Here is a 57,058-nt window from a genome sequence, read left to right as displayed (position 1 = left end):
TAGCGCAGTTCCTTCAGGCGCGCCGCCATCCTCACCTCGCCGGCATCGTCGACATCGACGTAGCGCACCGTATGCAGGAACTCCGTACCGAGCGGGAAAAGCCCGGCGGCGAGCGGCGCCTTGCCCTCCTCCTGCAAGGTCCTGGCGCGACCGACATAGGACATGTCGTGCCCCTTCAACGGCGCCCAGTCGAAGACGACCTTCTCGGCTGTGCCGAGGCTGCCGTTGCGGTCGAGATCGACGCCGAGGCCCTTCTCGTCTGCGGGAGCGATGGAAACGTCGCGGCGGGCGATCAGGGCTTCCACGATGGCCAAATTGATCTCGTAGATCGCCTGATCCGGCTCACCGCTTGCGTTCTGGCGATAGGCCTCCGGCAGCCGGATCAGCACGTCGTCAGTGGAGCCGGAAGCGGGCGAGAAGCTGCCGGGCAGAGGCGTATAGGCGAAGGCCCGCCAGCCGGTCGGCGTGCCGTCCGGAGCAATGTCGAAGCCCGCGTCGTCGAAGCGGAAATGGCAGTCCGGCGTGTAGCCGCCCCATATGCCGTCGCCGTCGACATCCCATCCCGGCGGCACGTCGGCGAGCCGGCCGGCGAGGATCAGCGAACCGTCGGGCGCCTGGTAGTTGCTGGTGCGGATATAGGAGAGGATCTCCTCGTCGCCGATGGCGGCGACACGCCCGCGCCGGTCCTCAAAGAGGTTCGACCACGGGTTTGAAAGCGCCGGACCGGGAAAGGCGTAGGAGAGCTGCAGGTCCGGATCGTTGATGAAATTCGGCCGGCGAGCCCGCAGATGGCAGGTGAAGCACGGATTGTGCGCCCGCCCGACGTCGTCGAGCGTCTTGGTGTAGCATTGCGGGGGGATATAGGCGGTCCGGTTGTGGAGGAAGCCGCCGAGGCTGCTGTCGCCAAAGGCCGGGCCGGCCAGGCCGGCGGCGGTCAACGCGAAGACAAGCGAGCTGACGAAGCGAGGGGACATCATCGATTCCTTGAGAGAGACACCGGCACGGACGGCGCAGCCGCGGTAAAATCGGCCCGGCAGGAACGCCTGCCGGGCCTTGCTGCGGAGAGGCGGCCGCCCGGTCCTGCCCGGCGACAGCGCACCAGGGTCAGTTCGTCAGCGCCGGAAACGGGCCGATATAGCCGACATAGGCGCGGGCATCGGCGGGATCGGCGAGCTTGTCCTCGTCGGATTCCCCATAAGGATGCTGCACCACCGCCATGATGTAACCGTGGCCGCCGACATTCGGATAGAAGTACGGCGAGGTCGTCTCAGAGCCGTAGGGCGTGGAGAAGATCCGCGTCAGCGAACCGTCGGAGAGCTTGTAGGCCCAGATGACATCGTTCTGGTGGCCCGAGCCCGAATCCTCGCCGATGATGAGCGTGCCGAAGCCGTCCATGAAGGTGAGGTTGTCCGGATTGGCAAGGCCGTCCATATCGCAGGTATTGCCGGCGAATTCCTCGCCCTCGGCATATTCGTGCGGCGTGCCGGCGACGAGGCCGCTCATCTCGCTCGCCACCCAGTCGGAGCCAATCTCGCCGTCGGAGCCGAGCGGCAGCGAATAGACGGCGCCGCAATCGTTCGCCGTCAGCTTGATGTGGTTGCCGCTGCCCTTCTCGTATTTGTCGGTCGGCTTGCCGCCCTTTGAGGCATCCTCCATGCCGCTGTTGACTTCCGACATCGCGACGTAGAGCGTCTTCGTCGCCGGATCGAGGGCGATGCCCTCCTCCTTGCGGAACTCGGTCGTCGCGCCCTTCATGGAGGCATAGCGCCGGGTCTCCAGGCGGGAGGCGAGCGCCTCCATGCCGTCCTTCACCTTCAGGCATTCGGAGCGGCCCTCGGCGTTGGAGGGGGAGAAGCCCTCAGGGCAGGTGCCGTCGTCAGCCATGTCGGTCGTCTCGAAGAGATCGGAGAAGGTGACACCTTCGGCCAGCGCCTTTTCCACGCTGGCGGTGTCAGAATGGCCGAGGTCGATCCAGGAAAGCTCGGCCTTGCCGGCGCCCTCGTCCGAGGTCTGGTTCCACTTGGCGGCATAGAGCGTGCCGGCGTCGAGCTTGCCGGCCTCGTCGGCGACGAACATGAAGAAGCCGACATTGGTGCCGTCGTCGGAGATGTAGACGGTCTTGTCATCCGGCATCACCTTGGCGAGTTCGACCGCGACGCGACCCATGGCGTAATGCTTGCCGACCGTGTAGCTGCCATCCTCTTTGACCGTGATCTCGGTCGGATAACCGTACTTGTAGGGGTCGAAGCCGCGCTTGAACTCCTCAATGGAGGCGCTTGCCGGGTCGAGACCGACGTAGCGGATCATCGGCTTGTAGTAGTCGTCGATGTCGTCCATTGAGGTCGCTTCCTCGACGGCGCGGGCGTCCGGCGGATATTCCTCCGAACCGAGATGCGTCTCCCAGGGCGTGATGGAACCGGCGCACGGGACCCACAGGCCCCCGAAGCTTGAGAAATCGATCGGCTCGGTGGAGACCGGCGTCAGGTTGCCGGCATCATCCTGCTTCAGTTCCGACAGGTACATGGCACCCGGGCGGGATTCGAAGTGGCTGATGCTGAACAGCTTGCCGCCAACCGTCAGGAGCGAGGAGAAGTCGGCGTCGACGGAGATGTGGGTCGAGCCGTCCTCATTCTTCACCGGCTCGCCGTTCTCGTCGACAAGCAGGCCGAAAGTGTTGTTGCCGATCTCGTCGCCGCTGCGGGCGAGCACATGGTAGGCGATCTCATGGGTGCTGCGGTCGATTGTCACGGAAGGGGAGGCGACAGCTTCGCGCTTTTCCGCATCGGTCTTGGCGGCCGCGATACCCTTGAATGTCAGTTCTCCCGCCATTGCGCTCGTCGCGACGAGTGCGACGGCCGTGCCGGCGAGAAGTGATAAAGGCAGTTTCGTCTTCATGAGAGTCCTCCGAAACTTCACTTTTTCGCAGTGAAGCCATGGCGATTGCTAACGCTGCACGGACCCAACCGGCGAAGGCATCATCGTCTGGCAGCACGAACCTTTTTTGACAGCGTCGGAGTTGTTCTGCCTATGTCCGACCGTCAGATACCGGTGGCCGGCGGCGCCGTGTGAAGCGTAGCGACGTCGGCCCACCATGGTGCCACGCCGCGCAGACCGCTTTCGCCTGAATGGGTCGCCTTCGCCCGCCTGAAAGCACGGCGGATATCGGTCACGGCTTTGCGCGCAGCCGAAGGACCGTTCGCCGCGCGGATCTCGTCGCGCAGCGCCTCCAGATGACTTTCCTGCATTTCGGAGACGGGCTTTTCTGACCGATTGGAAAATGCCTCGCGGCGTACCGGTTTTCTCTCTCAAGACATCGATCTTGAGATGCATCTGGCGCGAGCTGGAAGGGCGCGGGGCGCACAGCCGCGGCGGATTCTAGCGTCTGGCGAAGACGGGCCTTAAGCTTCGCCGGCCGCGCGGGGAGAGAATGGCGCCTGTGGCGATCCCGAAAAGCAACGCCCAGAGCGGCGCGCCGATGCCGAGGAAGGTGATGCCCGAGACGGTGGTCATGAAGGTCACCAGGGCGGCTTCCCGTCGTTCCGGCTGCGCCAGCGCGGCACTCAGGCTCGCACCGATCGTGTTCAAAAGCGCAAGACCCGCGACCGTCACCACCAAAGCCTTGGGGGCGATCAGAAACAGGCTGATGACAGCAGCGCCCAGAAGCCCCACCACGCAATAGATGACACCCGTCACGACGACCGCTTTGTAGCGGGTCTGCGGGTTGTCGTCGGCCTCCGGCCCGGCGCAGATCGCGGCGGTGATGGCGGCGAGATTGAAGGCGTAGCCTCCGAAGGGTGCCAGGAGGAGCGTCGTCAGACCGGTGACGGTGAGACAGGCGGACACCGGCGGCTCATATCCGGAGGCTTTCAGCGTGACGATGCCGGGCGTATTCTGCGAGGCCATGGTGACGATGAAAAGCGGCAGCCCGACACCGAGCAACACCGGCAGCGAGAAGGCCGGCATGGTGAAGACCGGCTGAGCGAGAGAAAAATCGATCCCCTCCCCGGCCTGGAACGCCCCTGTCGCGGCGCAGAAGGCGCAACCCGCGAAGAGGACGGCCGGAATGGCAAAACGCGGAAACCAGCGCCGGCCGGCGAGATAGGTCGCGCACATGACCGCCACGAGGGGCAGATTTTCCTCCATGGAGGAAAAGATCCCGAGGCCGAACTGGAACAAGATGCCGGCAAGCAGGGCGTTGCCGATGGTGTCGGGAATGAGGTGGGACAATCTTTCAAACCAGCCGGTGATGCCGGTCAGGGTCAACAAGAGGCCGCAGAAGAGAAAGGCGCCGATCGCCTCGCTCATCGCCACGCCATTGAGGCTGATGACGAGAAGGGCCGCGCCGGGCGTGGACCAGGCCGTCAGGATCGGCATCCGGTAGCGCAAGGAGAGGATCAGACCGCTGACCCCCATGCCGACGCCCAGCGCCAGCATCCAGCTGTTGGCCTCCGCCTGCGAGGCGCCCAGGACGTCGATCGCCTGGAAGATGATTGCAACGCTGCTCGTATAGCCGAGAAGGACGGCAATGCAGCCCGCAACGATGTGCGATAGTTTCAGTCCTGCCAGCATTGCAACCGTGCCTTTCCAGTTCGTGCGCGCTAGGAGTGTGCCCAACGAGTGCCGGACGTTATAACGTCCGTGCGTTATAGCGCACAACAGGCGATGTGAATGACCGAAGAAAAAATCCGGATCAATCTGAAGGCAGTGCGTGCCCGCGCGGGCCTAAGTCTGGCGCAGGCGGCCGAGCTCACCGGCGTCAGCAAGGCCATGCTCGGCCAGATCGAGCGCGGGGAATCGAGCCCCACGATCGCGACGCTCTGGAAACTCGCCAAAGGCTTCCAGCTGCCGCTGACCGCCTTCATCGAGGACCTCATTGAAACCACGGGCACCTTCGCGCCCGCGCAGACGCGCAGCGTCCGGTTTCAGGGAAGCATCGGCTTTCACACCGTCTTCCCGTTCGACCCCGTCTTCGGCTCCGAGACGTTTTTGATGACACTTCAACCGGGCCAGGTTCACCAGTCGAACCCGCATGATACGGGCGTCGTCGAAGATGTCTTCGTCACGCGCGGCGCGATGGAGGTCTTGATCGCCGGAGAATGGAAGAGCTGCCGCTATGGGGACGCTTTCCGCTTCCCCGCCGACCAGCCGCACGGCTATCGCAACTTGAGCGCCGAAATCGCGCACTTCCACAACACGATTCACTATCCGAAGACGGCTCTGTTCGAGACGACAGACCAGAACGACGGGTCCGACGAGGAGGCGTGACGGTTCCGGCCGGTGCCGGCTGCGTCGCGTCAGATCGCTTCCAGAAATCCGAGGACGCCGGCTCCGACGATGCCGGCATCAGCGGGATGCGGGATCGGCCGGATGGCGAGATGGCGCGTCGAAAGCGCCAGCGAGCGCTGATAGACGCTTTGGCGGATCGAGGCGAGAAAGGCCGGGCCGATGGTGGCGACGCCTCCGCAGATGAAGACATGGCTCGGATTGAAGAAATTGACGAGCGTGGCGAGCATCCGCCCGACATCGGCGCCGGCGCCCCGGATGATGGCATTGGCCGCCGGATCGCCTTCCCGGCTCGCAAGACCGACATCCTCCGGGCTCAAGGCGCCATGCGCCTGCAACAGCTCCAGGAGACGCGGACTTTCGCCTGAACGGGCGGCCGCCGCGCCGGCGCGAGCGATCGCCGGGGCCGCTGCCATCGCCTCCACACAGCCGACATTGCCGCAATGGCAGACGGGACCGTTCGGATCGATGCAGATATGGCCGACGTCGCCCGCCGCCCCGTCGACGCCGCGATAGACCTGGCCGCGGCAGATGATGCCACAGCCGATGCCGGTCGCAACCTTGACCACGAGGAAATCGTCGGCGCTGCGCGACAGATGCCACAGCGTGCCGAGGGCGAGGATGTTGACGTCGTTGTCGACGAAGATCGGCACGTCGAAATCGGCCGCGAGCGCCTGTCGTGGCGAAAAGCCCTCCCAGAGCGGCATCAGGGGCGGCGTGGCGAGACAGGCGCTTTCGAAATCGACCGGCCCCGGCACGCCGATGCCGATCATGCGGATGCGCTCTCGCTCCTGGCCCAACTGCCGCAAAAGCAGATCGAGCACATCGCGCAGGCGGGCAAACAATGGCTCCGGCTCGCCGCGCACGGAGATCGGCTCGCAATGGCGGGCCATGACGCTCATGTCCGGCGAAAGAAGGGCGATATCCATATGGGTGGCGCGGATATCGACGCCGGCGATCAGGCCGTCGCGAAGCGTGACACGCAGGCCTTCGGCGCGGCGCCCGCCGGAGGAGGGCCGCGGCCCGATTTCGGTGATCAGCCCGGCACCGATCAGATCGGTGATCGCCGCATTGATCTTGCTCTTGGAGAAATCGAGCCGGCCGGCCAGATCGCTGCGGGCGCTGGTGCGCGCCCAAAAAACCTCGAGCAAGAGCCGGCGCTCGGTCGGCGACAATTGCGAAAAGCCGCGCATGTTTGACCTCATTGAACGCGCTTTGACCGTAAATAGACCGAACTTGACCATTGCTCAATCAAATTGCTGAGCGTAATTTTCGCTGCAATGAGGAAGGCCCCTGGATGTCGACGGCATCCGGAAGCGAGTTTTCCCGAAAATAAAAAAGGGCGTCGAGACAGGGCTCGGCGAGACGATCCGGCCCGCTCCTGCCCCTCAGGCGAAGGGAGGAAGGCCGTTATGGGCCTCGCCGTCGAGTTTCACGGGATCGCCAAGGATTTCGGCTCCGTGCGCGTGCTCCACGACGTCAGCTTCCGGCTGGAGGCGGGGCGCGTCTACGGTCTCATCGGCGAAAACGGCGCCGGCAAATCCACCTTGATGAAGATCCTCGCCGGCTACCACGAGCCAAGCGCAGGCGCGGTCGTGATCGACGGCGAACCGGTCTCGTTTGCAAGTTCCCGCGAGGCGGAAGAGCGGGGCATCGTCATGGTGCACCAGGAGCTCAACCTCGCCGATGCGCTCACCGTGGTGCAGAACATGTTTCTCGGCCACGAGATCCGCAAAGGCTTCCTCCTCGACGAGAAGACGATGGCGCGCCAGGCCGAGGCGGCGCTCGAAAGCGTCGGGGCGCACAGCCATCCCGACGACCGCGTCGGCGATCTCATCGTGGCGGAAAAGCAGCTCGTAGAGATCGCCAAGGCGCAGGTCCGTCACACCCGGGTTCTCATCCTCGACGAGCCTACGGCGAGCCTGACCCCCAACGAATGCGAGCATCTCTTCAGCCTCATCGCGCAGCTGCGAGAAGAGGGCATCATCGTCCTCTACATCTCCCACAAGCTCGACGAGGTGGAGCGCGTCACCGACGAGGTGATCGTCATGCGCGACGGGCATTTCATCTCCCAGGCAAAGACCTCGGAGACCTCACGCTCACGCATGGCGGCGCTGATGGTGGGGCGGGAGCTTTCCGACATGTATCCGCCCAAGCGCCCGGTCTCGGACGCAGGCGAGCCGCTTTTGCGCGTTGAGGACGTTTCCGTTGCAGGCTGGGCGCAGAGCGTCTCCTTCTCTCTTATGCCGGGCGAGATCCTGGGATTTGCGGGGCTCGTCGGGGCCGGCCGCACCGAGCTTTTCGAAGGCATTCTCGGTCTGCGTCCCCGCTCCTCGGGGCGCATCCTCATGGGCGGCAAGGATGTGCGCATGGGCGATCCGCGCGCCGCCGCCCGGCTCGGGCTCACCTATCTCTCCGAGGATCGCAAGGGGAAGGGATTGCATGTCGGACGCGTCCTTTCCGACAATCTCACCCTTCTCGATCTCAAGACCTACACCCATCCCTTCCTCTCTCCCCGGGAGGAACGGGCAGCCCTCGACCGCGCCGTCGACGAATTCGGCATCCGCGTCGGCGACCGTGACGGTCTCGCCTCGTCTTTATCGGGTGGCAACCAGCAGAAACTCGCAATCGCCAAATATCTCGCGCCGGAGCCGCACATCTTCGTGCTCGACGAGCCGACGCGCGGCGTCGATGTGGGCGCCAAGCGCGACATCTATTTTCTCATCGACCGCCTCGCCGCCGAAGGGCGGGGTATCATCGTCATCTCATCGGAATTGGTGGAGCTGATCGGTCTTTGTCACCGCGTCATCGTCATGCGCGACGGGCGCGTGACGGCCGAAGTGCCCGCAGACCGCCTCAGCGAGGAGGAGCTACTCAGCCATGCCATCGGCACAAGAACCGCAGCCGAATGAGGCTGAGGGCCAAAGCGCCCGCGCCTCGGCGCGCCGCCGGCTCGGAAAATTCGATCTAAGCAGCCAGGGTCCGATCCTCGGCCTCATCCTGCTTGCCATCGTCGGCACTGCGCTCAATTCCGATTTCGCCAGTCTCGCCAACTGGATGAACGTGCTGACGCGGACCTCCTTCATCGGCATCATCGCCGTCGGCATGACATTCGTCATCATCTCCGGCGGCATCGACCTCTCGGTCGGCTCCATGGTGGCGCTGATCGCCGGCAGCATCATTCTGGTGATAAACAGCCTCGCCACGCATATCGATGCGCCGGTCTTGGTGGTGATCGTCGGGATGATGGTTTCGCTCATGATGGGGGCGGCCTTCGGCACCATGCACGGCCTCCTCATCACCAAGGGGCGGATCGAACCCTTCATCGTCACGCTCGGCACGCTCGGCACGTTTCGTGCCGTCCTCACCTGGCTTGCCGATGGCGGCGCCATCACCCTCGATTTCGGTCTCTCGCAGACCTACGGGCCGGTCTATTACGGCACGCTTTTGGGCATTCCGATCCCGGTCTGGGTGTTCCTCGGCGTGGCAATCATCGGCACCGTGCTTTTGCGGCGCACCGCCTTCGGCCGCTATGTGCAGGCGATCGGCTCCAACGAGCAGGTGGCGCGCTATGCGGCGGTCGACGTCGATCGCGTCAAGATCCTCACCTACGCCTTTCTCGGCCTCTGCGTCGGCATCGCCACCCTCCTCTACGTGCCGCGTCTCGGCTCCGCATCCCCCACCACCGGGCTTCTGTGGGAGCTTGAAGCGATCGCCGCGGTGATCGTCGGCGGCACCTCCTTCAAGGGCGGGTCCGGCCGCGTCACCGGCACCGTGATCGGCGCCATCCTTCTTTCCGTCATCGGCAATATCCTCAACCTGACGAGCATTATCAGCGTGCATCTCAACGCGGCCGTGCAGGGCATCGTGATCATTTCCGTGGCGTTTTTGCAAAGGCGGCGGCCCTGACGACATGGGCCGCACCCCAAGGACAAGACCGCCCGCAAGCGGCACTGACACAGAAGCAACGAATGTTATCGATGGGAGAACTATAGAATGTCCGTCCTTGCGTCTCTAACGCGCCGCTCGGCTCTCGCCCTGGCGCTCGGCACCTCGGCGCTGATCGCCCTGCCCGGCATCTCGGCAGCCCAGGAAAAGGTCAATCTCGGCGTCTCCATTCCCGCCGCGACCCACAGCTTCACCGCCGGCATCGTGTGGTGGGCGAACGAGGCCAAGAAAGACCTCGAAGCCGCCCATCCCGACGACCTCAAGATCACCGTCAAGACATCGAGCGGGGCGCCGGAGCAGGCGAACCAGCTTCAGGATCTCGTCACCGTCACCGGCATCAACACGCTCGTTATCTTCCCGTTTGAATCCGCCGCCCTCACCCAGCCCGTCGCCCAGGCCAAGAACAAGGGCGTCTACGTCACCGTGGTCGACCGAGGCCTGACGGATCCGAGCGCCCAGGACGCCTATATGGCCGGCGACAACACGGCCTTCGGCAAGATCCCGGCGGAATATTTTGCCAAGAAGTATGACGGCAAGGCCAATATCGTGGCGCTGCGCGGCATTCCGACCACGCTCGACAACGAGCGCTGGGAAGCCTTCACCAGCGTCATCGACAAATATCCCGACATGAAGATCCTCGACGCCCAGTACGGCAACTGGAACCGCGACGACGCCTTCAAGGTCATGCAGGACTTCCTGACCCGCTTCAAAGACATCGACCTCGTCTGGGCGGCCGACGACGACATGGCGATCGGCGTTCTCCAGGCGATCCGTCAGGCGGGCCGTGAAGGCGACATCAAGGAAGTGTTCGGCGGTGCCGGCGCCAAGGGCATGGTCAAGACGATCATGGATGACGACAACCCGCTCATCAAAGCCGACGTCTCCTATTCGCCGAAGTTCATCTACGAGGCGATCAAGCGGACGGCCGAGGCGCGCCTGAAGGGTGAGGAGCTGCCGGAGACGACGATCCTTCCCTCCGAGCTGATCGACAAGTCGAATGCGAAAGACTTCTACTTCCCGGATTCGCCGTTCTGATCGTTTGAACGACATATCGGGGCGGCCTTGCAACGTGGCCGCCCCGCCCTGCCCTCGCCTCCGCCGTCACGGCGGCGGACGGCAACCGACACCAAGACTGGGAGCCCGCGATGAAGACCCTGCGAGGACCGGCGATCTTTCTCGCCCAATTCGTCGGCGACAAGCCGCCTTTCGACGACCTTTTCTCCATGGCGCGATGGGCTGCGGATCTCGGCTATATCGGCCTGCAACTGCCGACGACGGCGGGCCTCTTCGACCTTGAGAAGGCGGCGAGCTCGAAGACCTATGCCGACGAGCTGAAGGGGCGCCTCGCCGAGGAGGGCGTGGAGATCACGGAACTCTCCACGCATATCCAGGGCCAGCTCATCGCCGTCCATCCGGCCTATGACGAACTCTTCGACGGCTTCGCGCCGGAAGAAGTGCGCGGCAACCCGCAAGCACGCAGGGAATGGGCGGACGAGCAATTGCGCCTTGCCGCAAAAGCCTCCGTCAATCTCGGCCTGACCGCCCACGCCACCTTCTCCGGCGCGCTCGCCTGGCCCTTCCTCTATCCCTGGCCGCAGCGCCCGGCGGGTCTCATCGACGAGGCCTTCGCCGAACTCGGCCGGCGCTGGAAACCGATCCTCGACGCCTATGACGAGGCCGGTGTCGATCTCTGCTACGAGCTGCATCCGGGCGAAGATCTCCATGACGGCGCGACCTTCGAGCGCTTCCTCGCCGAGGTCGGCGATCATCCGCGCGCCTCGATCCTCTACGACCCGTCGCATTTCGTGCTGCAGGCACTCGATTATCTCGATTTCCTCGACATCTATCACGAGCGCGTGCGCGCCTTTCACGTCAAGGATGCCGAGCTTCGCCCCAACGGGCGTTCCGGCGTCTATGGCGGCTATCAGGGCTGGATCGACCGGCCCGGACGCTTCCGCTCGCTCGGCGACGGCATGGTCGATTTCAAGGCGATCTTCTCCAAGCTCGCCCAGTACGATTTCGACGGCTGGGCGGTTCTGGAATGGGAATGCGTCCTGAAACACCCTGAGGACGGCGCCCGCGAAGGTGCCCCCTTCATCCGCGACCACATCATCCGCGTCACCGAGCACGCCTTCGACGACTTTGCCCAAAGCGGCGCCGACGCGGCCACCAACCGCCGCCTGCTCGGCCTCACATAAGGACGATATTATGAGCCAACCCCGCATCCGTCTCGGCATGGTCGGCGGCGGCACCACCGCCCTCATCGGGCCTGTCCACCGCATCGCCGCGCGCATGGACGATCGGTTCGAGCTCGTGGCCGGTGCCTTCGACAGCGATCCGGCGCGCGGCCGCGAATTCGCCGCCACGCTGAGGGTGGCATCCGAGCGCGCCTACGGCACCTACGAGGAGATGCTCGCAGCCGAAGCCAAACGCGACGACAAGATCGACGCCGTCGTCATCGTGACGCCGAACTTCCTGCATTTCCCGGTCGCCAAGGCGGCACTGGAGGCCGGGTTCCATGTCATCTGCGAGAAGCCGATGACGACCACGCTGGACGAGGCGAGAGCGCTCGCAGAACTCGCGAAGCGGACCGGCAAGAGCTTCGTCCTCACCCACACCTATACCGGTTATCCGATGGTGCGGCAGGCGCGCGAGATGGTGGCGGCGGGCGAAATCGGGACGCTCCGCCGCGTGGAGGTCGAATATCTCCAGGACTGGCTCGCCACGGCGGTCGAAAACACCGGATCGGAAGGGGCCGTCTGGCGCACCGATCCCGCCAAGGCCGGCCAGGGCGGCGCCATCGGCGATGTCGGCACCCATGCCTACAACCTCGCCGCCTTCGTCGCCGGCGAAGAGCCGACGCATCTTCTGGCGGAGCTTGCCTCTCTCGTTTCCGGCCGCTCCGTCGACGACGATGCGATGATCTTGATGCGCTATGCTTCCGGCGCCAAGGGCGCGATCCTGGCGAGCCAGGTGCTGCCCGGCAACGGCAACAACCTTTCGATCCGCATCTATGGCGACAAGGGTGGGCTCGAATGGTGGCAGGAACGGCCGGAGGAATTGTGGTTCACGCGCCTCGGCGAGCCGCGGCAGCTCCTGCGCCGCAACGGGGCGGGCGCAACGGCGGCCGCGATCGCCGGCAGCCGCGTGCCGGCCGCCCATCCCGAAGGCTATCTGGAGGCTTTCGCCAACATCTACCGCGACGCCGCCGACGCGTTGCGGTCGCCGCCGGGCTCTGAGTTCATCCCCAACGCCGAAGACGGCGTGCGCGGCCTCGCCTTCGTCGCGGCCTGCCTCGCCTCCGACCGCGACGGCAACGTCTGGACGAAAATCGAAGATTAAGTGCTGCCGCCGGCCCGTCCGATCGGGCCGGCCGTCATTGCGCGGCGGCGCGCATTTCCGGCAAAGGCGGCAGCACCGCGTCCTTCAAAAGCAGCGACGCCGGATGCTTGAACGCCGCGAGCGAGCCGGTGGGCACTTCTTCGACGACCCTTCCCGCATCCATGACGACGACGCGCTCGGCAAATCTCTCCGTGAGCCGCAGATCGTGGGTGACGAAGAGATAGGCGATCCCCTCGCTTTTCTGGAGCTTTGCGAGCAGGGCGATCGCCGACGCCTGAAGATGAACGTCGAGATCGGAGACGGCCTCGTCGAGGATGATCAGCTTCGGCCGCGGCGCGAGCGCGCGCGCGATGCAGACGCGCTGCAACTGCCCGCCACTCACTTGTGACGGCAGCATGCCCGCGATGGCGGCTGGTAGTTCCACCATCTCCAGCAATTCGCGAATGCGTGCCTCGCGGGCCCGCGCGTCGAGATCCGTCAGGTGGCGAAGCGGCTCGGCAATGATCGCACGCATGTCGAAGCGCGGATCGACGGCACTGACGGAATCCTGAAAGACCATCTGAACGTCGCGGCGAAAGGCGCGCCTTTGTGCCCGCGTGAGATGCCGCAGATCATCGCCGCGGTAGAAGACCTGCCCTTGGCCTGGCTGCTCCAGCCCGCACAGAAGTCGTGCGAGCGTGCTCTTGCCGCAACCGCTGCGCCCGAGTAGGCCGACGGTCTCGCCTTCCTCGATCGACAGCGAGACCCCGTCGAGGGCCATACGCGAGGCGCTCGCCCCGACGAGCGAGTAGGTCTGGTAGTGTTTTGCGACATTCTCTGCGCGCAGAAGGCTCATTCGGCCAGCTCCATTCCGTAGCGCGCGAGATGCGCCCCGACGAGCATGCGCGTTACGTGATGCTTCGGCCGGTGAAAGATCTCATCGACGGACGCGGTCTCCACCAGGCGGCCATGGTCGAGAACGGCGACATCGTCGGCGAGCCGGGCGACGACGCCCATATCGTGGGTGACGAGGAGAACGCCGAGATCATGCTCGCGCACGAGCCCTTCCAGCAAAGCGAGGATGCGCATCTGCACAACCACGTCGAGATCGGTCGTCGGCTCGTCGGCGACGAGAAATGGCGCCTCGCTCAAAAGCGCGATGGCGATCATCATCCGCTGCAGCATGCCGCCGCTCATCTCGAACGGGTAGAGGCCGAGAACGGCCTCCGGCTCGTCGAGCCCCACCTCGCGCAAGGCGGCTTCGATCTTTCCCTCCGCATCGCGGCGCGATCGGCCGATCGCCGTCAGCGTCTCCATGACATGCTCGCGCATGGTCTTGACCGGATTGAAGGCGCTGCGCGGGTTCTGCATGATCGTGGCGACCGTTCGCCCCCGCAGCATTTCGGCCGGGCGAACCTCGCCATCGACCAAGATGCGCCCGCCGATCCGTGCAACGCCCGGTGGCAAAACCCCGAGTGCCGCCGAGCAGCTCAGCGATTTTCCGGAACCGCTCGCGCCGACGAGCGCAAGCACGCGGCCCCGCGTCAGCTGCAAGGACAGATCCTCGACGAGCAGGCGGTCGTTGTCGACCCCGGTCGCGATCGTCAGATTCTCGAGCGTGAAATGCTTCGGCGTCAGTGACAATGCTCGGCCCTCAAATGCGGATCGAGACGGTCCCGCAAGACATCGCCCAGAATGTTGAAAGCCATGACGCTGATGAAGAGCGCAAATCCCGGCCAGAAGATCAGCATCGGCGCGGTCCACACGAACTGGCGGGCATCGCTGATCATCACGCCCCATTCAGCAGTAGGCGCCGTCACGCCGAGGCCCAGAAACGACAGGCCCGCGACGTGCAGCATCATGTGGCCGATGTCCAATGTCGCGAGCACGAGGAGCTGCGACAGCGTCGCCGGCAACAGATGCTCGACAAAACTGCGCGTGCGGCTCGCCCCGGCAAGGCGCGCGGCCATGAGAAACTCGCGGTGGCGCAGCGACAGCACGATGCCGCGAACGATGCGCGCATACCAGGCCCAATGCGAGAGCGCGATGGCGATGACCACGTTGACGAGACCGGTGCCCAGCATGCCGATCATGAACAGCGCCAGGACGAGCGTCGGGAACGTCAGAAAAACGTCGGTGATGCGCATGATCACCTGATCGATGCGGCCGCCGATGAAGCCGGAGGCCCCGCCGATCGTGATGCCGAGGGCGAGGATGATGGCAAGCGCGACGGCGACCGATCCGAGCGAGACGCGTGTGCCCGCGATCAGCCGGGAAAGAATATCCCGGCCGAGATGGTCGGTTCCGAGCCAATGGGCCATGTCCGGCGACATCAGCCGGTCGCTCAGTTCCACCTGGTTGGGATCGTAAGGCGAGATCCACGGGCCGAAGACGGCCGCAAAGACCAGCACCAGCACGATGGCGAAGGCGAGGCGCACCGTCGTCCGGCCGCCCCAGGCGCGCCAGCGGGCAGCCTTCATGGGAAGTGCCATGTCGCTCATTTCACGCCCTCGGAAGAAAGCCGGATGCGTGGATCGGCGACGGCATAGACGATGTCGACGATCAGGTTACAGACGACGAAGATGACCACCATCATCAGCGTGAAGCACTGGATGACCGGGTAATCCCGGTTGAGGACGGCGGAGACGGCATAGCGTCCGACGCCCGGCCAGCCGAAAATGCTCTCGATGATCAAGGTGCCGCCGAGCATCTCGCCGATATGCATGCCGATCGCCGTGATGATCGGCAGCCAGGCGTTGCGGAGGATGTGGGAGCGCTCGACCTTTCGTTCCGAAAGCCCGCGCAGCCGCGCGTAGCGTACGTGCCTCTGGCCCGCGACCTCCAGCATGCTTGCCCGCAGCAATCGCGCATTGATCACCAGCGACATGAAGGAAATGGCGACCGCCGGCATCACAATGTGCGAGATGCCGCCGCGACCCATCGACGGCAGCCAGCCGAGTTCGACCGAAAACAAGAGGACGAGCAGGAAGCCAAGCCAGAAATTCGGCATCGAGACGCCGACGAAGGCGAGAAGCCTCACGGCCTGGTCGGGCCAGCGCTCGCGGTAGCGCGCCGCCCAGACGCCGAGGGGGATCGAGATGACGAGGGTCAGGGCGAGTGCCACGCCGGCAAGCTGCAGCGTCGCCGGCAGATAGTGCAGAAGGTCCGGCAGGACCGGGCGCTGCGTAGCGAAGGAGACCCCGAAATCGAGGTGCAGGGCGTTGTTTAGCCAATCGAAATACTGAACGAAGATCGGCTGATCGAGACCGAGCATCTGGCGCGCGTCTTCGAGCGCCTGCGGCGTCGGCGGCACTTTCGAAAGCCGCAGATAATCCATCGCCGGATCGCTCGGCCCGAGCCTCAACAACAGGAAGATGACGAGCGAGGCGCCGAACAGCATCGGGACGAGCAGCAGAACCCGCTTCAGAATGAAGCCTGCCATGGAGATCAGTTTCCCTGCGGCTTAAGACGGTCGAAGGGGATCTCGCTCGACATCGCCCCGAAAGGAATTTCGCCGATCTCCGGCTTCGCCACCGCAATCGCCGTGACGTAGGTCAAGGGCAGATAGACGGCCTCTTCATGCAGACGCGTGAAGATGTCCCGATAAAGCTCCTGGCGGGCCTTCACGTCCGTCGAGACGAGCACTTCGCTGATTTCGGCGTCGATCTTGGGCTTATCGGCGAGGCCGAGCTGCGCCTGGTAATCGGCATGCGAGGGGATGCGCATGGAGCTCACGAAGGCATGCGGATCGTAGGGCGCACCCCAGGTCATATTGAAGATCATCCCGAAGCGGCCGTCGCGCTGGCGCGCAAAGATGCTGCTTTCTTCCTCGCCCGTCAGCTTGACGTCGATGCCGACCTTGCGAAGGTCGCCCTGGATGATCTCGGCCATGGATTTCGCCACGGCATCCGTTCCCGGAAAGCAGAGCTCGATCGCCAAGGGCTCGCCATCCTTCTCCCGGATCGCCCTGTCGCTTTCTGCGTGCCAGCCATCCTCTTCGAGCAGCCTTTTCGCCTCTTCCGGATCGAAGAGGTACGGCTTCAGGCCGATATCGGCATAGGGAACGTTGGGAGCGAAGAGCGTGTCGGCGCGGAGCTGCGTATCGTACAGCACCGTGGAGATCATCTTGTCCTTGTCGACGGCATGATTGATGGCCTTGCGCACGGCGAGGTCGCGCGTCGCGCCGCGATTGGTGTTGATCGCCAGCATCTTGGTTTCGAACGGCGCGGAGAGCTCCGTCGTGTAGCTACCCATCTGCCGAAAACGCTCGAACGTATCCGGCGTGATCGGTCCATCGACGCCGTAGATCAGATCGATCTCGCCGGTCTCGAAGGCGATCGCCCGCGTGTTCGGATCGGAGATCACCTTCACGACGATCTTCTCGTAAGCCGGTTTTTCACCCCAATAGCTGTCGTTTCGCACGAACACGTCCCGCTCGCCGAGACGGGTTTCCTGCAGCTTCCAGGGGCCGGTTCCGACAGGGGCGACAATGCCGTCCTTCGTGCCGCCGTCCTTGAACATGGAGGGCGCCATGAAACGGAACGGACGCGGCAGCGCGAGCTCCTGGAGCAGCGGATAATAGCTGTCCTTCAAGGTCAGCTTCAGCGTGTCGCTGTCGACGGCTTCGACGGAAACGATCTGGTTGGCGAGTTCGAGCCAGGCGTGGCGCGATCGATTGGCAAGGATCGCGTCGAAATTGGCCTTGGCTGCCGCCGCATCGAACACCTCTCCGTTGGAAAAGGTCACGCCCTTGCGCAGCTTGAAGATATAGGTCTTGCCGTCTTCCGAAGCTTCCCAGGATTGCGCCAGCCACGGCTCCAGCGTGCCGTCGGCGCGGTAGCGCACCAGCGGCTCGTAGACCATGTTCTGCGCGAACATCTGGTTCGGGGAATAAAGATGCGGGTTGAGCCACCCGACATTCACGGGCCATGAAAAGTTGAGCGTCGCACCGGCTGAAGCCGAGGTATTCGGCATGGCGGCCATGGCTGCGCCCACCAGGAACGCGATCACGCGGAGAGTTTTAAACATCGGCCTTGAGGGGAGAAAAACGGAGTATGAGCTATTCAAATACCCTCATACTTCCCCTGCGTGTCAACCCCGCCGACAGGGAACCTCCCCTGCGGATTCCTGAAAAATGCTTGGCGTTGCGTAGTTTAAAACGCGCGCCCCTGCCCCGTTCCCGGCTCTCGGCTTTTTCGAAGCACCGCCTTCACGCGGCCGGAATGTCTTTATGGCTGAAGCTGCGGCTCAGTGATCGTGGTCATCGTGAGACCCGCCGGAATGCGGGGAAGCGTCCCCTCCAGCCGCCAAGGCGCCCGTCAGGGGGCCGCTCAGCCGGCCGATCAGCGGGATGATGTGGAGTTTGCCGTAGCGCACGCCCCGCTGGCTGCTGACACTGTCGGCAAATTTGCGCAAATCCCCCGCTGTGCCGGCAAGCAGCGACACCTCCAGGCAGTTCTGTGCATTGATGTGCACATGCGTCGTGGCGATCGACAGCGCATGATGCGCGTGATGATTGTCCGTGAGCCGGTTCGGCAGGTCACGGATCGCGTGGTCGTACACATAGGTGAGAGAGCCGTAGCAGAGCTGGTCGTTGCCCAGCGGCTCTCCCGATTCGGTCGCCTCGCGCGCCAGAACCTCGCGGGCCATGTCGCGCAACGCCTCTGAGCGGCTCTGGTAGCCGCGCTCTTCGCTCAAAGCATCGATCTCCTTGAGGAGGTCTTCTTCGAGAGTGATGGTGATCCGTTCCATACCGCCTGCCATTGGCGCCTTTTGTCCGGCACTATGCCCCAGGAATAGACGCCACCGCATCTGAAAACGAGCCCGCAACGGTTTGCCGTCAACCGATCGGCTTCAGGGGCAGCTGAAAGCTCTGTTCCAGGGATGCAGCCGGCCGCACTCAAAAAGCTCCCGGACTGCCGGGCCAAATAATATGATTCAAAAAAGCATATTTTATTTGCTTGCGTGGCCTTCGGTGATATGGGGAGCCAATCGCGATCCCGCGCGCATCGCCAGCGACCGTTCCGACGGATGCGGGGGCGCGAACCATGCGCCGGCCGTCTTTCCGACACGCAAACTGGGACGGCCGGCGCACTCCCTCCGACGTCGCCGGTTTCCCCGCCGGCTGCGCCTTTGCCGCAAGAGGAAAGGTCCGCATGAGCAATCTGCACGCGAGAGCCGTCGTTTCAGTCGCCGATCCCGAGCCGATCATTGCAGCCGTCTGTGCCCACCTTTGCGAATACGACACCGACATTCGCTATGACGGGGGCGCCCACCGGATCCGCTACGACTTCGGAAGCGGCTCCCTGCGCGCCCTACCTGAGGCCATCGAGCTCGAAGCCGAGGCGTCCGATATTTCGGGCCTCTATCACATGCGCATGGCGCTCGCCGCACACGTCAAGGAATGCGCCGGCGCACCGTCTCCGGAGATCGTCTGGGTGGGCGATGGCGACGACATCGAGACGCCGCCGAATTTCCGCCCGGTCAGCGTCCGCAAGGTGCGCGACATCACTCCGCACATGCGCCGGATCACCTTTGCGGGCGAGGATCTCGAACGCTTCGCCGATGAGGAAAACCTCCATGTCGGCCTGATCATTCCGCCAGAGGGCGGCGAACTGGTCTGGCCGAAAGTCGGACGAGACGGCCTCCTGAAATGGGACCCGGACAAGCCGGCCCCCGCGCTGCGGCGCTATACGGTGCGAAGCTACGACCGCGCCGCCGAAACGCTCGATATCGACTTCGTTCTCCATGAGGACGCCGGCCCCGGCGCGGCGTTCGCCCGGCGCGCACAGCCAGGCCTGGCGGCGGGCCTTGCCGGCCCCTTCGGAGGCAGCATCGTGCGCGGTCGCGACTGGTATCTCCTCGCTGGCGACGAAACGGCGCTTCCCGCCATCAGCCGCTTTCTGGAGATCCTTCCCGCCGGCACGCCAGGCCGTGCGCTGATCGAAATCGCCGGACCTCAGGACGAGCAACCAATCGGCGGCGGCGCAATCAAGGTCGAATGGATCTATCGCGGCGAGGACAGGCCGGGCCTTCGCTTGAGCGAGGCCGTGCGGGCGACCGAATTGCCGTTCGATGCCGCCCGGCCCCATTCCAACTCGCCCCATTCCAACTCGCCCTATGTCTGGGCGGCTTGCGAGTTCAACGCCTTCAAGGCGATCCGAAACCATCTGCGCACCGAGCGCGGAGTGAAGAAACAGGATCACCTCGTGGTCGCCTATTGGCGGCAGGGTGAGCTCGTGGATCGGGCCCCGGGGAATGATTGACCGAGCCAGGCCCGTCTCCAAGCCCGCGCTCTCACAGCCTCATCCAAAGCACGGCATCGCCCGAAACCCGAAAAACGCTCAGGCGATCGGCACAGGGCGATGGTTCTCGTCGACGGCGACCATCACGAACGTCCCCTTGCCACACAGCCTGCGGTTTTCCGACAGGAGCGCCTCGGCAACCATCGTCACCTCGACGGTCATCGAGGTGCGCCCGGTCGCTACGATCGAGGGCTGGAGCTCGATCATCTCGCCGGCCAGGACCTGATCCATGAAATCGACGCGTTGCGAGGCCGCCATGACGACGATTTTTCGGCAATGGCGGGTCGCTGCGACGAACGCGGATTTGCCCATCGCGGCGAGCACGTGTCCGCCATAAAGACTGCCGTAATGGCTCGTCTGATCGGGAAAGACGATCTCGCACGAGGCGCTTTCTGACACGGGCGTCTCTGGCTCGTCCAAGAGCGGCGGCAGCGCACCGCCATAGCGCTCCAGCGGATCGGCGGCCACCATGTTGAAGACGCCGCGCGTCGACAGGCGCCGTTCGCCGGAAAGCGGCGCTTCTGCGACGAGATCGACTTCGACGCTGAGCGAACGGCGGCCGACGCGAACCACCTTGCCCGTCAGCTCGACGATTTCCCCCACATGCGCCGGGACGTGAAAATCGATGCGTTCGCAGGAAGCGGTGACGAAGTCGACATGCGCGTAACGCGAGGCGACGAGGAAGGCGACCTTGTCCATATGCGCAAGGCCGATGCCGCCGAAGAGCGTGCCGTGGTGATTGGCGTCGCCGGGAAAGACGATGTCGATCAGCCGGGTGAAGCCGTTGGCGGGACGCTCCAAAGCGTTCACCAAGCCATTTTCTGGCGCGTTCATCGCGCGCTCCCCGCGGGTTCAGAACGCAAATGCTCTGCTGCCACGACCATGGTGAGACCTCCCAATCCCAAGCGCTTAAGCTGCCCTATATCGTCGGCGCCGCAGGAGGCGCGCAAAACTTCGCCCAAAGCGCGCAGACCCTGGACGCCTTCCCGCCTCAAGCGCACCGCGGCACAAACCGTCAAGGCGGACTTTCTGCCGATCGCCAGGTCTGGTCCCCCGCTCCGACCCCGCAGGCCCGTTCTCCCAGGCCCGATCTCCCCGCAAAGCCCGGCCACACCGAAAGCCCGCGAAGGGCGTCGTGCCCGGCCCTCCTCTGCGGCCTTTCGCCCCCTCTCCCATCGGCGTCCATCCGCGCGGGAGAACGGGCCGCCGCATACGATCGGCAAGCTTCATCGGTCGCCGACGAGAACGAAAGCGACTTAAAATCAACTCCATGCGCCAGCGATTCATCTTGACGCGACGGCGGAGATCGTGGTCCCGTCCTTTCGACGGTGCCTCCTTGGAGGCTGAAAAGGGAACGCGGTGCGGGCGATGCTCAAATCCGCGACTGTCCCCGCAACTGTGAGCGGCGAATCGCTCGTCACAATGCCACTGGCCCCGAGGGTACCGGGAAGGCGGCGACGCGATCATGACCCGCAAGTCAGGAGACCTGCCGTCAACCGTGGTCACGCGCGGTCACGTCGGTCGGGGGTGTGCCGATGGGATAGACTTCATGAGCATCTGCGCATGAAGCGTCCTCGATCGCGGTGATGTGCCAACCGGCCGTGCGCCGCCCTTGAGGTCGTCCCGTGTTTTTCTCCCGCCCCTCGCGTGAAGGCGTCCCGCCGCAACGCTTCGTTGCCGTTTGCGCCGGCCTTCTTGTCACCGCCGGCCTATCACCGGCTGCCGCGCAGGACGATGATGTCATCGAACTTCCCGAGCTCTCCGTCACCGCGAACCTGACGGCAACGCCCCTCACGGAGGTCGGCAGTGCTGTCACGATCATCACCGGCGAAGAGCTGAGACAGCAGAACATCCACGACGCGACGGAAGCGCTGCGCCAGGTGCCGGGCGTCATCGTCAATGCGGCCGGCCCGCGCGGTCAGTTCACGCAGCTTCGCATCCGCGGCTCGGAAGGCAACCAGACCAAGATCTTCGTCGACGGCATCCCCGTCAACGATCCGGCACGCGGCTCGGAATTCGATTTCGCGCATCTTCTCGCCGACAACATCGAACGCATCGAGGTGCTGCGCGGGCCGCAGAGCGCGCTCTACGGCTCCGACGCGATCGGCGGCGTCGTCAACATCATCACCCGCAGAGCCGAACCCGGCACGCATCTGACCGGCCGCCTCGAAGCCGGCTCGCACAAGACGCTGAGCGGCAATGCCACCATTGGCACGGCGGGTACCAATTACGATTTTCTCGCCGGCGCCTCCGGCGTGCGCACCGATGGCGTTTCCGTCGCCGACAAACGCCTCGGCAATCCGGAAGACGACGGCTACGAGAACGGTACCTTCTTCGCCAAGGGCGGCGTCGACGTCACCGACTGGCTGAACCTGTCGGGCGTCGCACGCTATACGCGCCTGCGCACCGATCTCGATTCGGAAGGGTTTCTGCCCTCCGTCGGCCATACCGGCCCGCTCGATTCCAACCAGGACATGAAGGGCGATCAGCTTTTCACCCGCGCCCAGGCGAAGGTGACGCTCCTCGACGGGCATTGGGAGCAGCTCGCCGGCATCTCCTACACCGATCAGACCCGCGATTATCGCGATCTCGACCCGACCATTGTGACCAGCAGCTACGAAGGCGAGCGGCTGCAGTTCGATTACCGCTCGACCTTCATGTTCGATACGCCCGCCATCGCGGATGCCGGGCATACGCTCACCTTTGGGGTCGAGCGGGGCGAAGACAGCGCCGTCTCCGACAGCGCCTGGTCGTCCTTCGATCGCTCGATCACCTCGACGGGCTTCATCGGCCAGTATCAGCTCAGCCTGTTTGAAGACCTGTCGCTCACCGCCGGCCTCCGCCACGACCAGAACGACCTCTTCGACGACGCCACCACCTACCGGCTGACCGGCGCCTACAATCTCCGCCGGACCGGCACCAAGCTGCATGCCTCCTACGGCACCGGGGTGAAGAACCCGACGCTCTTCGAACTCTACGGCTACACCAACACCTATCGCGGCAATCCGGATCTCGAGCCGGAGGAAGCGAAGGGCTTCGACGTCGGCGTCACGCAGGCATTCTGGGCGAACCGCGCCTCGCTCGACGTCACCTATTTCAATCAGGAGATCTCCGACCTCATCACCGGCTCGGGCCAGAGCTCGATCAACCAGCCCGGGGAATCCAAGATCGACGGCGTGGAAGTCGCCCTCACGGTGGAGCCGCTCGACAATCTGACGGTGACCGGCTCCTACACCTATACGGACGGCGAGGATGCGACCGGTGAGAAATTGATCCGCCGGCCGCAGAACGTCGCCAGCCTCGTCGTCAATTACGCCTTCCTTCAGGGCCGCGCCAACGTCAACGTCTCCGTCGACTACAGCGGCGAGCAGACGGATTGGGTGTGGACCGACGCCTTCTACATGAACCGCGAGACGATCACCCTCGACCCCTACACGCTCGTCGATGTCGCCGCCTCCTACGACATCACCGACAACACACAGATTTATGGGCGCGTCGAGAACCTCCTCGACGAGAAGGCCTACGATCAGTGGGGCTATGACCGGGAAGGCGTCAGCGCCTATGCCGGAGTTCGGCTGACATTCTGATGCCTGGGCGTTGGCTCACGTATTGTCTGGCAGCCCTTGCGGTCCTCGCCGTCGCCGACGCTCCTCCGGCGGCGGCGAGGCCGCAGCACATCGTCTCGATCAATCTGTGTGCCGACCAGCTTTTGATGCGGCTTGCCGATCCCGATCAGATCGCCTCGCTCAGCTATTTCTCACGCGATGCCTCCATGTCGAACCTCGCCGAGGAGGCCAGCGCCTTTCCGCGCAATCGCGGTCTCGCCGAAGAGGTGATGCGCTACAAACCCGACATGGTCTTTGCCGGACGCTACACCAAGCGCATGACCGTCGATCTGTTGAAGCGGATCGGTGTGGATGTGGTTGAACTCGACGTGCCGCGCTCGATCCCCGACGTCGAAGCCCAGATCCGCCGCGTCGGCGAAGCCCTCGGCCAGGAGGCGCGGGCGGAGGCGATGGTGCGGGAGATGGAGGCGCGGCTTGCGACCGAAGACGTGTCGGCCTCCAAGCGCCCGTCGGCGATCGTCTACGAGCCGAACGGCTATACGGTCGGCGCCGGCTCGATCATCAACGTTCTCATCTCGCTCGCCGGCCTTGAAAATCTCGCCGCCGAAAAGGGTCTTGAAAGCTACAGCCGGCTGCCGCTCGAAAAACTCGTGGCCCTGTCGCCCGACGTTCTCGTCGTCGGCGATTATCGCGACGCGCCGGCCGTCGCCAACGAGATCCTGCACCATCCGGTGCTCTCGCGCATGCCGCGGCCGATGGAGATCGTCTCCGTCCCGCAGCGTCTGTGGATGTGCGGCGGGCCGGACATCTTCAAAGCGGTCGAGGTCTTGCGCCAGGCGGCCGACAAAGCGAGGGCGCGGCAATGAGTGAGATCGCGCTTCAAGCCACCGGGTCGGCGGCCGGGTACCGCAGGCTTCTCGGCATCCTGTCGCTCACGCTTCTCGTCGCCTTCGTCCTGTCGCTTGCGATCGGCTACGGCCCCTTCGATTTCGGCGCCGCGCTCCACAGCGCGCTCTCCGGAAAAGACGATCTCGGCGCCCTCGTCTTCATCGAAATCCGGCTGCCGCGCGCCATTCTCGGGCTCTTCGTCGGCTTCGCACTCGGTCTTGCCGGTGCCGTGATGCAGGCGTTCTTGCGCAATCCGCTCGCCGAACCCGGCATCATCGGCATTTCAGGCGCTGCCGCTTTCGGCGCCGTCGTCATCTTCTATTCCGGGCTTGCCGCCGTCTCTTCGCTGCTTCTGCCGATCGGCGGGATCGTGGCAGCACTTGCCGCCGGCCTTCTTCTCTTCGCCGTCGCCGGGCGCAACGCCAACACGGCGACGCTCATCCTCGCCGGCATTGCGGTGAACAGCCTTGCCGGCGCGCTCGTCTCGCTTGTTCTCAACCTGTCGCCCAATCCCTTCGCGGCCACCGAAATCATGTTCTGGCTGATGGGCTCGTTCGCCGATCGCAGCCTGACGCATGTCGCCATCGCGCTGCCGCCGATCGTGGCCGGCTGCATTGCGCTCTTCCTGACGTCGCGCGCGCTCGATGCCCTGGCGCTCGGCGAGGACACGGCAACGAGCCTCGGCTTCGATCTGCGCATCACGCGGGCCCTCCTCGTCGGCGGGGTGGCCCTCGCCGTCGGCGGTGCCGTCGCCGTCAGCGGCACGATCGGCTTCGTCGGTCTCGTCGTGCCGCATCTCTTGCGCCCCTTCGTCGCCTACCGCCCCAGCCTGCTTCTGCCGGCCAGCGCGCTCGGCGGCGCGATCCTGACGCTTTCCGCCGACATCGCCGTCCGTCTCCTGCCGACGCAGCCGGAGCTGAAACTCGGCGTCGTGACGGCCGTTATCGGGGCACCCTTCCTGTTCTCGCTCGTCTGGCGCATGCGTGGAGACCTCAGATGATCATCTCAGCCTCCGGCATCGGCGTGAAAAGAGGCGACGCGACGATCCTGCAGAGTGTGGACTTCGTCGCCCGCCCCGGCGAATTGGTCGGGCTCATCGGCCCGAACGGCGCCGGCAAATCGACCCTGCTTGAGGTCATTGCCGGTCTGCGCAAACCGGAGCTCGGCGAGGTTTTCTACGACGGCAAGCTCGCCTCATCCGTGCCGCGACGCAGCCTGGCGCGCCGCCTCGCCTATCTGAAGCAGGATGCCGCCGTCGATTGGCCCCTTTCCGTCGAAAAGGTCGTCGCTCTCGGCCGCCTGCCCTATTCCGGCCTCTTCGCCGCGCGCGACAGGCGCGCCGATGACAAAGCCATCCGCGCCGCGATGGAGACGGCCGGCATCGCCCACTTCGCGGAACGCAACGTGCAGACGCTCTCCGGCGGCGAACGCGCCCGGGTTCTCCTCGCCCGCGCCCTCGCAGTCGAAGCCGAGACGCTGCTTGCCGACGAGCCCGTCGATGCGCTCGACCCCCTGCATCAGCTCAATGTCATGGAGCTGTTGCGCAGCACCCGAGACCGCGGCACCGGCATCGTCGTCGTGCTGCACGACCTCACCCTCGCCTCGCGCTTCTGCGACCGTCTCGTGCTCCTCGATCGCGGACGGGTCGCCGCCGAAGGCGCGCCCGAGGATGTTCTCACCGACGAGATCATCGCCCAATGCTACGGCGTGCGCGCCTTGACCGGCATCCATGCCGGCGGACGCTTTATCGTGCCCTGGCAGAAAGCCTCGCAACAATTGCATGATTTGAAGACGGACCGCCTCGTCCCTCCCCTTGTTGCCAACGGGCACGGACGTATCGTGCCCATCAATGCCGCTCAGCAACGGCGGACCCTCGATTCCTGAAGGCCATTCCCCCCCAAGGCCGATTGACGAAGGATCAGAATGACCAACCCTCAAGGAATTTCCGAAATTTCAGCCAGCCCCTCATCCCGGCGACCGGTCAGCCCGTGCACCGGGGTCTGTGAGATCGACGCAGGCAGCGGCTTTTGTCGCGGCTGCGCACGGACGAGCGACGAGATCGCCATCTGGAGCCGTGCGCCCGACGATCTCCTGCGCAAGATCACCGCGGTGCTGCCAGGACGGCGCGTCCAACTCGGCATCAAGATCGCCCGTCTCGACTGGGACGACGAGGAGATCGCGCGGTTCATGCGCGACACGCTGCGGCCTGGAAAGGGAAGCTGGGTCTTCGGCATCGATGGCGCCTCCGGCGAATTCGCGGTCGGGGCCGGCGAACAGCCCGAGGTCAAGAACGCCCTCACCGTCGCCACGCATTCGGGCGCGATGCGCCTGCGGCTGCCGGAGAAACTGCGCGCCTTCGCCTTTGAGGAAGGGAAAGCCATCGTGTTGGCGCTGCCCCGCGGCAGGCTGCAACCGCCCGCAGACGTCACGCTCAAGGCGGCCGGACCCGACCAGGGCGCCATCCGCGAAGGCGATCGCGACGCACTGGCTTTCGAGCTCGGCTTGGGCAGCCCCATCGCCCGCATCTTCCTCCGCACGAAGGATCAAGCGCTGCAAAACCGGCTTCAGGAACTTGAAGGAAGGCCGTGGCAGCAGGTTCTCGCCGAGGCCGGCCACGAGATCCGGGAAGGCTCCGCCGACCGCGTCATCCTGACATCGGTCGGTCGCATGGAAGTCTATTCCCGGTCCGCAACGCCGGGCGCCGGCGGGCCTGAGAGTGCCCTCCCGGAGCTTCAGGCGGAGGCGATCGCAGGCGGGCGGGAGATGCCGGGAGAGATCGAGCTTCCGAAAGCCTATGCGCCCTGCGCCATCTTCTATCCGGCCCGCTAGGCGACACGGTCAGCGCCGATTGCTTCGGCGCTGCCATGGCCGGCAATTTGCCGCGCCCCGACTGATCGCTTCCTGACAATCTCCGCCTGCCTCCGTCAGCTCGTCGTAAGGCAGGGGGCGCATCGCTCCTGACAGACGCCCGCGCGGGACACCGCGGCGCGGCGCCGAAGCGACGACACCCAAGCCAGAGACAAGGGCCCAAGCCGGCCCGGTCCTGTCAGGAGATTTCAATGCCCTCCCTCATCAACCGTTACGCGACGCCCTTCATCACGGGTCTTTTCATCGTTTCCCTGATCTCCGGCATCGCCCTCTTCTTCCATGTCGGCCCGAGCGGCTTTCACGGCATGCACGAATGGCTGAGCATGGTGCTCATCCTGCCCTTCATCCTGCACATCTGGAAAAACTGGCGACCGCTGACGAACTACTTCAAGCGCTCGCCCATGGTGATCGCGCTCGCCGTCTCACTTCTCATTTCGCTGCCCTTCCTCATGCCGACAAGCGGCGAGACGCGCAAAGGCCCTCCGCCCTTCGCCTTCTCGCATCAGATCCTGACGAATTCGGCCTCTGCCGTCGCACCGCTTCTCGGCATGACGGGCGACGATGTGGCGGCCCGTCTGCGCTCTGCCGGCGTCGAGCTTTCAGATCCCGACCAGCCGATTGCCGACGCGATTTCCAAGAGCGGGGCCAACGAGATGCGGGCGATCGGCGCACTCCTGACGCCGGCGCGCTGACAGCGCGTTCAGGTCACACGAAGAGGGCCCGGCGCGATCCGCGCCGGGCCCTTTTTCAATCCGCCTCGATGGAGCCGATCAGATATTGCCGAAATAGCTGCTCGGCGATGCGCCACCCGTCGGACCGTTCGGAGCCGATGGTCGGCGATCGTCCCGGCGATCGTAGCCCGGGCGCTGGTCGCCGCGGCGGTCGTCGCGGCGATCGTAACGGGGCCGCTGATCGTTGTTGCGACCGTTCATGCCTTGCTGGGAATTGCCCGGCTTCGCGCGATCGAAGTTGCGGCTGCAGACGCTGCCATCGCACATGCCATTGCGGGCATCGTTGCGCGAGCGGGCCTGTGCACCGTGCTTGCCGTGCTTCTGATAGGCGTGGGAGCGATATTGCTGGTTGGAGCGGCCCCAATCCGAACGCGGGCTGCAATCGCCGTTGCGATTTGCCATCTGCTGCACCCCGACCGCTGATGCGCCGTTTGGCGATGCGGCCATGCTCGCCGCGGGTGCAAACAATGTGGCGGCCATGAGCACGCCGGCGAGAAGGGTTTTTCTGGATGTCATTTCTTTCTCCATGACGATGTTGATGTCATGAAGATCGGCGCGCCGTCTGATCACGCGCTGACGGCGCAGCGAAAATGCCGTCAGCTTCCTGTCAGGCAGATCACGCAGAACGTCGGAAGCAAAACAAAAGGTGGATTGGAATGCGCGTCCTTCTCATCGAGGACGACACGGTTCTCGGTGCCGCGGTGCGAGATCAGATCAAGGCCGACGGCCATTCCGTCGACTGGGTCACACGCCTCGACGAGGCCCGCGACACGCTTTCCGCCGGAATCTTCGATCTCATCCTCCTCGACCTCATGCTGCCGGACGGCCGCGGCGTGCCGTTTCTCAAAAATCTACGCACGAGCGGGGCGGTCACGCCCGTCATCATCCTGACGGCGCTCGACCAGATCTCCGACCGCATCGACGGGCTCAATGCCGGGGCCGACGATTACATCGTCAAGCCGTTCGATCTCGACGAACTCTCCGCGCGGATCGGCTCCGTCGCCCGCCGTTATTCGGGAAATCCCAATCCGATCGTGACGATCGGGCCGCTCGACATCGACCTCGCCGCCCGCAGCATCCACTGCGACGGCAAGGCCGTGGCGCTGACGGCCCGCGAATGGGCGCTGTTTGAAGCCTTTGTGCAGCGTCCGGGCCAGCTCCTGTCCAAGGCCCAGCTGGAAGAGCGGCTTTATTCCTTTGACGACACGGTCGACAGCAACGCCATCGAGGTGCATGTCAGCCGCCTGCGCAAGAAGCTCGGCCGCGACATCATCGAGACCGAACGCGGCCTCGGCTACCGTCTCGGCCATCCATGAACGCACCCCGCTCCCTTCAGCTTCGGCTTGCGCTCGCGCTCGGTCTCGCCGTCACGATCCTGTGGCTCGCGGCGGCAAGCTTCACGGCCGAAAAGCTCCGTCACGAAATGGACGGGCTCTTCGACGCGGCGCTGAAGGACGCGGCCCAGCGCATTCTGCCGCTCGCCATGCACAGCCGCCGCGAGCATCGGCGCGACGAGGAATCCCGAAACGACGAGCGTCGTGAGCGCCGCGGCGGACCGGCACGAGCGGAGCGCATCGCGCGGCTGCACAAGGACGACCGCTTCTTCACCTGGGTGGTGCGCGACCGGAAGGGAGAGACGGTGCTGCGCTCGGCCAATGCCGAGAAGGAGGCATTTCCTCCCTTCACCCGCGAGGGATTCCGTCAGACGGCGACGCACCGCCTTTATTACGATGCGGCCGGTCGCGACGGGCTGACGATCGCGGTTGCCGAGCCGCTCTCCCACCGAACCTCCATGGCGCGCGCGATGCTGCTCTCGCTCGGGCTGCCGCTCCTCATCGTCATCCCGCTCAGCCTTGCGGCGATCTTCTTTGCCGTGCGCACCAGCCTGCGCCCCGTCCGGCGGCTGCGCGCCGACCTCTCGCAACGCGGCGCCCGCAATCTTGCAGCGCTTTCGGATCGGGGCCTGCCGAGCGAGCTTGAACCGATCGTTCAGGGCATGAACCAGCTTCTCGACAGGCTGCGGGCCGCCTTCGAGGCGGAACGGAGTTTTGCCGCCAATGCGGCGCATGAATTGCGCACGCCGGTCGCCGGGGCGATCGCGCAGGCTCAAAGGCTGCGCGCCGAAACCGAGGACGCGAGTGCTGCCGAGCGTGCGAAGGAGATCGAGACAACGCTGAAGCGGCTCAATCTCCTGTCGGAAAAACTCATGCAGCTCGCACGTGCCGAGGGCGCCAGGCTGCGCACCGACACCCCCGCCGATATGCGGCCGATCCTGAAGCTCATCGTGGACGATTTCGCCCGTATCGGCGCCGCCCCCCGCCTGCACCTTGAGATGCCGGACGCACCGGTCCTGTCCGACCTGGAACGCGACGCCTTCGGCATTCTCTGCCGCAACCTCATCGAAAACGCCCTGAAGCACGGACGTGCGGGCGAACCGGTCGATATCGGGCTGTCGCAGGCCGGAATCCTCACCGTCGCCAATGCCTGCCCGCCCGTGGCGGAGGAGGATCTTGCGCGGCTCACAACCCGATTTGCGCGCGCCAGCGACAAGAAGGATGGCAGCGGCCTCGGCCTTGCCATCGTGCGCACCATCGCCGAGCGCGGCGGCGGCGAGCTCGCCTTCGCCTCGCCGGTCCCCGGCAAGACTGAAGGTTTCGAAGTTCGCTTCACCCTGCCCCATACTGCCGACAGTGCAGCATGAGGCTCAGGGCGGCGGCGGATTTATTGTTCTTTTAGCTGATTAAGAGACTGGCCAAACGAGCGATCTCGACCGACACTGACGGCAATGTCATCACCAGCCGGGCTGAAATTTGCGATCATGTTCGTGAACTCGACCAGGATCTCCTCGCCCCCGCAGTGGCGCAGGATCGAGCCGCATATCCGCGCCAGATCGTCGGGGCTCGGACATGGGGGCAAGAGCCGGGCTCAATGATGCGACGATTGCCGCGTTCCTGTTCCGCCGGATCGACCTCACCTGACGCGAGGCAGCCTTGAACCTTCAACAGCTTGCAGCTTTCCGCGCCGTCATGATGACCGGCACCGTCAGCGGCGCCGCCGAAATTTTGGGGCGCAGCCAACCGGCGGTGAGCCGCATGCTGGACCGGCTGGAAGCCGATCTCGGCCTCGCTCTCTTCGAGCGCCGCAAGGGCCTGATCATGCCGATGCCGCAGGCGCGCCGGCTGCTCGACGAGGTGGAACGGGCCTATGTCTCGCTCGATTCCCTGCAGGCGCTGGCGACACGGCTCGCCAAGGGCCAGGGCGATCAGGTCAACCTCGCCATCCTGCCCGCCCTCGGCCTCAGCTTCATGCCGCGCGTCATCGCCAGATTCCGCGAAGAGCGGCCGGGCACCCGCGTCAGCCTCGCCATCCGCATGTCCCCCACCGTGGAGGAATGGGCGGCCGGCCAGCAGGTCGATTTCGGTTTTGCCGAAATGCCGGTTCGCCGCACCGGCTTCGATACCGAGATCTTCTCCGATTCCCCCTATGTGACGGCGGTGCCGAGCGACCACGATCTCGCGGGTCGCTCCTGTCTCGGGCCGAGCGACCTCGCCAAGGGGCCTCTCATCTACTGGACGCCCTTCGTCGCCGCCCGCCATCTTCTCGATCAGGCACTCATCACCTCAGGCGTGCGCGTGGAGGCGCTGTGCGAAACGAGCCTCTCCGGCGCCGCCTATGAGATGGTGAAACAGGGCCTCGGCATTGCCGTCATCGATCCCTACACGGCGATCCTGCAGCACGACGATCGCATCCGCCTCATCCCCTTCCGCCCGGCCATTCCTTTCAGCGTGGCTCTTCTTCGCCCGCAATTTCGTGCGGCGACCCCGGCGGTCGAGCGCATGCTCGCGCTGGCAAAAACGGAACGGGACAAAGTGCTTGCCGAGGTCCCGTCCTGAGCCGGTCGCAGCGATCCGATCTTGGTATGCCTTTTGCGCATAACCATCGGCATATTTTTAATTTTGAACATTTCGAGGCTATCGACATAGTCGCGACACTACGTCGCCTAACCGGGAAGTATATGCCGAGCACCCTTGCGAACCTTGACGGGCTTGAATGCGATGTCGCTGTCATCGGAGCCGGGATCAACGGAGCAAGTGCCGCTCGCGAACTGACCGAAGCGGGTTATTCTGTCCTTCTCTGCGACAAGGAGGATTTCGCCGCCGGAGCGAGCAGCCGATCTTCGCGAATGCTGCATTGCGGATTGCGTTACTTCGAGGCCGAAAATCCGGTCGCGACCTTCGGCCTGCATCCGCTGCGTTTCCTTCAGGCCTTGAAGATGGCGCGCGCCGGCATGGAGGCCCGACACGAGATCGCCGAGACTGCGGCCGACGGCGTAAAACCGTTCACGATGTGCTTCCCGGTCTATCCGGAAAGCCCGGTGAAGAGCTGGCATCTCGATGTCGGGCTCAGGCTTCTGGAGCGGATCGGTCCGGGCGCGCCGCCTCTCGAATACCGCAAGATCACCGGCGATTTCGAACGGCACCTGCCCTTTGCGGGCGACCTGCGCGATCTCGGCCGCCTCAAGGCCGTGGCAACCTACCGCGAATACGTCTTCGACTGGCCGGAACGCTTCTGCGTCGATGCCGCGCTCGAAGCGGAAGCGGAGGGCGCCGTCGTCAAGAACTTCTGCCGCGTGGAGCTCGTCGAGCGGGATGCCGCAAAACGCTGGCTCCTGCGGCTCGAGGCCACGGACGGCTCGATCGCGACGGCAAGAGCGCGCCTCGTCTTCAACATGGCGGGCACCTGGATCGACGAGGTCAATGCGGAGGCTGCTCCCGGCGCGCATGACGACCCACGCGAAGGGCCCGAGCGGCTGATCCGCGGCACCAAGGGGGCGCATATGATGGTGCGCCTGCCTGAGAGGTATCAGGGCTACGGCATCGCCACCATGCACCGGCAGGGCATGCCCTTCTACGCCATGCCCTCGCATGAGGATTTCTTCTATTTCGGACCGACGGAAACGCCCTTCGACGGCGACGCCAAGGATATTGCCGCAACCGACGAGGAGATCGACTTCCTTCTCGGTGAAGCCAAGCACCTTCTGCCGGGGCTCAAGCTCACACGCGCCGACATCGCCTTCACCTGGGCGGGGGTCAGGCCCCTCACCTTCGACGAAGGGCTGCCGATGGGGCGCCGCTCGCGCGAGATCCACGACCTGTCGCGGAACGGCATGCCGAACGTCTTCGCCATGACCGCAGGCCCGGTGATGTCGCATCGCAGCGCCGGCCGGGTGCTGCGCGAACGTGCCGAGGCGGCACTCGGCCCCGCACCCAACGCCAACGGCAAGTCCGCTTCGCCCTGGCGGATCTCCGAGACCTCGCCGCGGCTGTCGCAGCCGGAACCCTCCGGCAACGCCCGACGCGCCGCCTTCCGCCATGCCGTCACGCATGAACATGCGCGCGATCTCAAAGGCATTCTTTACACGCGCACGGCCCTTGCCTGGCGCCGCCATCTCGCACGCGAGGAGGTGGAGGAGGCCGCCCGGTCGGTGGCCGATCTCCTCGAATGGACGCCCGAACGAACAGCCGAAGAAGTCGAGGGCTTCCTCAACTACCAGCGGACGGTGTTTCGCACCGGTCAGCGCCCGAACGATCGATCGACCGCAATGCCAGCCCCAACCGGAGACATGCAGCCATGAAATCGATAGCGAAAGTCCTAAGCCTCCCCGTCCTCGCCGCATTGGCGGGCGCGACCTTCCTCGCCGTCACCGCCCCGGCCGAGGCGGCCGACGGCCGCCTGCAGGAAATCCTCGACCGCGGCACGGTCCGGGTTGGCGTTCTCGGCGCCTTCAAACCCTGGTCGTTTCCGTCGACCGACGGCACCCAGGAAGGCATCGAAATCGATCTGGCGAAGAGCGTGGCCGACACGCTCGGCGTCAATCTCGAACCGGTCGTCGTCACCTCCGCCAACCGCATGCAATTCCTGCAGCAGGGCAAGATCGATGTGATCATCGGCGGCATGTACGACACGGCCGAGCGCCGCAAGATCATCGGCATCATCGAGCCGGCCTACTGGACCTCCGGTCCGACCTTGATGGCCAAGGAAGGCGCGATTGCGAGCTGGGAAGACATCAAGGACAAGCCGGTCTGCGCCAAGCAGGGCGCCAATTACAACAAGCAGGTTCAGCGCGAATACGGGCCGCGCCTCGTCGCCTTCACCGGCAACACCGAGGGCAAGGCCGCGCTCCGCGCCGGCAAATGCGTCGCCTGGCTCTATGACGATGCCTCGATCATGGCCGACCTCGCCTCCGGCGAATGGGACGGCTACGAGATGCCCGTCTCCGTCCTCTTCAACAATCCCTGGGCCTCCGCGGTGCCGATCGAAGAGCTCGACAAGCCCTGGGGCGTCTTCATGACCGGCATGGCCTATCGCTGGCAGGCCGAAGGCACGCTCCTGGAGCTTGAGAAGAAGTGGGAGGTGAAGCCGTCCGATTGGCTCGCCGAGCAGCACAAGCGCCTGGAATGGGACGAGAGCTACCTCGACGGCCAATAAGGGCCGTGTTCGTACCAGGGGAAGTCAGTCTTAATTACAGGGCATAAGCTTGTTCAGCCTCATCGCACCTTTGTTCCAGCGTCTCTACGACGAGACCGGCCTCAACTTCATCATCTTCTACGATCGCTATGAATACGACCGTTTCGTCTCCGGAATCGCGATTTCGCTGCAGCTTATCTTCTGGTCCATTCTACTTTCCCTGGTCATCGGGGTTTTGGGCGCGTGGGTGCAAACCTCGCGCTCACGGCTCCTGAGGGGCGTCGTCAACGGCTACATCCAGCTTTTCCGCAACACGCCGCCCCTCATCCAGCTTCTGTTCTTCTATTTCGGCCTCGGCGCCTTCACCCCGCAGGTCGATATGGGCGGCTATTACGAGCCGCTCATCTCCTCTTTTGCCTGGGCGATCCTGTCGCTTGGGATTTTCGGTGGCGCCTTCAACGTCGAAATCTTCCGCTCAGGCATCGAGGCGGTGCCGAAATCGACGGCGGAAGCCGCGGAAAGCCTGTGTTTCTCGCGCTGGCAGACCTACGCCTACATCACCCTGCCGCTCGCCTTCCGCATCAGCCTGCCGGCGCTCACCAACAACCTCGTCAGCCTCGCGAAGACGACCTCGCTCGCCTACGTGATCTCGGTTCCGGAGATGACCTACACGCTCAATCAGGTCTGGTCGGACAACATCAACGTGCCGGAGATGATGCTGGTCCTGTTCCTCTTCTACGTCATTATCGTCAGCCTGATCGCGGCCGGACTGCACTGGCTCGAAAAACGTCTGGCGCTGCCGGGGTACGGACGATGAAGACAGTTCGCCCCTTCCGCATCGACGCCGAAGCCCTGTCGTCGTTTCTTCCCAGTCGCGCGATCCGCGGCTGGCAGGGCCTCCTGCTTCTCGGCATCTTTCTCGCAAGCCTCGCCGCAGCACAGGCTCAGGGCGTCGCGGCGCCGCAGACACCCTCGGCAATCGCCACGCTCATCGAGTGGATGCCCTTCATCTTGAAAGGCTTCGTCCTCAATCTCGTGATGAGCTTCCTGGCGATGGGGATCGCGACGGTTCTCGGGATCGCGCTCGGCATGCTCCAGCTCAGCCATAGCCGCCTCCTGCGCGCGCCGGCCTGGATCATCACGCATCTCTTCCGCAACTCGCCCTGGCTCGTCATCCTCTTCGTCGTCATGCTCCTCGTCCCCTTCGAGGTGGAGCTGCCGGGCGGGCGAAACCTGATCCTCTCCGATTGGATCAAGGCGACGATCGCCTTCTCGCTGCCGGTGATGGCGAATGTCAGCGAGATCGTGCGCGGCGCCATCGTCTCCATCCCGCGCGGGCAGTGGGAATCGGCGGAAAGCCTCGCCTTCACCCGCGGTCAGACGCTGCGCTGGATCATCCTGCCGCAATGCGTGAAGCGGGCGATCCCGCCCTGGATGAACTGGTACGCGCTGCTCGCCATGGCGACGCCGATGGCCTCCATTCTCGGCGTGCGCGAAGCCGTCGGAAATGCGCAGGCGGCGATGGAAGCGGCGGGCGCGCGGCCGGAACTCCTCGTGCCGTTCTACCTGTTCCTGCTGCTTTTATTCTTCGCCTACATCTATCCGATTTCGATTTGGACCCGAGCGATCGAGCGAAAATATGCTGTCGAGACCTAAGAAAACAGCGCCTGGCGCGGACGCACCGGCCTGGACGCCGGACATGCCGCTCGTCGAGGTGCACGACGTCCACAAATCCTTCGGCGATCTCGAAGTGCTGAAAGGCGTCAGCTTCGACGTCCGCCAGGGCGAGGTCGTGTGCATCATCGGCCCGTCTGGCTCCGGGAAATCGACGCTGATCCGCTGCATCAACGGCCTCAACAACATCCAGCAGGGCTCGATCAAGGTCGAAGGCCAGGAGGTCAACGACCCCAACCTCAACCTCCTGGAACTGCGCAAGAAAGTCGGCATCGTCTTCCAGCAGTACAATCTCTTCCCGCACAAGACGGCGCTCGAAAACGTCATGATGGCGCCGGTGAAGGTTCTCAAAGAACCGAAGAAGGAGGTGGAGGAGCGCGCCCGCGCCCTCATCGCGAAGGTGCGCCTCGGCGGCAAGGAAGACGTCTATCCCGGCCATCTTTCCGGCGGCCAGCAACAGCGCGTGGCGATCGCCCGCAGTCTCGCCATGCGCCCCGACGTGATGCTCTTCGACGAAGTGACGGCCGCGCTCGACCCGGAAACCGTCAAGGAAGTGCTCCTCACCATCAAGGAGCTCGCGGCCGAAGGCATGACCTGCATCCTCGTGACCCACGAAATGGGCTTTGCCCGGGAGGTGGCGGACCACGTGTATTTCACCGACCGAGGCGTGATCGTGGAGCACGGTCCGCCGGAAGAATTGTTCACCCGCGCCAAGGACGAGCGCACCCAGCGCTTCCTTAGCCAAGTCGTCTAGCCCGCGTCGCACTCGGCCGCGGTCGCAACGGCGTGACACCCCGTGTCGCGCCGACGGGATCGCTTTGCCTGCCTCAGAGAGAGAAACCGATGTCCGCAACAGCACTCAGCCAAACGCCGCTGCAAGGAGACCCCGCCCACAAGGACCCGCTCCTGCGCCCCTTGCGCATCAAGCATGTCGAATTCCGCAACCGCATCATGAGCACGAGCCATGCCTGCGGGCTTGAATCCGGCGGCATGCCGCAGGAGGCCTATCAGCTCTATCATTTGGAAAAGGCCAAGGGCGGCATCGGGCTTTCCATGTTCGGCGGCTCGTCCAACGTCGACCGCGATTCCCCGAACATTTTTCGTCAGCTCAATGTCGGCGACGACGCGATCATTCCGCATCTGCGGCGCTTCAGCGAACGCATGCACGGCGAAGGCGCGGCCCTCATGTGCCAGATCACGCATCTCGGCCGCCGCGGCGATCCCTATGCCGGCGACTGGCTGCCGACGATCGCCCCATCGCCGTTGCGCGAGACCTTGCATCGCAGCATCCCCAAGGAGATGGACGAGCACGACATCGCGCGTGTCGTGAAGGCCTATGCTGCCGCCGCACGGCGCTGCAAGGAGGGCGGGCTCGACGGCATCGAGACGCTCGCCGCCGGACATCTGATCGGCCAGTTCCTGTCGCCCCTCACCAATCGGCGCACCGATCGCTTCGGCGGCAGCCTGGAAAACCGCTGCCGGTTTGCCTTGATGGTGCATACGGCGATGCGCGAGGCGGTCGGAGACGATTTCCTGCTCGGTATTCGCTACGTGGTCGACGAAGCGACCAAGGGCGGCCTCAGCTTCGACGATTGCGTCGAGGCGGCGCTGCTTCTGAAGCGCGAAGGCGCCGTCGATTTCTTCAACGCCATCTACGGCACGATGGACACGACGCGGGCGCTTGCGGAAGAGAACATGCCGGGCATGGGCTCCAAGCTCGCACCCTGGGTCGAGCCGGTCGGCGCCTTCAAGGCGGAGATCGGTCTCCCGGTCTTCCATGCCGCGCGCATCGCCGACATCTCTTCGGCGCGCTTTGCCGTTGCCGAAGGCAAGCTCGACATGGCCGGGATGACGCGCGCGCAGATTGCCGATCCCCATCTCGTCGCCAAGCTCGCAGCCGGTCGCGAAGAAGAAATCCGCCCCTGCATCGGCGCCACCCATTGCCAGTCGCCCTACCGCCCCTCCTGCCTGCACAATCCCGTCACCGGCCGGGAAACGAAGCTGAGCCACGTCATCCGCCCGACGACGGGGCCGAAGCGCAAAATCGTCATCATCGGCGGCGGCCCGGCGGGGCTCGAAGCAGCGCGCGTCGCGGCCGAGCGCGGCCATGAGGTCGAGCTTTACGAAGCCGCTTCCGATGTCGGCGGGCAGGTCCTTCTCGGAGCGACCGGTTCCTGGCGCCGCGATCTCATCGGCATCGTGGAATGGCGCGTCGCGGAGCTTGAGCGCCTCGGCGTCGGCATCCATACGAACGCCTATATGGAGGCCGACGACATCAAGGCGCTCGCCCCCGACGTCGTCATTCTCGCCACCGGCGGCCTGCCGCAGATCGACCTTCTTGAAGGCGACGATCTGTGCGTCAGCACCTGGGACATTCTTTCAGGCCAGGTGCCGATCGGGCGCGACGTCCTCGTCTATGACGGCACCGGGCGTCATCCCGCGCCGCTTTCCGCCGAGAAGGCGAAGGAGGCCGGGGCGAACGTCACCTATGCCACGATCGATGGGACGATCTGCGAAGAGCTCACCTATGCGGAGAGGCTGCGCTGGAAGAAGCGCTTCCTCGCCCTCGGCATCGCGCCCGTCTCAGAAACGCGCCTCGTGGGCGTGCACCGCAAGGACAACCGCCTCGAAGCCGTTCTTCTCAACGAGATCTCACGCGAGGAGACATCCGTTCTCGTCGACCAGGTGATCGTCGAGCAGGGCAGCATCCCGATGAACGAGCTCTTTGAAGAGCTGCGCTCCACCTCGAAGAACGAGGGCGTGACCGATATCGAAACCTTCATCCGCCTGGAAAAGCAGCCCTTCCACGACGGTGCCGGTTTCGAACTCCATCGCATCGGAGACGCCGTCTCAAGCCGCAACATCCACGCCGCCATGCTCGACGCGGTCCGCATCTGCAGCCCGCTTTGAGCGGGCGTCGCAGCCTCTTTCCCTGTCAACTTTCAAGGACACCTGCCTCATGACTTTCGCGCATTTCAAGGTTCTCACATTCGACGTCGTCGGAACGCTCATCGATTTCGAGAAGGGCCTGCTCGACGGATTTCGTAACTTCGGCGGACCGGCAGCCCGCGACCTGAGCGACGACGACCTCTTCGTCCCCTACATCGAGGCCCGCCACATTTATCCGGGCCGTGCCAGCCAGGTCATGGGAGAGGTCTATCGGTATGTCGCCGACAAGCTCGGGCTCGACACCAGCGAGGCCGCGGCCGCCGGGTTCCAGGCCCACGTTCTGAATTGGCCGGCCTTCCCCGATTCCGTCGAGGCGCTGAAGCGCTTGCGCACCCGTTTCCGCCTCGTCGCAATGACCAACACCGACCGCGTCGTCTTCACGAGCTACGCGCACACCCTCGGCCATCCCTTCCATGACGGCGTGACGGTCGACGAGGTGGGCATCCCAAAGCCCGATCCGCGCTTCTTCGACTTCAACCGCGGCCGCCAGTCGGCCTTCGGCTACAAGCAGGACGAGATTCTTCACGTTGCGCAGAGCCAGTATCACGACATCGGCGTGGCTCGGGAACTCGGCTATTCCGTCTGCTGGATCGAGCGGCGGCAGGGGCAGGAAGGCTTCGGCGGAACGCCGGTGCCGAAGGAAGTGACGAAGCCGGACTTCCATTTCCCGACGCTCGCCGCACTCGCCGATGCGATCGACGAGGATTTCGCGGCAAACCGCTAAAGGCGGTCGCGCGCGTTTCGATGCTGCAGGCCGGCTCCGGCCGGCCTGCCTCCACCCGGATCTCGGGCGCTCACCAGATCTCGGGCGATCAGCGGAAGGGCGGCTCGTCGAAGGCGCGCAGCTTGCGCGAATGCAGCCTGTCGCCCTCCCGGCGCAGGAGTTCCACCGCGCGAATGCCGATCTGCAGATGCTCCGAGATCGCCCCCTCGTAGAAGCGGTTCGCCTGCCCCGGCAGCTTGATCTCGCCGTGGAGCGGCTTGTCGGAGACGCAGAGAAGCGTCCCGTAGGGCACGCGGAAACGGTAGCCCTGCGCGGCGATCGTGGCGCTCTCCATATCGACGGCGACGGCGCGGCTCTGATTGAGGCGATGCGCCGAGGCGGTGTAGCGCAGTTCCCAATTGCGGTCGTCGGTGGTGACGACGGTGCCGGTTCTCAGCCGCAGCTTCACCTCTTCCCCATGCATGCCGCTCACCTGCTTGGTGGCGTCGTAAAGCGCCCGCTGCACTTCCGCGAGGCTCGGGATCGGGATATCCGGCGGCAAGACGGCATCGAGAACATGGTCGTCGCGCAGATAGGCATGGGCGAGCACGTAATCGCCGATCGACTGGCTTTCGCGCACGCCGGCACAATGGCCGATCATCAGCCAGGCATGCGGGCGCAGCACCGCCAGATGATCGCAGATCGTCTTCGCATTCGACGGCCCGACGCCGATATTGACGAGCGTCACGCCGGCACGGCCCGAGCCGATCAGATGATAGGCCGGCATCTGATGCTTCTTCCAGGCGAGCTCGGAAATCGCCCGCTCCGGATCCTCCGTCTCCTTCGTCACCAGGCTGCCGCCGGCGCAGGAGAGCGCCTCATAGGGGCTTTCCGGATCGCGCACCTGCCGGCACGCCCATCGGATGAACTCGTCGACGTAGCGGCTGTAATTGGTGAAGAGGATGAAGGGTTGAACGTGCTCGGCCGGCGTACCCGTGTAATGCCTGAGCCGCGCCAGCGAAAAATCCGTCCGCAACGCATCGAAATGCGACAGCGGGATCTCCTGGGCGGAGGCAAACAACCCGTCGGAGACTTCATCGCCGATCAAGGCGAGTTCCGTCGTCGGGAAGTGCCGGATCATTTCGAGCGTCGTCGCCCGGTCGAGCACGAGATCCCCGTCCTCCAGGACATAGGGAAAGGGGATCTCCTGGGCCGATGGGCGCACGCTCAGATGCACGCGGTGATCTTCGGCCAGGATGGCGAGCTGATCGGCGAGATAATTGCGAAAAAGGGCCGGCCGCGTGATTGTGGTCGTATAGCCGCCCGGCCGCGTGAAGCGTCCATAGGCGCGCGGCTTGAAGCTGCGCGGCGGCGCCCCGTCCCAGCTGACGCGAAGCTCCGGATAGCAGAAGAGACCCGCGTCGCGTGCCGCCGGATCGGGCGGCGTTCCGTCTTTGGCAAAGAGCGCAATGGCGTCCCGCAGCTCTTGGACGGCCCCGTCATAGAGCTGTTCGAGGCGGTTCAGCGCGTCTTCGACGCCGGCTATGTCGGTTGTTCTGTCGTCTTTCATCACACTTCCTTCCGCCGGGAAGGACATATCGCAAGATGCCTCTGTTTAGCTACGGGCGGCCGTCATGCGGGAGATCTCGCCGAGACCGTCATAGAGGATGACGGCGAGCGCGCCCGTCAAAAGGCCGCCCTGCAGCACGAAGGCGAGATTGTTGGAATTGAGCCCGGCGATGATCACCTCTCCTAAGCCTTTGGCGGCGACCGTGGAGCCAATCGTCGCCGTCGAAAGCGCGATGACGAGCGAGATGCGTACACCTTCCAGAATCACCGGCAGAGCGAGCGGCAGCTCCACCTGAAAAAGCCTCTGCCGACCGGTCATGCCCGTCCCCTTGGCCGCCTCGGCGACCGCCGGCTGCAGGCCGGTGAGGCCCGCGAGCGTGTTCTCGAAGATCGGCAAAAGCCCGTAGAGAAAGAGCGCGATCAGGGTCGGCCAAGTGCCGAAGCCCACGACCGGCACGGCAAGCGCCAGCACCGCGACGGGCGGAAAGGTCTGGCCGATATTCACGATCGCCCGCGACAAGGGAAGAAATTCCGCACCGATCGGCCGGCTCACCAGGATCGCGAGTGCCACACTGATGAGCGTCGCCGGCACGATCGCCGCCACCACGATCAGAAGATGCGAGATGGTGAGGTCGAGAAGGCTCGCGCGGTCATAGATCGCCGGCGCGCCCACCGGTGCGAAGGGCTCAAGCAACGGCCTGAACGCCTCCGGGACGAAGAGGAAGGCGAGCACCAGCGCCACGAGCGCAAGCCGCAGGAGAAAGACGAAAGGCCGGCTCATGCCACCGATCGCGCCGCATCGAGAAGCGCCCCTCGCCGCACGAGACCGCGCGCCGACCCGTCCTCACCGACCACCGGCAGGACCTCGCGGCCGCTCCAGATCATTTCCGCCAGCGCATCATAGAGCGAGCGATCGGCGGCAATCGGCGTGCCTTCCGCGGTTCCTTCCTCGGTCCGTTCGCTCACCGGGATGAGGGAGAGATAGCGGAACGGCCGGTCGTCGTCGCCGACCAGGTTGCGGACGTTATCGCTTGCCGGATGGGTCAGGATTTCGGCCGGCGGGGCGAGCTGCTCCACCCGCCCCTCGCTCATCACCGCGATGCGGTCGCCGAGCCTGATCGCCTCGGCCATGTCGTGGGTGACGAGAAGGATGGTGGAGCCGAGGCGGTCCTGAATGCTTTTGAGATCGGTCTGCGCCTTGGCGCGGATGACGGGATCGAGCGCCCCGAACGGTTCGTCCATCAGAAGCATGTCGGGACGGGCGGCAAGCGCGCGGGCGACGCCGACGCGCTGCGCCTGACCGCCGGAGAGCTGGTGCGGATAGCGCGGCGCGATCTCGTCGGGATCGAGCTGCAGGAGTTCTAGAAGCTCGTGCACGCGCGCGTCGATCTTCTTGCGGTCCCAGCCGAGGAGCTTCGGCACGGTGGCGATGTTGCGGGCAACCGTCCAATGCGGAAAAAGCCCATGATCCTGGATCGCATAGCCGATACGGCGGCGGAGCTCATAGGCCTTCATCTCACGCGTATCGGTGCCGTCGATCTCCACCACACCCTTCGTCGGTTCGACGAGGCGATTGATCATCCGCAGGAAGGTCGACTTGCCCGAGCCGGAGGTGCCGACGATCACCGTGATCGTCGCCGCCTCGATCTCCATCGACACGTCGCGGACAACGGCATTGCCGGCATATTCCTTGGTGAGGCCTTCGATGCGGATCATGCCTTTGCTCCGGGGAGAACGTCGATGACGGCGTCGAGCACGACGGCGGCGGCAAACGCCAGCGCCACCGTCGGCAGCGCGCCGAGAAGGATAAGGTCGGTTGCCGTCTGGCCGAGCCCCTGAAACACGAAAGTGCCGAAACCGCCGCCGCCGATGAGCGCGGCGATGGTGGTGAGGCCGATATTCTGCACGAGCACGATGCGCACGCCCGTCAAAATGACCGGCAAAGCGAGCGGCAGTTCGACGGAGATAAGCCGCTGGCGGCTCGTCAGACCCATGCCGGCGGCGGCTTCCGTGACGCTCGGCGACACGCCGGAAAGCCCGGCGGCCGTGTTCGCCACCATCGGCAACAGCGAATAGAGAAACAGCGCCACGAAAGCCGGTGCCATGCCGATGCCGCGGATGCCGATTTCGGAGGCGCCCGGCACATTCGCCGCCACCCAGCTCAAGGGCACGATGAGCATGCCGAAGAGTGCGATCGAGGGGATGGTCTGGATGAGGCTCAAGGTGCTGAGGACCGGGCCTTTCAAGCGTTCGGAGCGGTGGATCAGAATGCCGATCGGCACACCTGCGGCAATGGCCGCGGCGAGAGAGCCGAAGGCGAGCTGCAGATGATGCGCCCCCTCCCGCCAGAAGGTCGCCGCGTGGCCGCGATATTCGGCGAGGATCGACAAGGCGTTCCATTCCCCGGTCACGAGGATGGCGGCGATCGCGGCCGCTGCTAACGCAAACACGCCGAGCCTCAGGAAGGGCCCGGGCTTCAGCCTGACGATCGCATCGGTGATCAGGATCGAGAGAGCGAAGCCTGCGAGCCAGAAGCCGGTCCCCGGCGCCACACGCGCATAATCGGCGCCGTTCGCCATCAACATGCGCGCCGCAACGCCGATGGCGATCAGCAAGAGAAGGAGCGTGAGCGCCGGCACGGCGAGCCGGATCGCCGGCGGGCGCACGAAGAGCGCCACCGCGATGGTGGCGACCGCGCAGGCGAGCAGCGCCGCGGCCCAGACGGCGGGCAGCGCCTCGAAAAGCCCGCGCGCCTCGGCGAGCGCGATCCGGTTCGCCCGGTAGCTCGCCAAAGGCAGAGCGAGCGCGACCGCCAGCAGCGCGCCCATGGGCGCGCCGAGCTTGTCAGGACGCGGGATCACAAAGCCCGGCTCAGCCGTCGATGAAATCGTGCGAGACGAGGAATTCATGGGCCACATCGGCCGCCGGCTGGCCCTCGACCTGCACCTGGCCGTTGAGCTTCTGCAGCGTCTCGAGCGTCAACGCTTCGAAAACGGGCTTCAAGAGATCGGCGATCTCCGGATGCTCGTCGAGGACGGGTTTTCTGATGATCGCCGTCGGCTGATAGACCGGCTGCACACCCTTGTCGTCCTCCAGAACCTGAAGGCCCGCCGCCTGGATCGCGCCGTCGGTGCCGTAGACCATCGCCGCATTGGCGCCGTTCGTCTCGCGCGCCGCCGCGCGGATCGTCGCCGCCGTATCGCCGCCCGACAGCACGATGAGCTGATCGGAATTGAGCTTAAAGTCATACGCCTTCTGGAAGGCCGGCAGAGCCGCGGCGGAGTTCACGAATTCCGAGGAGGCGACAAGCTTGACGTCGCCGCCGTCCGTCACCCATTTGCCGAAATCGGAGAAGGTCGTGATGTCGTTCTCCTCTGCCACATCGCTTCTAAGCGCCACGGCCCAGGTGTTGTTGGCCGGCGCCGGCGTCAGCCAGACGATGTCGTTTTCCTCTCCGTCGAGCTTCTTGGCCATGTCGTAGGCCTTCTCGGCATCGGTCCAGACGGGCTCGTCGGCACGGTTGAAGAAGAAGGCCGCGTTGCCGGTATATTCCGGGTAGATGTCGATCTCGCCGGCGGTGATCGCCTTGCGCACCACGGGCGTCGCGCCGAGCTGCAGACGGTTTTCCGTCTCGATGCCGGCATCGTTCAGGACTTCCAGGATGATGTTGCCGATGACGCCGCCTTCGGTGTCGATCTTGGAGGAGACGACCACCTGGGCGGAGGCGCTACTGGCTGCAAACGTTCCGGCCGCGACAGCCAGGGCGAGAAGAGTTTTCATCAACGATCTCCGAAATCTCCGACGATGGGTGACGCGACCATCGGCACGCCGTGCGAAACGCCAGAGAATCCGAAGCTTCGAAGCAAGCTCCCCGGATTGCACCCTCGTCCCCCGCAGCTCATCCAACGGTCAACCACCAGCTAGGTACCGCAGGTGAACGCCTTGTCCATGATGGAAGCTCCAAAAGTCGCGCCGGAAACCGCGTTTGCGGCGGATTCGTCGCGCCTTCAGAGCGTGTTCTTCGTTGCCGAGCCTGGTTCGCCGGGGGATCGGGGCACGGGCTTTCTGGCCTCGCGGCGAAATTCGCCCGGGCTCTTGCCGGTCCATCGGCGAAAGGCGCGATGGAAGGCGCTCGGCTCGGAAAAGCCGAGATCGGCGGCAAGCTCGCCAACCTTTGAATGGCCGTGGAGAAGCTCCTGCGTCGCCACCGCCATGCGCAGCTCGTCCTTGATGTCGTTGTAGGTCTGGCCTTCGAGACGCAGCTTCCGCCGCAAGGTGGAGGCGGGCAAACGCATCTGCGCGGCAAGCTCTTCAAAGCCCGGCCAGGCCGACGGCGGCATCGACCTCAAGCGCTCGCGCAGCCGCGCCGCCTGCCCGGCATCATGGCGGTAGCGCACCAGAATATTGGCGGGTGCCTGACGCAGGAATTCGCGCAGCGCCCGCTCGTTGCGGATCGGCGCGAGTTTGAGAAAATCGGCATCGAAGACGAGCCGGCTTTCCGGCTGCCCGAAACGCACCGGCGCGCCGAAGAACAGCCGGTACTCCGCCTCGTGCGGCGGCGGCGGCCCGCGAAAATCCACGCGGCGCAGGGGAATGCGCCGCCCGATCAGCCAGCAGGAGAGCCCATGCACCATGATCCAATAGGTGCGGTAGGCGAAGGCGGAGCGCGGGCCGGCCCGGTCCTTCAGGACGATCTCGGCAAGCCCGTCTGAAATGCAGAGCTCGCCATAAGGGTCTTCCAGAACGACCCGCAGAAAACGCAGCGCCCGCCGCAGCGCCTGCTCCAGGCTCTTCGCCGACAGGATCGCATGGCAAAGAAGCGTGAAACTGCCGCGCGGCATGGGCCTTGCGGCCTCGCCGAAGAACTCGTCATCGACCGCAAGCGCCACCGCCAACCAGAGCGCCCCGTATTGCTCGGCCGAGACCGGCTCGACCACGGTTGCGGGCATGCCGGCCTGGCGCAGGAGCGGCTCTCGCGCGATGCCGCGCCGGTCGAGACAGGCGAGCGCGTCTTCGACGAAACACGGGGCGATCATGCGCCGTTCCAATCAAGCCCACTCCCCAAAAGTGGCAAAACCGATCACGAAATTAGAGCAATTCGGTCATCGTACGCCATATCTCTTCATCGCTAACCTGACTTCACAAAAGAACACGGTTCCTCCGCCGCAGCGGAAAGGAACTCAGGGAGGACAGATATGGCCGCGCCTTCTGGCAGCGAAGATCGCGACGACTATGCCGAAGCGATCGCAAAATTTCGCCTCGACGACATTACGAAGCTTCTCTCGGGCGATCTTGAGAACGGGATCAACGCCTGCGTCGAATGCTGCGACCGGCATGTCGAAGGCGGAGGCACCGCTCTTCAATGGATCAGCGCCGATGGCCGTCAGGAGACCTACAGCTTCGCTCAGATGCAAAAGCTCTCGGCCCGCTTTGCCAACCTCCTCACCGAAGAAGGCGTCAAGCCGGGGGACGTCGTCGCCGGCATGCTGCCGCGCACGCCGGCACTCCTTGCCACCATCCTCGGAACCTGGCGGGCGGGCGCCGTCTACCAGCCGCTCTTCACGGCCTTCGGCCCGAAAGCGATCGAGCACCGGCTCCAAATGTCGGATGCCCGCCTCGTCGTGACCGACACGGCCAATCGCGGCAAGCTCGATGCGATTGCGGATCTTCCGCGGGTCGTGCGCATCGGTGGCGAGGACAGCACGGCCTCTTCATCGGGCGACATCGACTTCGACAGCGCCATGGCGCGCCAGTCGGAGGAATTTGCGCCGGTGATGCGCCGCGGCGACGATCTCTTCTTGATGATGTCCACGTCCGGCACGACGGGTCTTCCCAAGGGTGTGCCGGTGCCACTCAAGGCGCTCGCTGCTTTCCTCGTCTATATGCGCGATGCCGTGGAATTGCGGGCGGACGACGTCTTCTGGAACATCGCCGATCCGGGCTGGGCCTACGGCCTTTATTACGCCGTCACCGGCCCGCTCGTCCTCGGCCATGCCACCACCTTCTATGATGGGCCGTTCACGGCGGCGAGCACCTACGACATCATCAAGCGCTACGGCATCACCAACCTCGCCGGCTCGCCGACCGCCTTCCGGCTTCTGATCGCCGCCGGTCCCGAAGCCGCCGCCGAGGTCAAAGGCCAGCTCCGTGCCGTCTCGAGCGCCGGCGAACCGCTCAACCCGGAGGTCATCCGCTGGTTCGCCGAGTATCTTAATGCCCCGATCCACGATCATTACGGACAGACCGAACTCGGCATGGTGGTGAACAACCACCACCGCCTCCGTCATCATGTGCATCCGGGCTCCGCCGGCCATGCCATGCCCGGCTACCGCGTCGCCGTTCTCGACGATGCAAGCCGCGAACTGCCGGCGCACAAGCCCGGCATTCTTGCCGTCGACATCGCCAACTCGCCGCTTCTCTGGTTTTCCGGTTACTGGCAGCAGCCGACGCCGGCGATCGCCGACGGCTATTACCGCACCGGCGATACGGTGGAGATGGAAGAGGACGGGCGCATCAGCTTCGTCGGCCGCGCCGACGACGTGATCACCTCGTCGGGCTATCGCATCGGCCCCTTCGACGTGGAAAGCGCGCTCATCGAGCATCCGGCCGTCATCGAGGTGGCAGTGATCGGCAAGCCCGATCCGGAGCGCACCGAAATCGTCAAAGCCTATGTGGTGCTGCGCGAGGGGACGGAAGCCTCCACGGAGCTAGCCGAAGAGCTGCGGCTCTACGTCAAGGAGCGCCTTTCCGCGCATGCCTATCCGCGCGAGATCGAGTTCACCGAGGCCTTGCCGAAGACGCCGAGCGGTAAGCTGCAGCGCTTCATGCTGCGCAACCGCGAGAAGGCGAAGACCGACAGCGACGCCGCCTGAACCAGCGGCTCAAGCCGAGCTGCCGCGCCCGGCCTTCGCACTTCTTGTCCGAACTCAGCCCGTGCGCCGCGGCGCACGGCATTTCCGACGCCCCGCTTCAGAAAGCGAGACATCCCATGCACAATCCCGATCCTGTCGTCATCGTCGGCGCCGCCCGCACGCCCATGGGCGGCTTTCAGGGCGACCTCAAGGACGCCACCGCTCCAGAGCTCGGTGCGGCCGCCCTCAAGGCCTCGCTGGAGCGGGCCGGGGTCACGCCGGAGGCCATCGACGAGGTGATCTTCGGCTGCGTCCTCAGCGCCGGTCAGGGCCAGGCGCCCGCCCGTCAGGCGGCACTCGCCGCGGGCCTGCCGCTCGCCACCGGGGCGACCACCGTCAACAAGATGTGCGGCTCCGGCATGAAGGCGGCGATGCTTGCTCATGACGCCCTCCTCGCCGGCTCCGCCGAAGTGGCGGCGGCCGGCGGCATGGAGAGCATGACGAACGCTCCCTATCTCCTCGACCGGGCGCGCTCCGGCTACCGCATGGGCCACCAGAAGGTCATCGACCACATGTTCCTCGACGGCCTGGAAGACGCCTATGACAGGGGCCGCCTCATGGGCACCTTCGCGGAGGATTGCGCCGAGGCCTATCAGTTCACCCGCGCCGCCCAGGATGCCTTTGCCATCGCCTCACTTGAAAAGTCTCAAAAGGCGATCGCCGACGGCAGTTTCGAAGACGAAATCGTGCCGGTCACGGTGAAGACCCGCAAGGGCGAAGAAATCGTGCGCCAGGACGAGCAGCCGCCCAAGGCGAGGATCGACAAGATCGCAAGCCTGAAGCCCGCCTTCCGCGAGGGCGGAACGGTGACGGCCGCCAATTCCTCCTCGATCTCAGACGGAGCGGCCTCGCTCGTTCTCATGCGCCGTTCGGAAGCGGAAAAGCGCGGGCTCACACCGCTTGGCGTGATCGCCGGGCACGCCACCCATGCCCAGGCGCCCAATCTCTTTCCGACGGCACCGATCGGCGCAATCGAGAAACTCGTCCAACGCACGGGCTGGGATCTGCGCGACGTCGATCTCTTCGAAATCAACGAAGCCTTCGCCGTCGTGGCGATGGCGGCGATGCGCGATCTCGACCTGCCGGACGACAAGGTCAACGTGCATGGCGGCGCCTGCGCGCTCGGTCATCCGATCGGGGCGTCCGGCGCACGCGTTCTGGTGACGCTTCTGGCCGCGATGCGCCAATACGATGTGAGGCGGGGCATCGCCTCCTTGTGCATCGGCGGCGGCGAGGCGACGGCGATGGCGATCGAACGGTCGGCATGAGCGCGACAGCCCGCATCGGCCACTTTCCGACGGGGTCAAAAAAACGGCGTGCAGGCCCCGCGCGCGTCAAAAGCGCCTTCGCTTTGACAAACCTCGGGAACACTCTCGGCAGACGGCGTATAATGCCGGCCCAAGACCTGGGAGTGAACAATGCGATTGAAGAGCCTCACGGTCAAAATTTGCTGTCTTGCCGTCGGCCTTGCCTGGAGCATCCCCTCGGCCTCGGCGGCACCGGTTTCAGCCCCTGCGGTCGCGCCGCCTGACGCCGCACAAATCGTGCAGCCGGTGCAATGGGGACCGCCGCCACCTCCGCGCTACGGACCACCCCGCTACTACCGCCCGCGTTACGGTCCGCCGCGCTATGGCCCGCCGCGCTATGGCCCGCCGCCACGTTGGCGCCGACCGCCTCCGCCGGGATGGGGCCCACGCCCGCCCTATTATGGGCCGCCCCCGGTTCGCTACGGCGCACCGCGCCCATGGACACGCGAATGGTATGCCTATTGTTCGTCGAAATATCGCAGCTTCGACCCGCGCACGGGCACCTACCGACCCTATAACGGGCCGCGCAGGCTCTGCCGCTGAGGCAAACGGCAACATTCGGGCGGAGACATGCTCCGCCCGGATTTATCGGCGATTTGGAAAAGGGAGCCGGCGCGCTCGGCAGCGGTTTACTGAGGCGTCGGGTCTGAAATCGTGACCGAGCCCATGCGGATGCGGCGATAGGCTGCCTCCACGAAGCAATAGCCGGCGAAGGCGACGAGGCCGAGTGCCACCAGCAACAAGAGGAGGGTGCCGAAGGGCAGCCCCTGAATATAGCTGAGGGCGTCTTCGAGGCCCGGCGCGCTCGAGGCGTCGTAGATGCCGCCCGCATAGAAGGCGAGAACGCCGATCACGATGAAGATGACACCGCGGGCGATCAGCCCCAGCGAACAGACGGGTCTCACCATCTTCATCTTGTCGCGGTCGAGATCGAGGTATTTTTCGTAGCCGGCGGACCACCCTTTATAGAGATGGGCAAGGCCGATACCGACCGGCACGAGGCAGAGGCCGAGCGCGACCCAGCGTCCCCAGGCCTGGCCGAAGAGCCAGGTCAGCCAGCCGGACGTCGGATCGCCGGAGCCGCCGCCCCCGCCGCCAATGGCGAAGAGCAAACTCACCACGAAAGCGGCAAGGCCCATATGGATGACGCCGCTGCAGAACAGGAAAAAGCGCAGAAGCAGGCCCTTGGCATCGCTACCATGATCGTCGAGATCACCGATCGACTGGGCGAAGCGCCACAGACCGAAAGCGGCGAGACCGATGCCGACGACCGCGAGCAGCACATCTCCGAGCGGCTGCGTCAGGATTTCGAGGAGCGCGCCGCGCGTGTTCTCCGCCTGCGTTGACCCGACCGCCGCGAGGACCGCCAGGATGCCGACCACCAGATAGACGACGCCGCGGGCCGCATAGCCGCCGCGCGTGCCCCATTTCAACTGTTGCGAGATTTCCGCTGCGATGATCGCCCCCCTCGGTTTCGCCTCGACAACGCCACATGGCGACGCCGGTTCCGAGAGAAGAGCATCTTGATCTTCCAGGGGCCGCGACCGGCTCGCAGCCTTCACACGCTGACGAAAATGAACAGAACGCCCGCGAGAACCAAAGGCGCGCGCAGCATCAGCGGGCGGGCCGCGATGATGCCATAAGAGAGCATCGATAGCCCCACCCCCACCTTCACGAAGGCGAAAAGGGCTGCAAGCGGGCTCACCCCGAGCGCGAGCAGCGACGGATTGGCGATCATGCCGAGCGGGATCACGTAAAGCCCGATGCCGAGAAGCATCGCCTTTCCCGCGACCTTCAGCCAGTTCTCGCCGATCATCCCGGCGGCGATGAAGACGGCACCGCACACGGGCGGCGTGATCGTCGACAACAGGGCAAACCAGAAGACGAAGAGATGCGCGACGAGCGGCTTCAGCCCGAGGGCGGCAAGGGCCGGACCGGCGACGGAAATGCAGATGACATAGGCGGCCGTCGTCGGCACCTCCATGCCGAGAATGAGGCAGGCGAGCGCCGTCAGGAGAAGCGCCGGCCATAAGGAATCGTTGGCAACGGAGAGGATGGTCGACGTCACCTTCACGCCGAGCCCGGTCAAGGACAGAACGCCGATGACGATCGAGGCGCAGATGATGATGGAGCCGATCATCGCCACCTGGCGCCCCGCCGTCACGGCGGCGATCGCCAGCCTGTCGCCGAAATGGCGGAAGGAAAAGCGCAGGCGCACATCGAAGAAGAGCAGGATCGTGGCCGCCAGAATGGCGACGGAGGCGGCATATTGCGGCGTGAAGCCCGCCCCGAAAATCGCAGCCAGCAGCGCCAGAAACGGCACGGCAAAAAACATCGAGGTGATCAATGCCTCACGCCGCTCCGGCTGGTCGGCAGATTCCACCGGGCGCAGATCGTAGCGCGTGGCAAAGGCGTCGACGCCCACCCACACGGTCAGAAAATAGAGGATCGCGGGCGGCAGCGCGGCCGCCATGATCTGCGTGTAGGGCGTGCCGGTCAGCTCGACCATGACGAAGGCGCCCGCGCCCATCAAAGGCGGCATGATCTGCCCGCCCGAGGAGGCAACAGCCTCCACCGCTCCGGCGAGCGATTTCGGATAGCCGAGCTTCGTCATCGCCGGAATGGTGATCGCGCCCGTCGAGGCGACATTGGCGGAGGCGGAGCCGGAAATCGAACCGAACAGCGCGGAGGATAAGGTTGCGACTTTTGCCGCGCCGCCCTTGAGCCGGCCCGCCACCACCGTCGCGACATTCATGAAACCCTTGCCGGCCTCGCCCGCATTCAACATTGCGCCGAGGATGACGAAGATCGCGACGACATTGACGGAAACGCCGGTGAGCTGCCCCCAGAGGCCCCCCTCGGCAAGGGTCATCGTTCCCAGAAAACTCTCAAGCGGCAGGCCGGGATGGCCGAATTCGCCCGGCACATATTGCCCGAAGAGCCCATAGGCGAGCGTCGCGAGAGCCACGAGCGGCAGCGGCCAGCCGATGGCGCGCCGTGCTGTTTCGAGTGCCACGGCGATGAGAAGCACGGCGAGCCCCATCTGAAAGGGCCCGTCGATGAAGCCATACTGATCAGAGATCTCGGAGGCGTTGGCGGCGATGTAGAGGCAACCGCCAATGCCGAGGAGGCTCAACGCCCAGCCGCTCCAACGCTGCCAGGGCGTCTTCGCCGGCAAAATCAGCATCCACGGCAGAACGAGCGCCATGTGGATCGGACGCGCCGCCAGCGCCGGCGCAAGTCCGTAAAAGATCAGGCCGATATGGAAGGCGATCGAGACGAGCCCGAGCGCCACCCATGGCCAATGCTTCGCCGGCGGATCGTCCACGGGCTCGCCTTTCGGTCAATCGCCGGAAATTTCGAGTTCGAGCCGTGCGGCTATTTCAGCTGCTCCGGCACGTCGATGCCCGCTTCCTCGTAATAGCGCAGGGCGCCCTCGTGGAGCTTACCCTCGACCTCCGACAGAAGCTCGGGTGACACCGCCTTCCACCACGGTGCCGTCTCGTACAGACGCGCCTTTTCTTCCCAGAACGTCTTCGTCACCAGATAGGCCGTGTCGGCGTCCATCGCCGTCGTCGTATAGGCGATGACCGGAAGCGAGGTCGTCACCACGTCCTCGTCGACGCCGGCATAGGTGCCTGCGGGAATGACGGCGCGGGTGCGGCCGGTCTTTTCGACTTCCTCATCCGTCATGGAGACGAGGCCGATATCGGCGCTCGCGGCCGTCTCCACGACATTCGGAGCCGGAAACGAGCCGGAGGTCACGAAGGCATCGATCTGCCCGTTCTTCAGGGCATCGGCGGCATTGCCGAGCTCGGCGTTGGCGATCGTCACCTTGTCCTTGAGATCGAAGAGCTCGAGATATTTCTCGCCCTCGCGCGCGCCGAAGGAGCCCTTGCCGAGCAGCACCGACTTGCCTTCAAGCGCGCTCAGGGGCAGCACCGCCTCGTCGCCGGCGATGACGAAATGCATGGTGAGCGAGGGGATCGGAAAGAGGGCGCGAACGTCCTTGAACTTCTCGCTCGGGCGTTTCTCGAAGGCGCCCTTGCCGGCCTGGGCGAGGCCCACCAGCGCCGGCGGCGTGGTGAAGATGAAGCTTCCCGGACGAACCGCCGCTTCCATGACGTTCTGGACCGAGCCCTGGCTCTCCTCGACTGTCAGGATCACATCGCCGTCGGTGCCCTGCTTGATCGCCTCGGAGAGCTCCACGCCCATCTGATAATAGGAGGTGCCGGCCTTTGCGGACTTATAGGTGATGCGGGTTTCCGCCTGCGCTCCGCCAGCGATCACGGCCGCCGCGACCAGCGCTCCGCCGGCCGCCCATGCGCGCCATCCAGCTCTGTTCCTCATGTCCGATCCTCCCCTTCAAATTCCCCTTGATGCGGCTCTGGACAACGCCGAACCGGCTGACGGCAAAGGCCTATTCGATCCCCTCCGCCGCGGCAAGCTTCGGGCAGCATTCCGCCGCTCTGTCTCCTGTTCAAAACGAAGGACAATCCACCTCCGCCGTCTCTCCGCGCGCATCGCAACGATGCCTTCGGGGACGAACGGAAGGGGTCGCCACAAGCCCTGCGACAATTCTGGCATGTCGTTGACCGGGCGAATGAAATGCAAGTCACCGTCGTGATCTGCCGCGCGAGACGTGAGCATTCTCACGGTTGGATTCAGGACTTCTCAATTCCTGTAGCCCATCCGCTGTGGAGGTGGGGCGGAGCCATGACAGCAGGAACGATGCTCATATCGCGGAGCGATGGCGAGGAGACGATCCTCCCGCATCTGCTCGATCTCGTTTACGGCGCGTTGCCCTCTATCACCCTGATATTGTTCGGTTTCGTGGTTGCCGGAACGATCGCGGCGATGGATACGGGCGATCAGCTTCTGGCCATCATCACGATCGTCGGATTTCTCGTCGGCCTCGCGCGCATCGCCATATGCCTGCACTACCGACGCTGGCGCAGAAGCGCGTTGCGTATTGGCGACAAATGGCGTCGCTGGGAGCTCGCCTATATGGCGGGGGGATGGGCGTTCTCGGCCTGTCTTGGCACTTTGGCAGCACGCACGCTCGTCTTTCAAAACCACATGGCCGACGTTGTCGTGATGACGCTCACCATGGCCTATTTCACTGGCATCGTCGTGCGCGTGGTACGGCCGCGCATCGCCGTCACACAACTCCTCCTGGTTCTCCTGCCGGTCATCGCCGTATCGCTGACGCTCGGCGGCCCGAGCTACCTCGCTCTCGCCTTCATCGAGATCATGTTCACGCTCGGAGCCACACAGCTCATCATCCACAATTCGCAGACCATGGTCGCGCGCCTTGAGGCGGAACGCTCCCTGCGGCTGCTCGCACGCCACGATCACCTCACGAAGCTGCCGAACCGCGCCTATTTCGAAGAGAAGATGGCGATGGCGATCTGCGAGGCGGGCGCCCGTGGCGAAGGCTTCGCGCTCATCCTCCTCGACCTCGACGGCTTCAAACCCGTCAACGACACGTTCGGCCATATCATCGGCGATCAGCTTCTTTGCGCCTCGGCGGAGCGTATCCGCGCCTCCCTGCCATCGGAGGCCTTCGCGGCGCGGATCGGCGGCGACGAATTCGCCGTCATCATGCCGGTCGGCATGCGGAGCTCGGAAGCCCTCCTCAGGGGCAAAGCGATCCTCGCAGCCGTCGCGCAACCTTTTGCTCTCGGACACGAGGATATCCGCATCGGCGCGAGTGCCGGCCTTGCGACCTTCGTTTCCGGCGAGCTCGGCGCGAAGCAGCTTTACACCATGGCGGATCAGGCCCTCTACCAGGCGAAACGTCAGGGACGAGCCAATATCTGCGTCTATGCTGAGAGCTCGTTCGTCGCGCAGCGCGCCGCTTAAGCGCACGTTGCCGAGCACGACGCGGGGGACGGCGGGGAGGACGGTGCAAAGGGCGGCGCGCCACTCCTTGCATAAGTTGCGAAAACCTGCGATCGCTACCTGGGGTTCAGGGGGATGAACCGATGGGGGCAATCGTTCCGCTCATTTTGTGCGGAGGATCAGGCACGCGCCTTTGGCCGGCCTCGCGCGAATCCGCGCCGAAGCAATTCATCAATTTCCTGGGCAAATGCTCGACCTTCCAAGAGACGATCCATCGTATCAGCGCGCCGGCTATCTTCGCGGCGCCGGTGATCGTTACAGCCGCCCGCTATCGCCACATGGTGGCGGAGCAATTGGCGGCACTCGGCGTGAGCGCCACCATTCTCCTCGAACCCGAAGGCCGGGATTCCGGGCCGGCGGCTGCGGCCGGAAGCCATTTCATCGCCGGACAGGATCCGCAGGCGATCGTCATGATGCTCGCCGCCGACCACATGGTGGAGGATGTCGCCAGTTTCCGGGCGGCCGCGCAGGAGGCCGCCGCCAGCGCACAGCAGGGCCAGATCGTGGCCTTCGGCGTGCACCCCGACCATGCCGCCACCGGCTATGGCTACATCCGGCCCGACGGCGCCGGCGAGACGCCGGCGATCCGTGCCGTCGCCGCCTTCATCGAAAAACCCGACGCTGCGGCAGCGCAGAATTATGTCGCCGCCGGCTATCTGTGGAACTCCGGCAATCTCGTTTTTCGCGCCGATCAGCTCCTTGCCGAATATGCCCGCTTCGATCCCGAGACGGTCTCGGCTGCCGCTGAAGCCGTGGCCGGCGCCAGATACGATTTCGGCTGTCCGCGGCTCGAGGAAACGAGCTTCGCCCGCACGACTCCTGCCTCCATCGATGTCGCCGTCTTGGAGAAAACGAAGACCATACGCGTTCTTCCCGTCTCCATGGGCTGGCGCGATATCGGCTCCTGGGACGCGCTCTGGTCGCTCACCGAAAAGGACGGGGAGGGCAATGCCGCGCGGGGAGAGGCCCTCTTCGTCGAGGCCGAAGACAATTACGTCCTGGGCGACAACCTCGTCGCCGTCGTCGGCCTGTCGGGCCTCGCCGTCATTCAGACGCGGGATGCGACGCTCGTCACCGATCGATCAAAAGCCGAGGCGCTCAAACCGCTCGTTGCCATGCTCAAGCAAAGCGGCCGGCCGCAGATCGAAGAGCCGGCCTATGTCTATCGCCCGTGGGGAAGCTATCAGGCGATCGATCGCGGCGAGCGGTTCCAGGTCAAGCGCATCGAGGTGAAGCCGGGTGGCCGGCTCTCCCTGCAACGGCATTTTCACCGCGCCGAGCACTGGATCGTGGTCCGCGGCACGGCTCTCGTCACGATCGGGAACACCGAAAAGCTCCTCTACGAGAACGAATCGACGTTCATCCCGATCGGGGCCGTGCACCGGCTCGAAAACCCCGGAAAAATCCCGCTCGAGCTGATCGAGGTGCAATCCGGCACCTATCTCGCCGAAGACGACGTGGTGCGGCTCGATGACGATTACGACAGGCTTCGCGACGGGGGCTGGGAGCGCCCCGCCTATGCGAGCGAGCCGGTCAGAGGCTCCAGTAATGGAGGTGCGGCGGGCAATCCGCAAAACGCGACTTCACATCCACAACCACGCCGCCATTTCTGACGCGCCCGAAGAGCTTCTGCCCGGCATCGGCGAGATAACCCGCATGCGGAA

The 57,058-nt window shown here is 64.8% G+C and carries 51 protein-coding genes and 1 riboswitch (2 of these 52 cut by a window edge); of the genes, 28 read left to right on the top strand and 23 right to left on the bottom strand.

Translation table 11 applies throughout. From position 1 onward, the window contains the following. From BLP76_RS01285 to BLP76_RS01270, 4 genes are all read right to left on the bottom strand, one after another. A protein-coding gene (locus BLP76_RS01285) for a hypothetical protein (RefSeq protein ID WP_200170482.1) crosses the window boundary here: on the bottom strand, positions 1–974 show its 5' portion. It extends 676 nt beyond the left edge of the window; only the first 974 of its 1,650 coding nucleotides appear in the window; the start codon lies at positions 972–974; its stop codon lies off the left edge, out of view. Between the two features lie 130 nt (positions 975–1,104). Then, entirely contained in the window at positions 1,105–2,895 is a 1,791-nt protein-coding gene (locus tag BLP76_RS01280) for a PhoX family protein (protein ID WP_092809084.1), read from the bottom strand. A 143-nt stretch (positions 2,896–3,038) separates the two neighbouring features. Further along, complete coding sequence (locus BLP76_RS01275; protein WP_092809083.1) at positions 3,039–3,245, bottom strand: hypothetical protein; 207 nt, start codon at positions 3,243–3,245, stop codon at positions 3,039–3,041. A gap of 130 nt (positions 3,246–3,375) precedes the next feature. After that, positions 3,376–4,569, bottom strand: coding sequence for a benzoate/H(+) symporter BenE family transporter (locus BLP76_RS01270; protein WP_092809082.1), 1,194 nt, complete (start codon positions 4,567–4,569; stop codon positions 3,376–3,378). 99 nt (positions 4,570–4,668) lie between these two features. Between BLP76_RS01270 and BLP76_RS01265 the strand changes: the two genes are divergently transcribed. After that, on the top strand, positions 4,669–5,265 hold the full coding sequence (locus BLP76_RS01265; RefSeq protein WP_092809081.1) for a helix-turn-helix domain-containing protein: 597 nt from the start codon (positions 4,669–4,671) through the stop codon (positions 5,263–5,265). A 29-nt stretch (positions 5,266–5,294) separates the two neighbouring features. Here BLP76_RS01265 and BLP76_RS01260 read toward each other — a convergent pair whose 3' ends face one another. Next, positions 5,295–6,476, bottom strand: coding sequence for an ROK family transcriptional regulator (locus tag BLP76_RS01260; RefSeq protein ID WP_092809080.1), 1,182 nt, complete (start codon positions 6,474–6,476; stop codon positions 5,295–5,297). Positions 6,477–6,695: 219 nt separating this feature from the next. On the opposite strand from BLP76_RS01260, the gene BLP76_RS01255 reads away from it, so the two are divergent. From BLP76_RS01255 to BLP76_RS01235, 5 genes are all read left to right on the top strand, one after another. Beyond that, on the top strand, positions 6,696–8,195 hold the full coding sequence (locus BLP76_RS01255) for a sugar ABC transporter ATP-binding protein (protein WP_092809079.1): 1,500 nt from the start codon (positions 6,696–6,698) through the stop codon (positions 8,193–8,195). Continuing rightward, complete coding sequence (locus BLP76_RS01250; protein WP_092809078.1) at positions 8,164–9,192, top strand: ABC transporter permease; 1,029 nt, start codon at positions 8,164–8,166, stop codon at positions 9,190–9,192. Before BLP76_RS01255 ends, BLP76_RS01250 begins: the two co-directional genes overlap by 32 nt. A gap of 87 nt (positions 9,193–9,279) precedes the next feature. Next, positions 9,280–10,266 carry a substrate-binding domain-containing protein gene (locus tag BLP76_RS01245; RefSeq protein WP_092809077.1) on the top strand — a complete coding sequence of 329 codons (987 nt, stop codon included), beginning with the start codon at positions 9,280–9,282 and terminating at the stop codon, positions 10,264–10,266. 110 nt (positions 10,267–10,376) lie between these two features. Continuing rightward, positions 10,377–11,429 (top strand): sugar phosphate isomerase/epimerase family protein, encoded by a 1,053-nt coding sequence (locus tag BLP76_RS01240; RefSeq protein ID WP_092809076.1) that lies wholly within the window; start codon positions 10,377–10,379, stop codon positions 11,427–11,429. A 10-nt stretch (positions 11,430–11,439) separates the two neighbouring features. Next, the gene (locus BLP76_RS01235; RefSeq protein ID WP_092809075.1) at positions 11,440–12,573 is read left to right on the top strand and encodes a Gfo/Idh/MocA family protein; all 1,134 of its coding nucleotides are present in this window, start codon (positions 11,440–11,442) and stop codon (positions 12,571–12,573) included. A gap of 34 nt (positions 12,574–12,607) precedes the next feature. Here BLP76_RS01235 and nikE read toward each other — a convergent pair whose 3' ends face one another. The 6 genes from nikE to nikR form a co-directional block, all read right to left on the bottom strand. Next, entirely contained in the window at positions 12,608–13,408 is an 801-nt protein-coding gene (gene nikE, locus BLP76_RS01230; RefSeq protein WP_092809074.1) for a nickel import ATP-binding protein NikE, read from the bottom strand. Continuing rightward, positions 13,405–14,190 (bottom strand): nickel import ATP-binding protein NikD, encoded by a 786-nt coding sequence (nikD, locus tag BLP76_RS01225; RefSeq protein ID WP_092810015.1) that lies wholly within the window; start codon positions 14,188–14,190, stop codon positions 13,405–13,407. Before nikD ends, nikE begins: the two co-directional genes overlap by 4 nt. Continuing rightward, positions 14,187–15,044, bottom strand: a complete 858-nt coding sequence (gene nikC, locus BLP76_RS01220) for a nickel ABC transporter permease subunit NikC (protein ID WP_244514346.1) — start codon at positions 15,042–15,044, stop codon at positions 14,187–14,189. The genes nikD and nikC overlap by 4 nt, the downstream gene beginning before the upstream one ends. Positions 15,045–15,049: 5 nt before the next feature. After that, positions 15,050–15,994: a nickel ABC transporter permease subunit NikB gene (gene nikB / locus BLP76_RS01215; protein ID WP_092809072.1), complete on the bottom strand. Its 945-nt coding sequence runs from the start codon at positions 15,992–15,994 to the stop codon at positions 15,050–15,052. Positions 15,995–15,999: 5 nt separating this feature from the next. Next, entirely contained in the window at positions 16,000–17,535 is a 1,536-nt protein-coding gene (gene nikA / locus BLP76_RS01210; protein ID WP_244514418.1) for a nickel ABC transporter substrate-binding protein, read from the bottom strand. Positions 17,536–17,799: 264 nt separating this feature from the next. Beyond that, entirely contained in the window at positions 17,800–18,303 is a 504-nt protein-coding gene (gene nikR / locus BLP76_RS01205) for a nickel-responsive transcriptional regulator NikR (RefSeq protein WP_092809070.1), read from the bottom strand. A 404-nt stretch (positions 18,304–18,707) separates the two neighbouring features. On the opposite strand from nikR, the gene BLP76_RS01200 reads away from it, so the two are divergent. After that, entirely contained in the window at positions 18,708–19,817 is a 1,110-nt protein-coding gene (locus tag BLP76_RS01200; RefSeq protein ID WP_092809069.1) for a siderophore-interacting protein, read from the top strand. 78 nt (positions 19,818–19,895) lie between these two features. Here BLP76_RS01200 and BLP76_RS01195 read toward each other — a convergent pair whose 3' ends face one another. Beyond that, positions 19,896–20,690 (bottom strand): acyl-CoA thioesterase, encoded by a 795-nt coding sequence (locus BLP76_RS01195; RefSeq protein ID WP_092809068.1) that lies wholly within the window; start codon positions 20,688–20,690, stop codon positions 19,896–19,898. A 475-nt stretch (positions 20,691–21,165) separates the two neighbouring features. After that, a riboswitch (cobalamin riboswitch) is annotated at positions 21,166–21,364 on the top strand. Between the two features lie 117 nt (positions 21,365–21,481). Between BLP76_RS01195 and BLP76_RS01190 the strand changes: the two genes are divergently transcribed. From BLP76_RS01190 to BLP76_RS01165, 6 genes are all read left to right on the top strand, one after another. Further along, positions 21,482–23,443, top strand: a complete 1,962-nt coding sequence (locus tag BLP76_RS01190) for a TonB-dependent receptor plug domain-containing protein (protein ID WP_092809067.1) — start codon at positions 21,482–21,484, stop codon at positions 23,441–23,443. Continuing rightward, positions 23,443–24,288, top strand: coding sequence for an ABC transporter substrate-binding protein (locus BLP76_RS01185; RefSeq protein ID WP_092809066.1), 846 nt, complete (start codon positions 23,443–23,445; stop codon positions 24,286–24,288). The genes BLP76_RS01190 and BLP76_RS01185 overlap by 1 nt, the downstream gene beginning before the upstream one ends. Then, the gene (locus BLP76_RS01180) at positions 24,285–25,310 is read left to right on the top strand and encodes a FecCD family ABC transporter permease (RefSeq protein ID WP_092809065.1); all 1,026 of its coding nucleotides are present in this window, start codon (positions 24,285–24,287) and stop codon (positions 25,308–25,310) included. The genes BLP76_RS01185 and BLP76_RS01180 overlap by 4 nt, the downstream gene beginning before the upstream one ends. Beyond that, positions 25,307–26,194, top strand: coding sequence for an ABC transporter ATP-binding protein (locus tag BLP76_RS01175; protein WP_092809064.1), 888 nt, complete (start codon positions 25,307–25,309; stop codon positions 26,192–26,194). Before BLP76_RS01180 ends, BLP76_RS01175 begins: the two co-directional genes overlap by 4 nt. A 39-nt stretch (positions 26,195–26,233) precedes the next feature. After that, positions 26,234–27,139, top strand: a complete 906-nt coding sequence (locus tag BLP76_RS01170; RefSeq protein WP_092809063.1) for a DUF1289 domain-containing protein — start codon at positions 26,234–26,236, stop codon at positions 27,137–27,139. 230 nt (positions 27,140–27,369) lie between these two features. After that, positions 27,370–27,870 carry a DUF4405 domain-containing protein gene (locus tag BLP76_RS01165; protein WP_092809062.1) on the top strand — a complete coding sequence of 167 codons (501 nt, stop codon included), beginning with the start codon at positions 27,370–27,372 and terminating at the stop codon, positions 27,868–27,870. A gap of 78 nt (positions 27,871–27,948) precedes the next feature. Here the strand turns inward: BLP76_RS01165 and BLP76_RS01160 are convergent, their stop codons facing one another. Continuing rightward, positions 27,949–28,425 carry a hypothetical protein gene (locus tag BLP76_RS01160; RefSeq protein ID WP_139163651.1) on the bottom strand — a complete coding sequence of 159 codons (477 nt, stop codon included), beginning with the start codon at positions 28,423–28,425 and terminating at the stop codon, positions 27,949–27,951. Positions 28,426–28,565: 140 nt separating this feature from the next. Here BLP76_RS01160 and BLP76_RS01155 point away from each other — a divergent pair, with 140 nt between their 5' ends. The 10 genes from BLP76_RS01155 to BLP76_RS01110 all read left to right on the top strand — a co-directional run bounded on the left by BLP76_RS01155 (position 28,566) and on the right by BLP76_RS01110 (position 39,724). Continuing rightward, a complete protein-coding gene (locus tag BLP76_RS01155; protein ID WP_092809060.1) occupies positions 28,566–29,225 on the top strand; it encodes a response regulator transcription factor in 660 nt (219 codons plus the stop codon). Then, positions 29,222–30,610 (top strand): sensor histidine kinase, encoded by a 1,389-nt coding sequence (locus tag BLP76_RS01150; RefSeq protein WP_092809059.1) that lies wholly within the window; start codon positions 29,222–29,224, stop codon positions 30,608–30,610. Before BLP76_RS01155 ends, BLP76_RS01150 begins: the two co-directional genes overlap by 4 nt. Positions 30,611–30,899: 289 nt before the next feature. Further along, the gene (locus BLP76_RS01145; RefSeq protein WP_092809058.1) at positions 30,900–31,802 is read left to right on the top strand and encodes a LysR substrate-binding domain-containing protein; all 903 of its coding nucleotides are present in this window, start codon (positions 30,900–30,902) and stop codon (positions 31,800–31,802) included. 122 nt (positions 31,803–31,924) lie between these two features. Next, positions 31,925–33,544 (top strand): FAD-dependent oxidoreductase, encoded by a 1,620-nt coding sequence (locus tag BLP76_RS01140; protein WP_092809057.1) that lies wholly within the window; start codon positions 31,925–31,927, stop codon positions 33,542–33,544. Then, positions 33,541–34,398, top strand: coding sequence for a transporter substrate-binding domain-containing protein (locus BLP76_RS01135; RefSeq protein WP_092809056.1), 858 nt, complete (start codon positions 33,541–33,543; stop codon positions 34,396–34,398). Before BLP76_RS01140 ends, BLP76_RS01135 begins: the two co-directional genes overlap by 4 nt. 49 nt (positions 34,399–34,447) lie before the next feature. Beyond that, the gene (locus BLP76_RS01130) at positions 34,448–35,194 is read left to right on the top strand and encodes an amino acid ABC transporter permease (RefSeq protein WP_092809055.1); all 747 of its coding nucleotides are present in this window, start codon (positions 34,448–34,450) and stop codon (positions 35,192–35,194) included. Further along, positions 35,191–36,033 (top strand): amino acid ABC transporter permease, encoded by an 843-nt coding sequence (locus BLP76_RS01125; RefSeq protein ID WP_092809054.1) that lies wholly within the window; start codon positions 35,191–35,193, stop codon positions 36,031–36,033. The genes BLP76_RS01130 and BLP76_RS01125 overlap by 4 nt, the downstream gene beginning before the upstream one ends. Positions 36,034–36,076: 43 nt before the next feature. Continuing rightward, a complete protein-coding gene (locus BLP76_RS01120) occupies positions 36,077–36,805 on the top strand; it encodes an amino acid ABC transporter ATP-binding protein (protein WP_092810013.1) in 729 nt (242 codons plus the stop codon). Between the two features lie 89 nt (positions 36,806–36,894). Continuing rightward, complete coding sequence (locus BLP76_RS01115; RefSeq protein ID WP_092809053.1) at positions 36,895–38,961, top strand: NADH:flavin oxidoreductase; 2,067 nt, start codon at positions 36,895–36,897, stop codon at positions 38,959–38,961. A gap of 49 nt (positions 38,962–39,010) precedes the next feature. Then, on the top strand, positions 39,011–39,724 hold the full coding sequence (locus tag BLP76_RS01110) for an HAD-IA family hydrolase (RefSeq protein ID WP_092809052.1): 714 nt from the start codon (positions 39,011–39,013) through the stop codon (positions 39,722–39,724). Between the two features lie 88 nt (positions 39,725–39,812). Here the strand turns inward: BLP76_RS01110 and BLP76_RS01105 are convergent, their stop codons facing one another. The 6 genes from BLP76_RS01105 to BLP76_RS01080 form a co-directional block, all read right to left on the bottom strand. Next, positions 39,813–41,273: an AMP nucleosidase gene (locus BLP76_RS01105; protein WP_092809051.1), complete on the bottom strand. Its 1,461-nt coding sequence runs from the start codon at positions 41,271–41,273 to the stop codon at positions 39,813–39,815. Between the two features lie 45 nt (positions 41,274–41,318). Beyond that, the gene (locus BLP76_RS01100) at positions 41,319–42,053 is read right to left on the bottom strand and encodes an ABC transporter permease (RefSeq protein ID WP_092809050.1); all 735 of its coding nucleotides are present in this window, start codon (positions 42,051–42,053) and stop codon (positions 41,319–41,321) included. After that, positions 42,050–42,988 carry an ABC transporter ATP-binding protein gene (locus BLP76_RS01095; protein ID WP_092809049.1) on the bottom strand — a complete coding sequence of 313 codons (939 nt, stop codon included), beginning with the start codon at positions 42,986–42,988 and terminating at the stop codon, positions 42,050–42,052. Before BLP76_RS01095 ends, BLP76_RS01100 begins: the two co-directional genes overlap by 4 nt. Beyond that, complete coding sequence (locus tag BLP76_RS01090; protein WP_207145298.1) at positions 42,985–44,181, bottom strand: ABC transporter permease; 1,197 nt, start codon at positions 44,179–44,181, stop codon at positions 42,985–42,987. Before BLP76_RS01090 ends, BLP76_RS01095 begins: the two co-directional genes overlap by 4 nt. Then, positions 44,144–45,052, bottom strand: coding sequence for a glycine betaine ABC transporter substrate-binding protein OsmF (gene osmF, locus BLP76_RS01085; RefSeq protein ID WP_092809048.1), 909 nt, complete (start codon positions 45,050–45,052; stop codon positions 44,144–44,146). The genes BLP76_RS01090 and osmF overlap by 38 nt, the downstream gene beginning before the upstream one ends. A gap of 227 nt (positions 45,053–45,279) precedes the next feature. Then, positions 45,280–46,320, bottom strand: coding sequence for an AraC family transcriptional regulator (locus tag BLP76_RS01080; RefSeq protein WP_092809047.1), 1,041 nt, complete (start codon positions 46,318–46,320; stop codon positions 45,280–45,282). Positions 46,321–46,467: 147 nt separating this feature from the next. On the opposite strand from BLP76_RS01080, the gene BLP76_RS01075 reads away from it, so the two are divergent. From BLP76_RS01075 to BLP76_RS19220, 3 genes are all read left to right on the top strand, one after another. Continuing rightward, positions 46,468–48,144: an acyl-CoA synthetase gene (locus tag BLP76_RS01075; RefSeq protein ID WP_092809046.1), complete on the top strand. Its 1,677-nt coding sequence runs from the start codon at positions 46,468–46,470 to the stop codon at positions 48,142–48,144. Between the two features lie 116 nt (positions 48,145–48,260). Further along, positions 48,261–49,451: an acetyl-CoA C-acyltransferase gene (locus BLP76_RS01070; protein ID WP_092809045.1), complete on the top strand. Its 1,191-nt coding sequence runs from the start codon at positions 48,261–48,263 to the stop codon at positions 49,449–49,451. A gap of 150 nt (positions 49,452–49,601) precedes the next feature. Beyond that, entirely contained in the window at positions 49,602–50,033 is a 432-nt protein-coding gene (locus BLP76_RS19220) for a BA14K family protein (protein ID WP_092809044.1), read from the top strand. An 86-nt stretch (positions 50,034–50,119) separates the two neighbouring features. Here BLP76_RS19220 and BLP76_RS01060 read toward each other — a convergent pair whose 3' ends face one another. The 3 genes from BLP76_RS01060 to BLP76_RS01050 all read right to left on the bottom strand — a co-directional run bounded on the left by BLP76_RS01060 (position 50,120) and on the right by BLP76_RS01050 (position 53,840). Further along, positions 50,120–50,923 (bottom strand): DUF1206 domain-containing protein, encoded by an 804-nt coding sequence (locus BLP76_RS01060; protein ID WP_200170483.1) that lies wholly within the window; start codon positions 50,921–50,923, stop codon positions 50,120–50,122. Positions 50,924–51,048: 125 nt separating this feature from the next. Beyond that, complete coding sequence (locus tag BLP76_RS01055; RefSeq protein ID WP_092809043.1) at positions 51,049–52,818, bottom strand: TRAP transporter permease; 1,770 nt, start codon at positions 52,816–52,818, stop codon at positions 51,049–51,051. 50 nt (positions 52,819–52,868) lie between these two features. Next, positions 52,869–53,840: a TAXI family TRAP transporter solute-binding subunit gene (locus tag BLP76_RS01050; RefSeq protein WP_092809042.1), complete on the bottom strand. Its 972-nt coding sequence runs from the start codon at positions 53,838–53,840 to the stop codon at positions 52,869–52,871. 381 nt (positions 53,841–54,221) lie between these two features. Here BLP76_RS01050 and BLP76_RS01045 point away from each other — a divergent pair, with 381 nt between their 5' ends. Together BLP76_RS01045 and BLP76_RS01040 are read left to right on the top strand one after the other, a co-directional pair. Next, the gene (locus BLP76_RS01045) at positions 54,222–55,355 is read left to right on the top strand and encodes a GGDEF domain-containing protein (RefSeq protein WP_170130367.1); all 1,134 of its coding nucleotides are present in this window, start codon (positions 54,222–54,224) and stop codon (positions 55,353–55,355) included. Positions 55,356–55,477: 122 nt separating this feature from the next. Beyond that, positions 55,478–57,007 (top strand): mannose-1-phosphate guanylyltransferase/mannose-6-phosphate isomerase, encoded by a 1,530-nt coding sequence (locus BLP76_RS01040; RefSeq protein WP_092809040.1) that lies wholly within the window; start codon positions 55,478–55,480, stop codon positions 57,005–57,007. Here BLP76_RS01040 and BLP76_RS01035 read toward each other — a convergent pair. Next, on the bottom strand, positions 56,928–57,058 hold the 3' portion of the coding sequence (locus BLP76_RS01035) for a nucleotide sugar dehydrogenase (RefSeq protein ID WP_244514344.1). 1,147 nt of this gene lie beyond the right edge of the window; only the last 131 of its 1,278 coding nucleotides appear in the window; the start codon falls outside the window, past its right edge — the gene reads right to left on this strand; its stop codon occupies positions 56,928–56,930. The genes BLP76_RS01040 and BLP76_RS01035 overlap by 80 nt on opposite strands.

The sequence above is a fragment of the Afifella marina DSM 2698 genome (assembly GCF_900102695.1).
GTDB classification, from domain to species: Bacteria; Pseudomonadota; Alphaproteobacteria; order Rhizobiales; family Afifellaceae; genus Afifella; species Afifella marina.
This window is presented reverse-complemented; position numbering and strand designations above follow the sequence as displayed.

What these genes read in the sequence shown, in the direction of transcription:
- BLP76_RS01175 (WP_092809064.1), top strand. Translation starts at nt 25,307, where the DNA reads ATGATCATCTCAGCCTCCGGCATCGGCGTGAAAAGAGGCGACGCGACG.
- BLP76_RS01235 (WP_092809075.1), top strand. Translation starts at nt 11,440, where the DNA reads ATGAGCCAACCCCGCATCCGTCTCGGCATGGTCGGCGGCGGCACCACC.
- BLP76_RS01125 (WP_092809054.1), top strand. Translation starts at nt 35,191, where the DNA reads ATGAAGACAGTTCGCCCCTTCCGCATCGACGCCGAAGCCCTGTCGTCG.
- BLP76_RS01170 (WP_092809063.1), top strand. Translation starts at nt 26,234, where the DNA reads ATGACCAACCCTCAAGGAATTTCCGAAATTTCAGCCAGCCCCTCATCC.
- BLP76_RS01040 (WP_092809040.1), top strand. Translation starts at nt 55,478, where the DNA reads ATGGGGGCAATCGTTCCGCTCATTTTGTGCGGAGGATCAGGCACGCGC.
- BLP76_RS01250 (WP_092809078.1), top strand. Translation starts at nt 8,164, where the DNA reads ATGCCATCGGCACAAGAACCGCAGCCGAATGAGGCTGAGGGCCAAAGC.
- BLP76_RS01280 (WP_092809084.1), bottom strand. Translation starts at nt 2,895, where the DNA reads ATGAAGACGAAACTGCCTTTATCACTTCTCGCCGGCACGGCCGTCGCA.
- BLP76_RS01095 (WP_092809049.1), bottom strand. Translation starts at nt 42,988, where the DNA reads ATGATCCGCATCGAAGGCCTCACCAAGGAATATGCCGGCAATGCCGTT.
- BLP76_RS01100 (WP_092809050.1), bottom strand. Translation starts at nt 42,053, where the DNA reads ATGAGCCGGCCTTTCGTCTTTCTCCTGCGGCTTGCGCTCGTGGCGCTG.
- BLP76_RS01105 (WP_092809051.1), bottom strand. Translation starts at nt 41,273, where the DNA reads ATGAAAGACGACAGAACAACCGACATAGCCGGCGTCGAAGACGCGCTG.
- BLP76_RS01195 (WP_092809068.1), bottom strand. Translation starts at nt 20,690, where the DNA reads ATGAACGCGCCAGAAAATGGCTTGGTGAACGCTTTGGAGCGTCCCGCC.
- nikA (WP_244514418.1), bottom strand. Translation starts at nt 17,535, where the DNA reads ATGGCCGCCATGCCGAATACCTCGGCTTCAGCCGGTGCGACGCTCAAC.
- nikR (WP_092809070.1), bottom strand. Translation starts at nt 18,303, where the DNA reads ATGGAACGGATCACCATCACTCTCGAAGAAGACCTCCTCAAGGAGATC.
- BLP76_RS01115 (WP_092809053.1), top strand. Translation starts at nt 36,895, where the DNA reads ATGTCCGCAACAGCACTCAGCCAAACGCCGCTGCAAGGAGACCCCGCC.
- nikB (WP_092809072.1), bottom strand. Translation starts at nt 15,994, where the DNA reads ATGGCAGGCTTCATTCTGAAGCGGGTTCTGCTGCTCGTCCCGATGCTG.
- nikC (WP_244514346.1), bottom strand. Translation starts at nt 15,044, where the DNA reads ATGGCACTTCCCATGAAGGCTGCCCGCTGGCGCGCCTGGGGCGGCCGG.
- BLP76_RS01265 (WP_092809081.1), top strand. Translation starts at nt 4,669, where the DNA reads ATGACCGAAGAAAAAATCCGGATCAATCTGAAGGCAGTGCGTGCCCGC.
- nikE (WP_092809074.1), bottom strand. Translation starts at nt 13,408, where the DNA reads ATGAGCCTTCTGCGCGCAGAGAATGTCGCAAAACACTACCAGACCTAC.
- BLP76_RS01260 (WP_092809080.1), bottom strand. Translation starts at nt 6,476, where the DNA reads ATGCGCGGCTTTTCGCAATTGTCGCCGACCGAGCGCCGGCTCTTGCTC.
- BLP76_RS01120 (WP_092810013.1), top strand. Translation starts at nt 36,077, where the DNA reads ATGCCGCTCGTCGAGGTGCACGACGTCCACAAATCCTTCGGCGATCTC.
- BLP76_RS01070 (WP_092809045.1), top strand. Translation starts at nt 48,261, where the DNA reads ATGCACAATCCCGATCCTGTCGTCATCGTCGGCGCCGCCCGCACGCCC.
- BLP76_RS01165 (WP_092809062.1), top strand. Translation starts at nt 27,370, where the DNA reads ATGCCCTCCCTCATCAACCGTTACGCGACGCCCTTCATCACGGGTCTT.
- BLP76_RS01245 (WP_092809077.1), top strand. Translation starts at nt 9,280, where the DNA reads ATGTCCGTCCTTGCGTCTCTAACGCGCCGCTCGGCTCTCGCCCTGGCG.
- BLP76_RS01045 (WP_170130367.1), top strand. Translation starts at nt 54,222, where the DNA reads ATGCTCATATCGCGGAGCGATGGCGAGGAGACGATCCTCCCGCATCTG.
- BLP76_RS01090 (WP_207145298.1), bottom strand. Translation starts at nt 44,181, where the DNA reads ATGAATTCCTCGTCTCGCACGATTTCATCGACGGCTGAGCCGGGCTTT.
- BLP76_RS01255 (WP_092809079.1), top strand. Translation starts at nt 6,696, where the DNA reads ATGGGCCTCGCCGTCGAGTTTCACGGGATCGCCAAGGATTTCGGCTCC.
- BLP76_RS01180 (WP_092809065.1), top strand. Translation starts at nt 24,285, where the DNA reads ATGAGTGAGATCGCGCTTCAAGCCACCGGGTCGGCGGCCGGGTACCGC.
- BLP76_RS01050 (WP_092809042.1), bottom strand. Translation starts at nt 53,840, where the DNA reads ATGAGGAACAGAGCTGGATGGCGCGCATGGGCGGCCGGCGGAGCGCTG.
- BLP76_RS01185 (WP_092809066.1), top strand. Translation starts at nt 23,443, where the DNA reads ATGCCTGGGCGTTGGCTCACGTATTGTCTGGCAGCCCTTGCGGTCCTC.
- BLP76_RS01140 (WP_092809057.1), top strand. Translation starts at nt 31,925, where the DNA reads ATGCCGAGCACCCTTGCGAACCTTGACGGGCTTGAATGCGATGTCGCT.
- BLP76_RS01240 (WP_092809076.1), top strand. Translation starts at nt 10,377, where the DNA reads ATGAAGACCCTGCGAGGACCGGCGATCTTTCTCGCCCAATTCGTCGGC.
- BLP76_RS01110 (WP_092809052.1), top strand. Translation starts at nt 39,011, where the DNA reads ATGACTTTCGCGCATTTCAAGGTTCTCACATTCGACGTCGTCGGAACG.
- BLP76_RS01135 (WP_092809056.1), top strand. Translation starts at nt 33,541, where the DNA reads ATGAAATCGATAGCGAAAGTCCTAAGCCTCCCCGTCCTCGCCGCATTG.
- BLP76_RS01150 (WP_092809059.1), top strand. Translation starts at nt 29,222, where the DNA reads ATGAACGCACCCCGCTCCCTTCAGCTTCGGCTTGCGCTCGCGCTCGGT.
- BLP76_RS19220 (WP_092809044.1), top strand. Translation starts at nt 49,602, where the DNA reads ATGCGATTGAAGAGCCTCACGGTCAAAATTTGCTGTCTTGCCGTCGGC.
- BLP76_RS01160 (WP_139163651.1), bottom strand. Translation starts at nt 28,425, where the DNA reads ATGACATCCAGAAAAACCCTTCTCGCCGGCGTGCTCATGGCCGCCACA.
- BLP76_RS01075 (WP_092809046.1), top strand. Translation starts at nt 46,468, where the DNA reads ATGGCCGCGCCTTCTGGCAGCGAAGATCGCGACGACTATGCCGAAGCG.
- BLP76_RS01200 (WP_092809069.1), top strand. Translation starts at nt 18,708, where the DNA reads ATGAGCAATCTGCACGCGAGAGCCGTCGTTTCAGTCGCCGATCCCGAG.
- BLP76_RS01155 (WP_092809060.1), top strand. Translation starts at nt 28,566, where the DNA reads ATGCGCGTCCTTCTCATCGAGGACGACACGGTTCTCGGTGCCGCGGTG.
- osmF (WP_092809048.1), bottom strand. Translation starts at nt 45,052, where the DNA reads ATGAAAACTCTTCTCGCCCTGGCTGTCGCGGCCGGAACGTTTGCAGCC.
- BLP76_RS01270 (WP_092809082.1), bottom strand. Translation starts at nt 4,569, where the DNA reads ATGCTGGCAGGACTGAAACTATCGCACATCGTTGCGGGCTGCATTGCC.
- BLP76_RS01275 (WP_092809083.1), bottom strand. Translation starts at nt 3,245, where the DNA reads ATGCAGGAAAGTCATCTGGAGGCGCTGCGCGACGAGATCCGCGCGGCG.